We start from the raw sequence: 46550 nt of genomic DNA, 5'->3' as shown, positions 1-46550 counted from the left end.
GTCGTCGTCGCGGTCGACCATGGCGTATTCGGTGTCGTAGGCCAGCACCCAGAACAGGTTGCCGAGCATCAGCCCCCACGCCTCCAGCGGCACGCGGCCCTGCACCGCCGCGTAGGCCATCGGAATGCCGAAGCTGAAGGCCACGCCCAGCACCGCCTGCGGCATCGAGACCACGCGCTTGGCGTAGGGATAGATCAGCGTGACGGCCAGCGCAGGAAACGACCAGGCAATGGTGGCGGCGTTGGTGGTCAGCACCAGGCCAAAGGCGACGAGCGCCAGCACGGCGCCCACGGCCAGCGCTTCCTTCACGCTGATGAGCCCGCTGGTCACCGGGCGCTGCGCGGTGCGCTTGACGTGGCGGTCGAACTCGCGGTCGGCCACGTCGTTGATGCAGCAGCCGGCCGAGCGCATCAGGATGGTGCCGAGCACGAACACCGCCACCAGGTGCCAGCCGGGGAAACCGCCGGCCGCCAGCCACAGCGCGGTCAGCGACGGCCACAGCAGCAGCAGCCATCCGGCCGGACGGTCCCAGCGGATCAGGTCCAGGTACAGCGACAGCTTGCTGCGGCCGGCGGGCGGGCGGGAATGGGAAGAGATCGGGATGTTCATGCCAGTCGATGGATCAGGGGCGGCGCGTCACTTCAGGACAGGCGCGTCACGCCCGGCAAGTCGCAAGCATAGATCGCATTGCGCAGCGCCGCGATGGCCTCGTAGCGCGTGAAGCTGCGCCGCCAGGCCAGCACCACGCGGCGCGTCGGCGGCGCGCCGCTGACATCGTCGTGGATCGGCAGGTAGCGGATCAAGGGCTGGGCGGCGTCAACCTGTGGCGCCGGTGCCGCCAGCCCTGCCGCCGACACCGCCAGGCGCGGCACCAGGGTGACTCCCATGCCGGCGGCCACCATGTGCTGGATGGTCTCAAGCGAGGAACCCTCGAAGCTCTTGCGGATGCCCTCGGTGGTGCTGGCGAAGCGCGCGAACTCGGGGCACACCTGCAGCACATGGTCGCGGAAGCAGTGGCCGGTGCCCAGCAGCAGCATGTGCTCGGCCTTGAGTTGCTCGGTCGTCACGTGCGCCAGATCGGCCAACGGATGATCGACCGGCACCGCGGCTACGAAGGGTTCGTCGTACAGCGGAGCGATCGCCAGTCCGGTGTCGGGAAACGGCTCGGCCAGGATGGCGCAATCGATCTCGCCGGTGCGCAGCATCTCCAGCAGGCGCACGGTGAAGTTCTCCTGCAGCATCAGCGGCATCTGCGGGTTTTGCTCGATGTTCTGGCGCACCAGATCGGGCAGCAGATAGGGGCCGATGGTGTAGATCACGCCCAGCTTGAGCGGTCCGCCGAGCGGATCCTTGCCGCGCTTGGCGATCTCCTTGATCTCGGCCGCCTGCTCCAGCACGCTCTGCGCCTGCCGCACGATCTCCTCGCCCAGGGGAGTCACCGTGACCTCGCCGCTGCTGCGCTCGAACAGCTTCAGCTCCAGCTCGTCCTCCAGCTTCTTCACCGCCACCGACAGCGTCGGCTGCGACACGAAGCAGGCTTCGGCGGCCTTGCCGAAGTGTTTTTCGCGGGCGACGGCCACGATGTATTTCAGCTCGGTCAGGGTCATGCACGCACCTCGCCCTCGTGGCCGGACAGCGCCGTCGCAACCATCGCGCTACGGGGTCGATCCCCGCTGCGCGGGACCCCTCGCCCGGTCCTCCGCACGATCACGGCGACGATGTATTTCAGTTCGGTCAGGGTCATGCGGCGGCACCGTGCAAACGCATCATGCAGATGGGACGAGCTTCGTACAAGGAAAGCACAGGATACGCGAGCTCAGCCCAGCCTGAGCACAAACATGAAACGGCCACGGACAAGCCGTGGCCGTTTTCTTGCGCGGCCCCGCAACCGCGCGATCTGGCGGGTGCCGAATCAGCTGACCTTGTCCGGGAACTGCTTGGCGATGCCGTCGGCGAGCACGTCGGCAATCATGTCCATGTGCTTCTGCATCTCGGTCCACAGCCTGGCCTGCTCGGCAGCAGGTGCGTTGGCCATCATGGCGTCCACCTGCAGCTTGTGGTGGCCGGCGTGCGCCAGCAACGCGCTCTGCAAGCCGCTTACGGTCCAGTTCTTCGGATTGGCGCCGGCAAAGAACTTGGCGATCTCGGACGCGTTGGCCGCCAGCGCATCCATGGCCTTCTGTTCGCCGGCTGCGTTTTTCGCCCTGGCGGTGTCAGTGAGCGCCTTGACGCCCTGCCAGTGGCCGGCCAGCAGCTTCAGCGTGCCGTCGGCAGCGCCCTGGCCGTAATAGCCGCCGACCGCGCTGGCAATCTGCTTGGCGTTGTCGACCACCGCCGTCTCCGCCCGTTGCGCCGCACCGCTGTCACCGGCGTGCACGGCACGCGCATAGTCACGCGTGGTGTCGATATGCCCCCGCCACAGCGAACGCATCGCCGCATGCAGCTTGGGCGCCGTTGATGGGGTGACAGCCTTGGTGACGCGATCGACTCCCGATTTGATCGACGAGCAGCCTGCGGCGAGCCCGCCAAGCACCATCACGCTGAGTATGGAACGCCGTTTCATGATCGATTCCTTTCAGCCATGTCTAGTTCATGGATGAATTCATTCTGCGCTCCGCGACATGTCCATGTGACTGGCACACGTATAGCACGCCGACGGTGAAGTACTAGGCTTTCAGGTAATCGGTCCGCGCGCCGAGCCAGCGCGCCACGTGCCGTGCGGCCAGGTCGGGATGGCGCGCCAGCATCACGGGCGCCGCCCGCCGCGCCCATTGCAGCAGCTCGCTGTCCTCGGCCAGATCGGCAAAGCGCAGCAGCGCCGCGCCGGACTGGCGGGCACCGAGGAACTCACCCGGCCCGCGGATCTCCAGGTCGCGTCGCGCGATCTCGAAACCGTCGTGCGTCTCGGCCATGGCCTTCAGCCGTTGGCGCGCGGTTTCGCCCAGGCGGCCACCATCGGGCGTGGCGTACAACAGCACGCAGGCCGACGCCGCCGCGCCGCGTCCGACGCGGCCGCGCAGCTGGTGCAGCTGCGACAGGCCGAAGCGCTCGGCGTGCTCGATCACCATCAGGCTGGCGTTCGGCACGTCGACACCGACCTCGATCACCGTGGTGCTGACCAGCACCGCCATCTGGCCGCCGGTGAACAGGCTCATCACCGCTTTCTTCTCGGCCGGCGGCATGCGCGAATGCAGCAGGCCGACCACGGCGCCAGCCAGTGCCGCCGACAGCTCGGCATGGGTTTCGGTGGCGTTGCGCAGGTCGAGCGCCTCGCTCTCCTCGATCAGCGGACAGACCCAGTAGACCTGTCGCCCGGCGTCGATCTGCGCGCGGATGCGCTCGATCACCTCGGCGCGGCGGTGCTCGGCCACCAGCTTGGTCACCACCGGCGTGCGCCCGGGCGGCAGTTCGTCCAGCGTGGACACGTCCAGGTCGGCGTAGTAGCTCATCGCCAGCGTGCGCGGAATGGGTGTGGCACTCATCATCAGCAGGTGGGGCTCTTGGCTGACGCCTTCCCCCGGCGGGGCAGGGGGCGAGCCCGCCAGCTTGCGTCGCAGATCCAGCCGCTGCTGCACACCGAAGCGGTGCTGCTCGTCGATGATCGCCAGGCCGAGCCGGCGGAACTTCACCTGGTCCTGGATCACCGCGTGCGTGCCGACGACCAGCGCCGCCGAGCCGTCCTCGATCGCGGCCAGCATCTCGCCGCGCGCCTTCTTTTTCTGGCTGCCGGTAAGCCAGGCCACGCGCTGGCCACGCGCCGCCAGCAAGGGTGCCAGCCATTCGACCAGCTTGGCGAAGTGCTGCTCGGCCAGGATCTCGGTCGGCGCCATCAGCGCGCACTGCCAGCCGGCGTCGATGGCGATGCAGGCGGCCAGCGCCGCCACCACCGTCTTGCCGCTGCCGACGTCGCCCTGCAGCAGGCGGTGCATCGGCTGCACGGCGCCCAGGTCGCGCGCGATTTCCTCGCCCACGCGGCGCTGCGCCCTGGTGAGCTGGAACGGCAGCGCCGCCAGCAGCTGCTCGTGCACGCCGCCGCGCGCTAGGCGCAACACCGGTGCGCGCAGTTGCTCGCGCGCGCGGCGCGCCTGCAGTTGCGACAGCTGCTGCGCCAGCAGCTCCTCGGCCTTCAGGCGTTGCCACGCGGGATGGCTGTGGTCCTCCAGCTGCGCCAGCGCCACACCGGGCGTCGGATGATGCAGGAACGACAGCGACTCGCGCAGGCTCCACAGGCGCAGGTGCTCGAGTTCGCCCAGGATCTCCGCTGGCAGCGTTTCCGACAACTCGGCGCGCGCCAGCCCGGCCAGCACCGCCTTGCGCAAATAGGGCTGCGGCAACTGCGCCACGGTCGGATAGATCGGCGTCAGCGCTTCGGGCAGGGCGCCGCCGGCGGCACGCACCGTGGGGTGCATCATGCTCAGGCCGGCGAAGCCGCCGCGCAGCTCGCCGCGCGCGCGGATCCGGCTGCCCGCCGCCATCTGCTTGAGCTGCGACGGATAGAAGTTGAAGAAGCGCAGCAGCACCGTGTCGCTGCCGTCATCCACGCGCACCAGCAGCTGCCGGCGCGGGCGGTAGACGATCTCCTGCTGCATCACCTCGCCCTCGATCTGCACCGTGTCGCCGTCGCGCGCATCGCTCAGGGCGACGATGCGCGTCTCGTCCTCGTAGCGCAGCGGCAGGTGCAGCGCCAGGTCGATGTCGCGCACCAGGCCGAGCCTGCGCAGCGCCTTCTGCGGCGGGCTCAGCTTGGCTCGGTCGGGGGCAGCAGCCGGGTCGGGCATGGGACAATTGTCGCCGTCTCCCATCTCCTGGAACGGGTCCGTCCGGCCCTTGGGCCATGTCCGACCGCATCTTCACCACGAGCGACTTCGATTTCGCTCTGCCGCCCGAACTCATCGCCCAGCACCCCGCGCCCGAGCGCAGCGGCTCGCGGTTGCTGGACGGCAGCGGCAGCATGCCGGTCGACCGCGCTTTCCGCGACCTGCCGGCGCTGCTGCGCAAAGGCGACCTGCTGGTCTTCAACGACACGCAGGTGGTCAAGGCGCGCCTGTTCGGCGCCAAGCCGAGCGGCGGCAAGCTGGAACTGCTGATCGAGCGCGTGCTCGCCGACGGCAGCGTGGCGGCGCACATGAAGGTGAGCAAGAAGCCGGCCGTGGACGCGCGGCTGCGCATGGCCGGTGGTTTCGAAGCGGAACTGCTGGGGCGCTGGCCCGATGCCGACGGCGCGCTGTTCCAGCTGCGACTGTCGGGCGACCCCTACGAACTGATGGCAGCCCACGGCCACGTGCCGCTGCCGCCGTACATCGAGCGCCCTCGCAGTGGCGACATCGCGCACGCCGGCACGCCGGAGGACGAATCGCGCTACCAGACCGTGTTCGCCCGGCACCCGGGCGCCGTCGCCGCGCCGACCGCAGCGCTGCACTTCGACGAGGCCTTGCTGGCCGCCCTCGACGCGCATGGTGTGCAGCGCGCCTTCGTCACCCTGCACGTGGGCGCCGGCACCTTCCAGCCGGTCAAGAGCGAATCGATCGCCGAGCACGTGATGCACCACGAGCGCTACCACCTGCCACCTGAAACCCTGGCAGCGATCGAGGCTTGCCGCGCGCGCGGCGGCCGCGTGGTGGCCGTCGGTACCACCAGCGTGCGCACGCTGGAAAGCTGGGCACAAACCGGCGCGGCCAGCGGCGACACCGGCATCTTCATCACGCCGGGATTCCGCTTCCAGGTGGTCGATGCGCTGGTCACCAACTTCCACCTGCCGCGCAGCACGCTGATGATGCTGGTCAGCGCCTTCGCCGGCCACGGGCGCGTGATGGCGCTGTACCGGCATGCCGTCGCGCGGCGCTACCGCTTCTTCAGCTACGGCGACGCGATGTGGCTGACCAGGGCGTGACGTTGCGCGGCAGACGGCCTACGCCAGATCCAGCCACACGCGCCCACCCTCGATCTTGACGGGGTAGCTCCGGATCGCCTCCTCGCACGGCTCCAGCGTGGCGGCGCCACTGCGGATGTCGAAGCGCCCCTGGTGCAAGGGGCACTCGATCTCGTGGCCTTCCAGGAAGCCGTCGCAGAGCCGGCCATGGCCGACATGCGAGCAAATGTTGTCGGTGGCGTAGACCTCGCCGGCCTCGGTCTTGTAGATGGCGACGTCGTGGCCCTGCGCGGCCACGCCGATGCCCGCGCCCTCGAACAGGTCGCCCTCGTCGGCCACGTCGATCCAGTTGCTCATGTGAATTCCTTTCGATTGATTCAAGTGACCACGGAGCAGGCCATGCCAGCAGTCGCCATGGAGCGGGCCTGGCACGGCCACCGGCGACGCCGCCCTTGGGGAAGGCGCGCAGCGCCGCCGGAGGAGTTCTATATCGGGTAGATGATGGAATTGGGGATCATCTCGCTGTCGTAGATGACCAGCCGCTCGGCGAACTTCAGGCCATCGGGTGTCGCCACCACGCGGTCGATGTAGCGGCCGACGTTGAACACGCTGGACAGCCCATCGAGCTTGGTGCGGAACACCGCATAGTTGCTTTCACAGCGGATGCCGTCTTCGCCCACGCTGCGCAGCACCGGCGCACCGACCACGTGGCGCTGGTAGTAGGGGTCGTGGAACAGCGTTTCCTTGATGCCGTAGACACGGTCGCGCAGGCTGGCCTGACTGTCGAACGACAGCGTCGCCAGCGGAAAGCCGCGCTCGTGGTTCTCGCGCGGCTGCAGCTTGTAGAGGCAGTCGTCGGTGAAGAATCCAGGCCACAGATCCCAGTCGCCCGAGTCGACGGCGGCGGCATAGTCGGCCTGCAGTTGCAGCAGCGCCTGCCAGGTGTCGAAGTCGAGTTTCATGTCTTGGTTTCCATGACCTTGCGCCAGTACTCGTACATGCCACGAATGAGGGTTTCCGTCACCATGTGATCGGTCTCCTCGACACCGCGCCCGCCCAGCAGCGCCAGCGCGCGGTGATCGGTCTTCTGCGTGAAGCCGCATTGCGACAGCTCGATCGCCTCGCCGTCATCGGCCGACACAAAACCGGCCGGACCGAACAGGTTGGCCTGGCGCAGGCGACGCGCGGTCATCTCGGGCGTGTCGTCGGCGAAGCCGAAGTGCGTCCAGACGAAGTCGAAGTTGCCATGCCCATCGGGCTGGATGTGGCGCGTCGACACGCTGTTGACCTGCTGCTGGAAGATCACGCTGGGGAAGATGGTGGTCATCACCGCCGTCGGCTCGCCCCACCAGTCCTCGTGCACGATGTCGAGGAAGCGCTTGTCCTCCAGCTCCATGCTGGACTTGAAGCTTGACACCTGCGAGACGTCGGACTGCTTGCCGGCGTTGCCGCGCGTCGAGATCATGGCGGCGTGGCGATGCTGCGCATCCATCTTCAGCGCCGCCTTGTTGTCGGCGCGCCAGAGCCCGAAGGTGACGAACCAGGTGTGCAGCAGGCCCGGGTGGTAGGGGTCCTTGATGTTCTCCTGCATCAGCTTCCAGTTGCCGGGAATGCGCTGGCGGTTGTAGCCGAGGATGCTCAGCTCGCGGCCGTTGAACAGGCGGTCGAAGTACGTCAGGATGGTGGGCCCGAGGTAGTCCTCCAGCGGCTCAACCTCATGGTCGAAGCTGGCGAACACCACGCCGCCGCGCGTGGCGACCTTCAGCTTGGTCAGGCCGTGCTCCTTCGGGTTGAAGTCGGCCGGCATGCCGCCCTTCACCTGACCATCCTGCCGCACGCCGCGGCGCAGCGGCACGCCCTGCAGGTCACCCGAGAGCGTGTAGCTCCACTGGTGGTAAGGGCAGACGAATTCCTTCACCCCGCTGCCGTGGCGTTTGCGGCAGAACTGCATGCCGCGGTGCGCGCACACGTTCTCAAAGCAGTGCAGCTGGCCGTCGGCGGCGCGACTGAGGATGACCGAGCGCTCACCCACCACCGTGCGCTTGAAGTCGCCGGGTTTGGGCACCTCGGCCTCCAGGCCGACGTAGCACCAGTGGCCCTGGTAGAAGAAGCGCCGCAGTTCCTCCTGGTGGAGCGCGGCGTCGGTGTAGACGGCGAACGGGATGCGACTGGTGTCGGGCCCGGGCCACTGCACGGTTGGAACGGCGGAAGTCATGGCGCTTGCCCCAGTCAAGAATTCACTGCCTAGAATTGATATGTGAGCATACCATTTCATGCCGCTGCGCACTGATTTTTTTCAGCTTGCCGCGCCAGGATCACGGCTGGACGACGCATATCCGATAATTTCAGCTTCATGGCGCCGCGCCCGCGCGGCGCCATCTACTTTTCGTCGCCGCAGCAGCCCATGCCAGACCACACCATCCCCGACGACGCCTTCACGCGCGAACTGCAGACCATCGGCACTGATATCGGCAACGGCCGGCTGCAGCAGGCCGCGCAGGCGCTGAACAAGATCCAGCGGCAGGCCCCGCTCGATGCGCGCGTGCCCTTGCTCGGCGTGCGCCTCGCCAACGCCGCCGGCAACCTGGGGGGCGCGACGCAGGCCGCGCAGCGCGCGCTCGAACTCGCGCCCGACTGGCCGGTGGCGCTGATGGAACTGGCGCTGGCGCTGACACGCCAGGGCCAAGCCGAGCAGGCGATGCCGCATGCGCGCAAGGCGGTCCGCCTGGCGCCGCAGGATCTGCAGGTGCTGCCGCGCGCGGTGGCGGTGGCGGCGCAGGCCAAGGCGTCCAAGGAAGCCATTGCGTGGGCGCAAGCGGCGCAGCAGCTGCAGCCCGGCAACCTGGTGTTCCCAATCTTTCTCGGCCAGTACCTGATGCATGACCAGGACTACGTACAGGCGCGCACGCACTTCGACCGTGTGCTGGACGTCGATCCGCAGAACGTGCTGGCCTTGCGCGGCGCGCTGAGCTGCGCGCTGGAAACCAAGAGCGAGGCCGAGGCCATCGCCCTGGCGGATCGCCTGGTCGCACTGCAGCCCGACGACGAGGACGTGCGCTACTTCCATGCGCTGGCGCACCGCCAGATGCCCGCCACGCAGCCGCGCTCGGTGGTGACTTCGCTGTTCGACAGCTACGCACCCCGGTTCGACCTGCACCTGGTGCGCGGCCTGGAATACAAGGTGCCCGAACGGGCCGCGCAGATCATCACCGAGCTGCATCCCGATCGCCGCTTCAACCTGCTCGACCTGGGCTGCGGCACCGGGCTGCTGGGCGTGTACCTGGGCCGCATCGACGGCCACCTGATCGGCGTCGATCTGTCCGGGAAGATGATCGAGCAGGCTGCACGGCACGGCCTGTATTCACGCTTTCACCAGGTCAACCTGCTCGACGCGCTGCGCGACACGCCGGCCGACCATTACGAGGTCATCGCCTGCCTCGATGCACTGATCTACGTCGGCGAGCTGGCGCCGGTGATCCCCAACGCGCTGCGCATCCTCAAGCCGGGCGGCCACTTCGTGTTCTCCTGCGAGACGGCCGAGGAAGACGAGGCCGACATGGTGCTGCGCGGCAAGAGCCAGCGCTACGCGCACAAGGCGTCCTACGTCGAACGCCTGTGCCGCGAAGCCGGTTTCGACGAGGTGCGCATCGAGCACCTGCCGGCGCTGCGGACGGAAGCCAAGGTGCCGCTGCCCGGCTACATCGTCGTCGCTCGCAAACCGGTAGCGACGCACTGAACCGCCGGCCGTGCTTCGCTTCGAACTGCTCGCCACCGACCCGGCCAGCCACGCGCGCCGCGGGCGCCTGACGCTCAACCACGGCGTGGTCGAGACGCCGATCTTCATGCCGGTGGGCACCTACGGCACCGTCAAGGGCGTGACGCCGCGCAGCCTGCACGAGATGGGCGCGCAGATCATCCTGGGCAACACCTTCCATCTGTGGATGCGCCCCGGGCTGGAGGTCCTGCAGCAATTTGGCGGCCTGCACCAGTTCGAGAACTGGGTGCGGCCGATCCTCACCGATTCGGGCGGCTTCCAGGTCTGGTCGCTGGGCGAGATGCGCAAGATCAGCGAGGAAGGCGTGAAGTTCGCATCGCCCGTCAATGGCGATCGGCTGTTCCTGACGCCCGAGATCTCGATGCAGATCCAGACCGTGCTGAACAGCGACATCGTGATGCAGTTCGACGAATGCACGCCGTACGAGACCAAGGGCCACGTCACCACCGAACGCGAGGCACGCGCATCAATGGAGTTGTCGCTGCGCTGGGCCAGGCGCTGCCAGGCCGAGTTCGCGCGGCTGGAGAACCCCAACGCGCTGTTCGGCATCGTGCAGGGCGGCATGTTCGAGGCGCTGCGGCAGGAGTCGCTGGAGCAGCTGGTTGAGATGGACTTCCCCGGCTACGCCATCGGCGGCGTCAGCGTCGGCGAGCCGAAAGAGGACATGCTGCGCATCACCGCGCACACGCCGCACCGCCTGCCCGCGCACAAGCCGCGCTACCTAATGGGCGTCGGCACGCCGGAAGACCTGGTCTACGGCGTGCAGCAGGGCGTCGACATGTTCGACTGCGTCATGCCGACGCGCAATGCGCGCAACGGCCACTGCTTCACGCGCTTCGGTGACCTGAAGATCCGCAACGCGCGCTACAGGAACGACCCACATCCGATCGACGAGACCTGCAGCTGCTACGCCTGCGCGGGCAGCTCGGGCGTGCCGTGGATCGAAGGCGGGCGCGACGGCTTCTCGCGCGCCTACCTGCACCACCTGGACCGCTGCGGCGAGATGCTGGGCCCGATGCTGGCCACGGTGCACAACCTGCACTACTACCTGCGGCTGATGAGCGAGTTGCGCGCGGCGCTCGACGGCGGGCGGCTGAGCACGTTCGCGCAGCAATTCCGCAGCGATCGCGCCCGCGGCCTGTAGGCCAGGGCAGAGCGGCGCCGGCCAGGGGGCCGCTTCGTCGAACGGTTGCCGCGCTACGGCGATGTCGGCACGGAGGCGGCCGGCTGGTCCGGATGTTCATCGTCCACCACCGGCGTACCGCACGCGTGGCAGAAGCGGGCGAACGTGCTCTTGCGCTGCCCGCAGTGCGCGCAGCGGTCGAACAGGCCGATGCCGCAGTGCGGGCAAAAATCGATCTCGGGGTTCTTCAGGTCCACCGCGCGCTCGCAGCCCGGGCACACGCCCTTGGCCATGCGCGCCTGCGCGGTGTCGTAGCCCAGTTCCTCGCGCCGCCGGCGCTCGGGCTGCGCTTCGGCCGCGCGCTGGCGCTCCAGGTAGCGCTGCAGGCCGACAATGGCCCAGCGCCCGATCAGCACGGTGAGGACGATGCCGACGGCATAGCGCACGTAGCCGCCATAGCTGGGCAGGTAGGGCACCAACTCGACGAAGAAACTGAACAGCGCGAACAGGATGAAGCCCCAGACGAACGGCCACCAGCGGCTCTGGCGCTTGCGCCGGAACAGCCAGCCAGCCAGCAGCAGCAAGGGCAGCGTGAGCGCCAGCCGGTAGCCGAACACGCGCAGCTCCTGCGCCCGCAGCGCCCGCTCGAAGTCGCCGCGCGCCGCCTCCTGCATCTCGTTCAGCCGGCGCCGCGCCGCGTCCCCGGCCTGAGTGGCGTCGAGCAGCGCCTGCTGCTGGCGCTCGACCTCGGCACGCGCCGCGCGCTCGCGCGCCTGCAACTCGTCCAGCGCCCGGGTGCGTGTGATCACCTACGGATCCTGCTCGGCGCGCGCGGTGGCACGCCGCGTGGCGATCCAGTTGGCAAAACCCTGGCGCGCGTTGCCGACGTCGGACTGCACCACCTGCAGCTTGAGCCGCGCCTGCTCCAGCGCGTCGCTGGCAGCCGGAATGCGGCGCTCGGACTCGGCGATGGTGGCGCGCGCCGCGCGGGCCGCATCGGAATCCATGAAGTCGTCGATCGAGCGCACCGACTCCACCTTCGGCAGGTCGCCGACGACGGTGCCGCCCAATCCGATCAGAAAGCCGGCAAACACCAGCGCCACCAGCCAGAGGCCGCGCTGAAACCATTTTTCCGACCGCCGCAGGGCCTTGCTCATGAGTGCTCCAGACTTCCCGATCACGGAAATGTAGCCATATGCCCGGTGGCTGCCCGGCGCGGCGGGAGCCATCCCGTCACCTCCATGGTGTAGCCGTTCAAGCCGCGATCCACCTACGATGAACCCGCACGGCCTCAATTATTTTCCGTGCCCCAGGGAGGTTTGTCATGAACGCAGAGTCAAGGATTCTCAGCAACAAAGCATTGCTGGCATTGATTGGTCGCCGCATCCCGGCGATCTACGACCTGATTCCTCGCCATCGGATCCGGGACAGGATGGGAGAGCCCCATCCCATTCCGTGGCTCGTGGCCGGCATGGCGATGGGCCGCCTCGCGCTGCAGTCGGCGCACGCGGCGCAGCGCGGTGGCGGCAAGGCCGGGGTGGCGATGGATTACCTCGATGACTGGTGTCCGGTGGGCAAGCCCATCCCGTTCCCGATTCGGTTCCCGATCGACGACATCCTGGGTGATGACCCGCCGCGACCCGAAGAAGCCGACATGCGCGATCTGCACCTGGGCGTGGCCCTGGGCCTGGCGGCAGCCAGCCTCGGCGTCAAGGATCCAGCCTTGCAGGAAGTCATCGATCAAGGGATCCAGCGTTCGATCGGCGTGCTGGCGCGACCAGTCGGCTGACCCGCACCGCACGCTGGGCCGCCCTCAGTCCGTCAGGCTGATGCCGTCCAGCCCCCAGTGATGCAGCGCCTCGCGCAGGATCAGCAGGCGCGCAGCCGATTCACCATCCACCGGCAGCGCGTCCTGGGAAGCTGGCCGGCCGGCGGCGCGGGCGACCAGGCGGTTGAACAGTTGTTCCACCGCGTCGAGTTCCAGCCAGCGCGCGTCCGCAGCCAGTCCGGCATGACGCGCCAGCACGCGCAGCGCGGGATCGGTGCTGGCCAGTCGCATGCCGGCCGGCAGTTGCGCGCGCGCCGGCATCACGGCGTCCTCGACCATCTCGATGGCCAGTTCGAGTTCCTGCGGCGTCGGTGGTGCATGCAGAAAATGCCGATCGGCAACCAGTCGGGTGCCGACCGGCAGGCTCAGCTGCCGGACGCCGCCGGCAGCCAAGCCCTGCTCGAGCAGCACGGTGCGCTCGGATATCAGGAGCGCGACAAGGGCGGTAACCATGAACTGCTCAGCCTACCTGCCGTTGCCAGTGCCAGACGTAGCTTTCGCCGCGCGCCACGCGCTGCGCATGATCGACCACCACCTGTTCGAAGCGGTCCATGTCGGCGTCGGGCAGCCCTTCCAGACGCACGCTCAGGCACCCGTCTCCGACCGTCAGCAGGCAGCGGCCAAACGGCAGGTCGATGCGGCCCTGGGTGTCATCCTGGCTGACCGGGAACTTGTGGCCCCAGTGCTTGCACAGGCGCAGGATGATGCGCGCCGGCTCGACCGTGGTGATGGTGGCGATGGACACAGCCATCGGGGTTTCAACCGAAGCGGAACGCCGAGATATCGACCGCCATCACCGCATCGGTGAACACCTTGGCACCGCGGTCGTCACCGGCGGCGCCGGCCACCACGTGCAGCGGCAGCAGGTGCTCCTCGGCACGCAGCGGATGCGACAGGCGGCCGGCCGGACCGCTGGCCGTGTCCCACGCCGCCAGGCGCGCGTTGCGCTCGTGCTGCGGCAATGCCACGGTTTCGCCCAGCCAGCGGTCGAACTCGGCCGCCACCGGTGTCGAGCGCGCATCGCCGTAGCCGCGCATGTTGTGGTAGCTCATGCCGCTGCCGACGATCAGCACCCCTTCATCGCGCAGCGGCGCCAGCGCCTGGCCGAGCCGCAGGTGTTCGGCGGCATCCAGGCTTTGCAGCAGCGACAACTGCAGCACCGGCAGCTCGGCATCGGGGAAGGCGACTTTCAGCGGAATGAAGACGCCGTGGTCCCAGCCGCGCGCGGCGTCCTGCGCAACCGGCAGGCCGGCCTGCGCCAGCGCCTGCTGCACGCGCTGGCTCAGTTCGGGCGCGCCCGGCGCGGGGTAGCTCAGCTCGTAGGTGTGGGGCGGAAAGCCGTGGTAGTCGAAAATCAACTCCGGCCGATCCGTGGCGCCCACGGTGGCCTGCGGCGCCAGCCAGTGGCCGGAAACCAGCAGGATGGCCTTCGGCATCGCCGGCAGGCTGGCCGGGATGCCACGCAGGAAGGCCGCGGTCCGGTCCCAGGCATCGGCGGGGTTCCAGCCCATGAAGAAGCAGGGGCCGGCGCCGTGCGGGATGAACAGCGTCGGCTGACGCGCGGGCTTGGTGGAATCGGTGGCTGTGTTCATGGGTTCCAGTTTGCACCGCCACCGCCGCGATGCAAGCCGCCCGATTTCACGACGGCATTCAAATCAATTGAATGGTCCCCTGCTTCCAGGCACCCCTCGCGCGGCACACAGCACCAAGCCTTCGGGTCGCTGCGGTGGTGATCGGGCGCGCTCGACACCGGCTCCGATATATCACGTCATGATATAAATAGGCCGACTGAAAACCACCATGCCCACCCGTCCCCTGACCGAACCCGACTTCGAGACGCTGGCGCATTTCCGCCACCAGTTGCGCCGCTTCCTGCACGCCAGCGAGGAACTCACGCAGGCGCACGGCTGCACGCCGGCGCAGTACCAGTTGCTGCTGCAGTTGCGCGGCTATCCCGGCCGCCGCTGGGCCAGCGTCGGCGAGCTGGCCCAGCGCCTGCAGGCACGCCACCACGGTGTCGGGGCGCTGGTGACACGCTGCGAGCTGGCCGGCTGGGTCGAACGCCGCGCCAGCCAGGAAGACCAGCGCGTGGTCGAGGTGCACCTGACACGCAAGGGCCGGGCGCTGATCGACAAGCTGGCAGCGCTGCACCACGAGGAATTGCGGTCGATTCGCAGCGGCTTCGCCGTGCCCGGCATCACGCCTGCGACCCGTCCCGCCACACCACCCACCAAGGAGATCCGATCATGAGCAGCGCAGCCGATCCCGCAGCCGATGCGCCCTGGCGTCACATCCTGGCCGACACGCCCGACGCCATCATCTACGCCGACACCGAGGGCATCATCCGCGCCTGGAACGCCGGCGCCGAAAGCGTGTTCGGCTTCAGCGCCGCCGAGGCGCTGGGCCAGAGCCTGGACCTGATCATCCCCGAGCGGCTGCGCGCCGCCCACTGGCGCGGCTTCAATCGCGCCATCGCGCGCGGCACCACCAGCCACGGCGCCGAAGTGCGCACCACGCGCGGCGTGCACAAGGACGGCCGCAAGCTGTACGTCGACATGAGCTTCGGGGTGGTCAAGGACGACGCAGACGAGGTGCTGGGCTCGGTCGCCATGGCGCGCGACGTGACGCAGCGCTACCTGGCCGAGAAGGCGCAGCGCGACCGCGCCAGCCCCGGCGCCGCGTGAGCACACGGCCATGAAGCTGCACATCCTGTCCGACCTGCACCTGAGCGTGGGCGCGCTCGAGCCGCCACGCGCCGACGCCGACGTGGTGGTGCTGGCGGGCGACATCATGCGGCCGGCGCAGGCCGTGGCGTGGGCGCAGCAGTTTACGCAGCCGGTCATCTACGTGCTCGGCAACCACGAGTTCTACGGCGGCAGCCTAGACGGCACGGTGGCGGAATTCAGGCGCCTGTGCGCCGGCACCTCGGTGCACCTGCTGGACGACGAGGCCCTGGTGATCGACGGCGTGCGCTTTCTCGGCAGCACGCTGTGGACCGACTTCCGCCTGTTCGACGACGAGCAGCAGCGCCAGCAGGCCATGGCACAGGCGCAGGAGCTGGTGCACGACTTCCTGCGCATCCGGTTGCACGATGGCAGCGACGAGTTGTTCTCACCGGCGGCGGCGGCGGCGCGCTTCGCCCGCCATGCCGCCTGGCTCGATCAGGCGCTCGATGTGCCGCACGCCGGGCCGACCGTGGTCATCACGCACCACGCACCATCGACGCAGAGCATCCACCCGCGCTTTGCCGGTTCGCCGCTGAACGCCTGCTTCGTCTCCGACGCCGACTACCTGCTGCGCGGCCAGCGCGCCGCGCTCTGGATCCACGGCCACACGCACGACAGCTTCGACTACCAGGTCGACGGCACGCGCGTCATCTGCAACGCGCGCGGCTACGCCAAGACGGGAGTGAACGAGAACGCGCAGTTCGACCCGCTGCTCACGCTCGAGGTCGGCTGAACGCGGCGCGGCGGGCGTCAGCCCGCCTCCGTCCACTCGCTGACCGCAACCATCTCCGGATCGTCGGCGTGCTCGAGCAGCATGCGCTGCACGCGCTGCTGCCACAGCTCGCCGAAGCGCCGCTCCTCCTCGGGCGTCGGGCTGCCGACCACGACGCGCGGCAGCAGCGAGCGCATCTCGTCGGGCCAGGGCACGACGCTGGCGTCCAGTTCCACCTGCACCGCCTGGCCGGTGTCGCGGCGGCGCAGCGCGAAGGTGCCGCTCACCGGCTGGTCGAAGCTGAGCAGATCCTGGCGCGAGAAACGGCCGCCCGGCCCGATGCCGTGAAAGCCGGTCTCCCGGGCCGCACCGGTCAGCAACTGCACCACGGCGGCGATCACGCCGGTGGTACCGCTGTCGGCCTGGTCGCGCATCGACACCTCGACGTTGCCGCGCTCCGGCAACGCGTCGCCATACAGCGCGCGCAGGCCGCGCAGCGTCATCAGGTAGGCGCCGGCCACCGTGGGGCACGAATGGCCGGCCAGGCGCACGGCGTCGGCGTAGGTGTATTCGATCACCCCATCCTCGGCGGCGCCGAGAAAGGCCGCCAACGGATCACGCATCGTCAGCGTCGGCGCGTCGTCGAAGAAGGCCGGCATGCCGTTGCGCCGCTGCGCCGTTGGGTTGCGACCAGTGGCGGGTGGTGTGGGCGTACCGGCGGCGGGGGCCATGTCTTGCTGCGGCGTCATGGTCAACTCCAATCAGTGCGGGCATCGCGGCGATGCCCAGGGATGTTCAGACTGCCGGGGATCATCCCCTGCATGGCCGATCACTGCCCTGAATCAGACCCGATTCCCTACTCGTGAAGCAGTCATGCCACCTGGCGGCACGGGCCGCCGGAGGCCACGGGCATCTGCCACCATCCCGGCCGCAGCCGGCATGACGCTACAATGCGCAGGCCATCCAGCACCAATCGCCGCGACCGACCGATCCACCCATGCCGCCCGAGCCGGCCGCCGCACCCGCCCTCTCGCCGCGCAGCGTGGTGCTCGGCCTGTCGGCGCTGCAGCTCGTCAGCTGGGGCAGCGTGTTCTACGGCTTCGCGCTGTTCATGGAGCCGGTCGAGCAAAGCCTGGCCTTGAGCCGCGCGCAGTCCTCGCTCGCCTTCAGCCTGGCGCTGCTGGCCGAAGGCCTGGCGGCATTCGCGATCGGCCGCTGGATCGACCGCGGCCGTGAGCGCGCGGTGATGACCGGCGGCTCGCTGGTGCTGGCCGCCGGACTACTGGCACAGGGCCTGGCCAGTTCGCTGGTCGGCTTCTACGCGGCCTGGATCACGCTCGGCCTGGGCCTGGCGGCAACGCTCTACACACCGGTGTTCGCGGTGGTCACGCGGCGCTATCCGTCCAACTTCCGGCGCGCCATCATCACCATCACCTTCCTCGGCGGGCTGGCCAGCACGGTGTTCATCCCGCTCACCGACCTGCTGGTGCGCGCGATCGGCTGGCGCGGCGCCTCCTGGTCGCTGGCGGCGCTACATCTGCTGCTGTGCGCACCGCTGCACGCCTGGCTGCTGCGCGGCGCGCCGTCAGCACGCGCCTGCCCGCACGATGGCTCGGCCCGCGCTGCCGGCGGCGAGGCGCTCACGGCGCATCTGCGCAGCCCGCCGTTCTGGTACCTCGGCGTGTTCATCGTGCTGCTGCTCGCAGCCACCGCCGCGCTGCCGCCGCACCTGGTCAGCCTGCTGCGCGAAAGCGGTCTGCCACCGGCCTGGGCCATCGCGGTGCCGGCCAGCATCGGCGCACTGCAGGTGCTCGGACGGCTGGTGCTCTACGTCGGCGAGCGACAGCTCGACGTGCACGCCACCAACCGCTGGGCGCCGCTGCTGGTGCCGCTGGGCCTGCTGACGCTGCTGCTCGGCTACGGACACCCCAGCGGCACGCTGCTGTTCGTGGCCTTGTTCGGCATCGGCAACGGCATGCTGACCATCGTCAAGGGCACCGTCATGGCCCAGTACGTCAGCGCCGCGCACGTCGGGGCACTCAACGGCGCACTCGGCCTGCCGCTGGCGCTGGCCCGCGCTGCGGCGCCGCTGGCGGTCGGGCTGCTGTGGACACCTAGGCACGGTTACGCCCTGGGCCTGGTGCTGCTGCTGGCGCTCAGCGTGCTAGGCCTGGCCACGCTGTGGCGCGGCCAGGCACTGGCCTTGCGGGCGCCGCGCTGACACTCCCTAGAACGCAACAACGCACGCCGCGGGTCGCGGCGTCGTTGTCGATACCACCCCGGGCTTCAGGGCATCCGCGTATAGATCGCCACCCCGCCGACACGCAGCGCGGCGGCGGTAACGCTGCCGGCCAGGGCCGACTTCAGCGCGCTGCGGCCGCGCGTGGTCATGGCCAGCATGGTGTTCGGCCAGCCGCGCACGAAGGTCGGGATGGCTTCGTCCGGCTCGCCGTGCAGCACCTCCCAGCCGACATCCAGCCCATGCTGGCGCGACAGGCGCGCCGCATGCGAATGCACATAGCTGGATTCCATCACGTCGCCCGGGGCGATGCCGGCGGCGCGCGTGGCCTCCGGCGAAATGACCGACACCACCACCAGGCGCGCCTTCAGCCACTGCGCCAATTCGACCGCCTGAGGGATGATCGACTCCGACAGCTCGCTGCCGTCCAGCGGCACTGCAATGCGCTCGACGGCCGTCATTGCCGTGCCAGCATCCGCGTCTTCCTCCTGCGGCCGATAGACCAGGATCGGGTTGCCGCCCTGGCGCAGCACGTTCAGCGCCGTGCTGCCCAGCACCGCGCGCATCACGCCCGAGCGGCCGTGCGAGGTGATCGCCACCAGCGTGCCCGGCACGCGCGCCGCCTCGGCGAGGATGGCGCCCGGCACGTCGCCACTGGCCACCGTGCACACCGCCTGCGCGCCATGCGCGTTGGCCAGCGTCTGCAGCGCGTGCTCGACCTCGGACTGCTTGTCGCTCTTCTCGACCGCCTGGTACAGCGCCAGCTGCGCACCGGTGGCGCTGGTGATCGCCTTCACCAAAGGCAGGATCTGGTGCGAAAACGGCGATCCATCAACGGGCACGAGAATTCGGGTGTACATGGTTTGGCAGCTCCGGCAAGGTTTCCTGAGATGAGAAGCCTCTGACAGCAGGCTTCGCTGGCACGACGCGAAAACCCGTAGTTTGGCAGAAAAAGCACGCTCGTCCGGCGCATTCTGGCGCCGATCGACCCCGGGGCATCCCCAATGCGTCGTGCAAGGCCAGCCGGCTCAAGCCGTCTCGCGGCCGCCGCGCGCGGGCAGCAGCACGGCGCCGATCGCCACCACCACGCAGGTCATGGCCGCCAGGTCCTGCCACTGCGGCCACTCGCCGACGATCAGCGGCGCGCTCAGCACGCCGATCAACGGCACCGCCATGATGCTCATGGCGCTGGTGCTGGGCGGCAGCACGCGCGCCAGCCGGAACCAGATCACCTGCGAGGCGCCGTAGTTGACCAGCACTGCCCACACCAGACTGGCCCAGACCGCGGGGCTGAAGCGCCAACTCAGGGTCGGCTCCAGCGCCAGCGCCAGCGGCGCGATGGCCAGCGCCGCCAGCGCCATCATCCACACCACCAGGGTTTCGCTCGGCAGCGTGATGGCGGTGCGGCGCATCCACACCGTGCCCAGCGCCCAGCACAGCGCCGCCCCCTGCATCCAGGCGATGCCGGCCGGCTGGCCGGCCAGTTGAGCCAGCTCGTTCCACAGCAGCAGGGTGATGCCGGCCAGCACCGCCGCCGCGGCCAGCAGCAGGCGCGCGGTCAGCCGCTCGCCATAGAACAGCACGCCCAGCGCCACCGTCCACACCGGCATGGTGAAGCCCAGCACCGCCGCACGCCCGGCCGGCAGCTGGGCCAGCCCGTAGATCGACAGCGCGTGCCAGCCCAGCATGTTGGGCAGGCCGAGCCAGACCACCTGGCGCCACTCGGCAGCGCCGCGCGGCAGCATGCGGATGCCTTGCAGGCGGAAGAACAGCAGCAGGCCCAGCGCGCCCAGCGCCATGGTCAGGGCGCGGAAGTGCAGCGGCCCGAGCTCGCGCAGCGACAGCTTCATGACCGGCCAGTTGATGCCCCACATCAGCGTGAGCACGATCAAGCCGATCAATTGGGAGCGCGACAGCGAGGCGTGGGTCATGCGGCAGGCGGGCGCCCTGCACGGGCGCGAAAAGGACCGCTGAACGGCGCTGGCCGCGGCGCGGGTGAGGGCCGCAGCTTACGCGCTTTGCCGTCGCCACGGTCGCTGCCGCACGAATGCCGCCGGCAGATGCCGCAGACGCCGCAGACGCCGAAGCCAGCGCTGGCCCGGTGCTCGTCCGGCGCCGGCCACGCCGGACGCGGCGATCGGCACATACAGTCGGGCGCATGCGCCGCCCGCCGACCGAGGCCGCTGGGGGCACCGCAGCAGGACACCCCACCCACCCTGTGACGTCGAACCGGCCCTGAAGCGTATGGGCGCCGCCACAACCGATTGCTACTTTTCTATACCAACGTAACAATCTCGCCCGGAGTGTGAAATTGTTCACAAACTTCCGGCCAGCACACAACCGGAAGGGCGGCCGTGACCACCCTCCTTCTTGTTCCATCCACTCATCAACGAAACAGGAGTACCGGTCCATGAAACATCCGGCAAGTCAGGACATCATCGTCACCACCCACGGCCGCCGCCAGTTCCTGCGGCTTGCGGCCGGAATCGGCACCGCCGGCATCGCCGGCGGCGTGCTCGTGGCCTGCGGCGGCAGCGACGGCGGCCTGGAGAGCGCAGCCTAGTTGGGCACCGACTTCAGCGGCTGCACAACCGCTCAGTGGGGTCTGTACCGTAACAACAAGAACGCCTTCGGCACGGTCGAAGTGTGGAACGACGCCTACAAGCTCTACATCAAGGTGACGTTCACCGATACCACCGCCCGTTTCACCAAGCTCGTGTTCTGGGCCGGAACCACGTGGGATCCGGACGGTGTCACGGGCGCCTGCCGGCCGCAACTGAACGAACAAGGCGGCATGTGGGATTACTCGACCAACGCCAGCGGTTCCGCAAGCCATTCGTACACCATCGAGCGCACGTGGACCGACGTGGGCGTCGATGCCGATGCACTGTGCAACCTGGACCCTGAGGACCAACTCCCGCTTCACGTGGTGATCTACGCAGAAAACGACAAGAACCAAGCAGGTTTCGGCGGTGAGCAGACTGGCTCCAGCACCGGCTGCAACAAGCAGGGCAACGGACCCTGGTGGTATTACGGCGACTACACCATCTGCTGCGGCGTCATCCCGGTCGCCGGCAGTTGGAGCTGCGGCGAAGGGGCATACGCGTTCGGCACGCACATCCTGGCCGCGGTGGACCTCAACCCCAAAACCGGACGGCCCAAGAACAACCCGGACAACCTGCCTTCGCTCGGACTGGAGAACAGCAGTTGGGGCTGGGCCATCGAGATGATTGCGCCGAACCATGAAGCCGATCTAGTCGAGCAGAGCTATCCCTTGTACATGGGCGCAGGCCAGCTCGACCGCGACAAGGGTGCCGTGGTCGGGTCGGTCCACATCGTTTGGGACGGCACAAACGTCACGGTCCGGTACACGGTCAACCAAGGCTACGCCCTGGGCGAACTGCACCTGTATGCCGGCGACGCGGAACCGGCGACGACAGCGCCCGGACAATGGGGCCGGTCGTTCACACCCGACGCAGGCAGCATCAGCTATACCTTTCCCACGTTTGCACTGGCCGATACCGGTTCTGATGGCGTGTGGTTCATCGCCAAGGCGGAACTGTGCCAGTGGGTGAGCGAGTGAGTTGACCAGCTGGCGCGGCACCGTTTCGCAACCACCGCGTTGAGCAAAAAAGGCCCGTGAATGCACGGGCTTTTTCTATGGCTGCGGCAGCACACCGTCAGGCCAGCAGCCGCTCTTCCATCGCCTTCCTGGTTTCGGTCATCTGCTCCGGCAGCCCCTGCGCAAGCCGCTCGAACAACTCGTCGTGCAGCGTGAACTCCTCTTGCCAGGCGTTCCTGTCGATACTGGTGACGGTGGCGAACTGCTCCGGGCTGAAGGCCAGGCCGGTCCAGTTGATCTCGCCGTAGACCGGTGCGACGCCGAACATGGTCTGTTGGCCGACCACGCGATTCTCGGCGCGGTCGATGATCCACTTGAGCACACGCATGTTCTCACCGTAGCCGGGCCAGACGAACCTGCCGTCGGCGTCCTTGCGGAACCAGTTGACGCAGTAGATGGCCGGCAGGCTGGCACCCTGCGCCTTCAGCTTGTCGCCCAGCTTCAGCCAGTGACCGAAGTAGTCGGCCATGTTGTAGCCGCAGAACGGCAGCATGGCGAACGGGTCGCGCCGCACCACGCCCTGCTTGCCGAAGGCGGCGGCGGTGGTCTCGCTGCCCATGGTGGCGGCCATGTAGACGCCCTCGGTCCAGTCACGCGCCTCGGTCACCAGCGGCACGGTGGTCGAGCGGCGGCCGCCGAAGATGAAGGCGTCGATGGGCACGCCGGCCGGGTCGTCCCAGGCCGGGTCGAGCACCGGGTTGTTGGTCGCGGCGACGGTGAAGCGCGCATTGGGGTGCGCCGCCTTGCGGCCGGCCTTGCCGTCCTCGGGCGTCCAGTCCTGGCCGCGCCAGTCGATCAGGTGCGCCGGCATGCTGGCGCCCTCGTCCTTTTCCATGCCCTCCCACCAGACGTCGCCGTCGTCGGTGAGCGCGACGTTGGTGAAGATGACGTCCTGGTTCAGGCTCAGCATGCAGTTCGGGTTGGTCTGCATGTTGGTGCCGGGCGCGACGCCGAAGTAGCCGGCCTCGGGGTTGATGGCGTACAGGCGGCCATCCGTGCCGGGCTTGATCCAGGCGATGTCGTCGCCGATGGTGGTGACCTTCCAGCCTTGAAAGGCCGGCGGCGGCACCAGCATCGAGAAGTTGGTCTTGCCGCAGGCGCTGGGGAAGGCGGCGGCGACGTGGTATTTCTTGCCCTCGGGCGCGGTGACGCCCAGGATCAGCATGTGCTCGGCCAGCCAGCCCTCGTCGCGGCCCATGCTGGAAGCGATGCGCAGCGCGAAGCACTTCTTGCCCAGCAGCGCGTTGCCGCCGTAGCCCGAGCCGTAGCTCCAGATCTCGCGCGTCTCGGGGTAGTGGACGATGTACTTGACGTCGGGGTTGCAGGGCCAGGGGGTGCTGTCCCGCTCGCCTTCGGCCAGCGGCGCGCCGACCGTGTGCACGCAGGGCACGAACTCGCCGCTCTCGCCCAGCACGTCGATGGCGCCCTTGCCCATGCGCGTCATCAGCTTCATGTTGACGGCGACATAGGCCGAGTCGGACAGCTCGACGCCGATGTGGGCGATCGGGCTGCCCAGCGGACCCATGCTGAACGGGATGACGTACATGGTGCGCCCGCGCATGCAGCCATCGAACAGCGGCTCGAGCTTGGCGCGCATCTCAGCCGGCGGGGTCCAGTTGTTGGTCGGGCCGGCGTCTTCCTGGCGCTCGGAGCAGATGAAGGTGCGGTCTTCGACCCGCGCCACATCGGACGGATCGGACCAGGCCAGGAAGGAGCCGGGGCGCTTGGCCGGGTTCAGCCTCTTGAAGGTACCGGCATCGACCAGCTGCTGGCACAGGCGCTCGTACTCGGCCTGGCTGCCGTCGCACCAGTAGACGGCATCGGGCTTGCACAGGGCCACCATGTCACCCACCCAGGCAATCAGCCTGGCGTTCTTGACATAGGCAGGGACATTCAAGTCCTTGACCATCCCGGGAGTCAGGGGTGCGTTCATCGACAAAAGCTCCTAAGTTCGAAATCCTCTTTCCAAAGGCTGGCGGCGCCTTTGGAAAGCGGACTTGGCTCTGGCTGAGGATCCAAGGGCGGCGCGGGCGCTGCGGCGCCTTGCGCATGCGGGCGACACGGGCGACCGAGCCCGCGGGGTGACGATTTTATGAAACCTGGCCGACGAGCGCCTGACACCGCGCGAAAAGCCGCAGCGCGCCTCGAGGGCGCGCTGCGAAGGTTCGGCGATGAAGCCGGCGCAGCCCGGGGACCGTGCGCCGTTCAATCGTTGCGGCAACCCGGGCGCCGCGTCAGGCCATCGTCACGGCGATGAAGGCCAGCAGGAAGATCACGATGGCCCCGGCCAGCGGAACCACCAGCGGGATGTGCTTGGTGACTTCCTCCATCGGGTCGGGCTGCAGGGATTCGTCATGGGCTGGCGCGGTCATGATGAGGGCCTCTTGAAGTTGACGTTCTTGTAAGGAATGGTTCAGCGCATTCTAGCCGCTGGACACGGTTTCAGGCCTGCGGCCTTACCCCGAGACCAGGGCCAGCCGGCGCCGTGCCGGCTGGTGGCGGCTGCCTGCCGTCAGGGCAGGTCGTCGCTCGGCGACCGGGGCGACTCGGGCACCGGCGGATCGGCCGGCGGCAACGCGGCCGGCTTGTCCCTGCACCAGCGGTCGGCCCAGCGCGAAGCCAGGCGGCCGGCGGCCTCGCGCCCGCCGATGCCGAAGGCCAGCGCCACCGCCACGGCGACGGCGCCCAGCGTCAGGCCGAAGGCCAGGTTGACGATGTCGTCGGCGATGCCCATGGCGCGCAGGCCCATGGCCAGCACGATGCCCAGGATGGCGAAGCGCGCCACCTTGGCCAGCACGTTGCGCTCGCCGCTGGCGCGGTTGATCGCCTCGTAGGCCACGTTGGCCAGCATGAAGCCGATGATCAGGATCGCCGAGCCGAGCAGCACGTCGCCGGCGAACTCGACGAAGGTGCTGATCATGTCGCTGAAGCGGTGGAAGCCGAGCTGGTTGCCGGCCTCGATGACGGCGAACAGCATGGCGAACAGCAGCGTGATGCGGCCGACCAGCTTCGATGGCGTCGTCTTCTGGAACGCGTGCTGCATGCCCAGCTTGGCCGGCACCGAATCCAGGCCCACGTTGGCCAGCAGGCTGGCCAGCAGGCGGGTGGCGAACGAAGCCACCATCCAGGTGATGAGCAGGATCAGGCCGGCGCCGACGATGCGCGGCACGGCGTCGAGCAGCATCGCCAGCATGTCGGTCGCCGGGCCCGAGATGGCCTCGATCCTGAGCGCGTCGAGCGCCGCGATCAGCGCCGGCACGAACACCACGATGAACACCAGCAGGCCGGCCAGGCCCGACAGCTGCACCGTGTCGGCCAGGCCGGCCTTGGTGCCGACCTGATCGACGCCGGCCGAGCGCAGCAGGTTGGTGGTCAGGTTGCGCAGCACCGTGGCCACGACCCAGCCGACACCGCCGATCACCAGCGCCGCCACCACGTTGGGCAGCATGTCGAGCGCCTTGGTGGTCATGTCGCGCAGCGGCGACAGCAGGCCCTCCATCTGCAGCGCGCCCAGCACCGCCGGCACGAACAGCAGGATCACCAGCCAGAACAGCGCGTTGGAGAGGTTTTCGCTGATCGGCGAGATGTTGGCATGCTCGGACAGGCGCTCGTCCAGCGTGGTGCGGTCCAGCACCTTCAGCGTCACGCCGCGCACCAGCGTGGCCACCAGCCAGGCCAGCAGCGCCAGCAGCAGCGCACCGAGCACGCGCGGCGCGTACTCGAACAGCTGCGTGGTCAGCGCAGCAAACGAACCCGACACCATGGCCAGGTTGAGCGCATTGAACATGGCCGCCAGCGCCAGCAGGATCACCAGCCAGAACAGCGCCAGCGCGACCGAGCCCTCGATGTCGACCGACTGGCCGGTGGTGCTGGCAAAGCGTTGGTTGATCTTGAGCAGCCCCAGGCCCCGTCGCACGCCGGCCTTCACCAGCGCGGCGACGAACCAGCCCAGGATGAAGATGGCCAGCGCACCCAGCACCTGCGGGATGTGCACGCCCAGGGACCCCTGCAGCGACTCCCACATGGTCGTTAGGTTGCTCATGTCGATACTCCTCCTGCTGACGTGGATAACCCGGCCGATGATGGCGGCGCCGGCCGGTGGCGTCAACCGCGCAAGCCCGCAGGCGCGGCGTCGATGTTGTGCGAAGTTACCGAAACCGGGTATCGACTGTGTATGTGACGCCACAGTGACCCCAATGGCGCATCGGCCCTTGTCTTCCACGCTTGCTTTGATTGCGTTATGGTGAAACTTGTGTGGCGCTCATTCTTCACGGAGGCTTGCCATGGCTAAACGGTCGATGCAGGTGCGCGGGCAGGCAGGCATGCTGGCCACGCCTGGGCTGGACAGCGCGCCGGTGCTCGACCTCATGTGCTCGCACTTCGTGCTGACGCTGGCGGCGCAGCAGGGCAGCAAGTTCAACGTGCGGCGCGACATCAACGGCCTGATGGCGCTGGCCGGCCGCCACCTGCTGTGGCCCGAGCCTGTGCTGCTGCGCCTGCGCGAGTTCCTCACCCGCCGCTGCAAGGACAACGAGTTCTGGCGCGGCCATGAGGCGCTGTCCAACGCCGAGTTCCTGGAGCGCCACGGCATCTGGCGCGGCCCCTACGAGGAAGGCACGCTGTTCTTCTACCTCGACGAGTACGCCAAGGATTCGCCCAAGGACCTGCTGGCGCTGCTCGCCAGCACCGGGCAATGGCTCAGCCACGCGCTCAAGAAGCAGTCCACGCTGGTCGAGAAGAACATCGATTCGCTATCGAATTTGTTGCAGCTCAACAAGGCCGAGCGGGCGCTGTTGCTGTACGGCACGCTGGCGCGCTACCAGCGCGATCTGCGCAGCATCCTGGTCGAGTTCAAGGTCAACAACGCGCCCGAGGCCTATGCCGCCATCGCCACCATCGCCGGCGTGACCGCAACCGAGGTCGGCGAGGCACTGCGCGCCGGTGGCCGGCTGGAGCGCATCGGCCTGGTCGAGAACCTGATCTCCGAGCACAGCATCACCGACCTGGCCGACCTGATGAAGGTCAGCGAGAAGCTGCCGCCGGTGCTGATGCGCGAATACCGCGATCGCGCCGAGCTGATGGCGGTGTTCACGCGGCCGGCAGCCAAGAGCGAACTGAAGAGCAGTGATTTCGAATTCGTCGGCGACGACGTGCAGGTGCTGATCAACCTGCTGCGCAAGGCGCAATCCACCAAGGCGGTCGGCGTTAACGTGCTGCTGTACGGCCCGCCCGGCACCGGCAAGACCGAACTGGCCAAGGTGGTCGCGGCCGAGGCCGGGCTGGATCTGTTCGAGGTCGAGTACGCGGACCGCGATGGCAACAGCCTGTCGGGCCGCGACCGCTACCGCTCGATGCAGATCGCGCAGGTGTTCCTGAAAGGCTCGCAGGAGGCTGCGTTGCTGTTCGACGAAGTCGAGGATGTGTTCCCGCCGATCAGCGTCGACGCCGCCGGTCTGATGGCGCGCGCCGAGCAGCAGGCGCTGTCCAGCGCGGTCAGCCACAGCGTCAACGGCAAGGCCTGGGTCAACCAGATCCTGGAGAGCAACCCGGTGCCCACCATCTGGGTCACCAACCGCATCGAGCAGATCGACCCGGCGTTCCGGCGCCGCTTCGCCTACCACCTCGAGCTGAAGTCGCCGCCACCCGGCGCGCGCGAGCAGTTGATCCGCAAGAGCCTGGCCGGCGTGCCCGTCAGCGACGAGTTCGTCGCCAAGCTGACCGAACGCAAGGGTCTGACGCCGGCGCAGATCCGCACCGCGCTGCGCTTCGCCGATCTGGCGCACGTGGGCGCGGCGCCCGGCGGCGCGGACTTCGAGGCGCTGATCGAGCGCCAGCTGAAGAACTCCGACGCCGCACTGGGCCGTTCGCCCGACAGCGTTGCAGCCAAGGCGCGCCGCCAGGTCACCACCTACGACCTCGGCATGCTCAACGTCGAGAGCCGCTTCGAGATCCCGCGCATCGTCGAGGCCTTGAAGGCGCGCGGCCACGGTGCGCTGTGCTTCTACGGCGCGCCCGGCACCGGCAAGACCGCTTTAGGCGAATACATCGCGCAGCAGATGGACAAGCCGCTCATCATCAAGCAGGCCAGCGACCTGGTCAGCAAGTACGTCGGCGAGACCGAGCAGAACATGGCCGCCATGTTCAAGGAAGCGCTGGAGGAAAAGGCCGTGCTGCTGCTCGACGAGGCCGACAGCTTCCTGCTCGACCGGCGCGGCGCCCAGCGCAGCTACGAGGTGACCGAGGTCAACGAGATGCTGCAGCAGATGGAGCGCCACCACGGCGTGTTCATCTGCACCACCAACCTGCTCGACCGCATCGACCAGGCGGCGCTGCGGCGCTTCACCTTCAAGATCAAGTTCATGCCGCTGACGGCCGAGCAGCGCGAGAGGATGTTCATCACCGAGGCGCTCGGCGGCGATGCCAGCCAGCTGACCGACGACGCGCGCCGCAGGCTATCCAGGCTGGAGCAGCTCGCGCCGGGCGACTTCGCCGCCGTCAAGCGCCAGACCGACATCCTGGCGGCCGAGTTCAGCGTCGAGGAATTCCTGGAGCAGCTCGAGGCCGAGCACCGCATCAAGCCCGAGGTGCGCGAGCAGCGCTCGATGGGCTTCGTGCACTGAGCACCGGCGAGCCGACGTCGCGCCGTACAGCGCCAAAGCGATCACTCGCGGGTCGAGGCACACGCAAGAGAATTTCCTTCACTTGTGCGCGGCCCACGCGCTACGAGGCGTCAGGCGTCAGGCGTCAGGCGTCAGGCGTCGATATTGACCGCCCTCAGCGCATTGGCCTCGATGAAGGCGCGGCGCGGCTCGACCTCGTCGCCCATCAGCGTGGTGAACACGCGGTCGGCCTCGATGGCGTCGTCGATCTGCACCCGCAGCAGGCGCCGCACTTCCGGGTCCATGGTGGTTTCCCACAGCTGCTCGGGGTTCATCTCGCCCAGGCCCTTGTAGCGCTGGCGCGTGGTGGTGCGCTCGGCCTCGGCCAGCAGCCATTGCATGACTTCGCGGAAGTCGGCGACGCGCTCCTCGCGCTGGCGCTCGCCCTCACCGCGCGTGACCTTGGCGCCCTCGCCCAGCAGTTCCTTGAAGGTCAGCGCCGCCTCGGCCAGCGCCGCGTAGTCGGCGCCGTGCACGAAGTCCTGGCTGATGATGCTGCTTCTGATGTTGCCGTGGTGGCGCCGGCTGATGCGCAGAATGTGCTTGTCGGTGCGGGCATCGAATTCGCTCGCCACCTGCGGCGCGCTGCCGTTGGCCTGCATCTCGCTCAAACGCTGCTGCAAGGCCACGGCACTGGCCTCGGCGGCCTCCACCGTGTCGAGATCCAGCACCACGCCGCTGGCAATCGCGCGCAGCGCCTCGGAATCCATGAACTGCGACAGGCGCTCGATCACGTGCTCGGCCAGCTGGTGCTTGCGTGCCAGCTCGGCCAGCGTGTCGCCGCTGAGCTGCTGCGGTGCATCGCCGCCGGTGTGCACCGCCGCGTCCTTCAGCGCCACGCGCATCAGGAAGGCTTCCAGCGCGGCGTTGTCCTTCAGGTACAGCTCTTCCTTGCCGGCCTTGACCTTGTACAGCGGCGGCTGCGCGATGTAGATGTGGCCGCGCTCGACCAGCTCGGGCATCTGGCGGTAGAAGAAGGTCAGCAGCAGGGTGCGGATGTGGGCGCCGTCGACGTCGGCATCGGTCATGATGATGATGCGGTGGTAGCGCAGCTTGTCGATGTCGAAGTCGTCGGCGCCGCTCTTGCCCGAGTCGGCCGCGGTCTTGCCGATGCCGGTGCCTAAAGCGGTGATCAGGGTGACGATCTCGTTGCTGGTCAGCAGCTTCTCGTAGCGCGCGCGCTCGACGTTCAGGATCTTGCCGCGCAGCGGCAGGATGGCCTGGAACTTGCGATCGCGCCCCTGCTTGGCCGAGCCGCCGGCCGAATCGCCCTCGACGATGTAGATCTCGGACAGCGCCGGATCCTTCTCCTGGCAGTCGGCCAGCTTGCCGGGCAGGCCGAAGCCGTCGAGCACGCCCTTGCGGCGCGTCAGTTCACGCGCCTTGCGCGCGGCCTCGCGCGCCCGCGCCGCCTCGACGATCTTGCCGCAGATGATCTTGGCGTCGTTCGGGCGCTCTTCCAGGTAGTCGGTGAGCGACTTGGCGACGATGTCCTCGACCGGCGCCCGCACCTCGCTGGAAACCAGCTTGTCCTTGGTCTGGCTGGAGAACTTGGGCTCGGGCACCTTCACGCTCAGCACGCAAGTCAGGCCCTCGCGCATGTCGTCGCCGGAGACGTCGACCTTGGCCTTCTTGGCCAGTTCGTTGTCGGCGATGTACTTGCTGATCACGCGCGTCATGGCCGAACGCAGGCCGGTCAGGTGGGTGCCGCCGTCGCGCTGCGGGATGTTGTTGGTGAAGCACAGCACCTGCTCGTTGTAGCCGTCGTTCCACTGCATCGCCACTTCGACGCCGATCTCGGTGCCGGGGATGCCGCCATAGCTCTCGGCCGGCCGCGTGCCGGTGGCGTGGCAGGCGTTGGGATGCAGGATCCGCTTGCCGGCGTTGATGAAGTCGACGAAACCCTTGACGCCGCCGGCGCCGGAGAAGTCGTCCTCCTTGCCGCTGCGCTCGTCGACCAGGCGGATGCGCACGCCGTTGTTCAGGAAGCTCAGCTCGCGCAGGCGCTTGGCCAGGATCTCGTAGTGGAAGTCGCTGTTTTCCTTGAAGATCTCGGTGTCGGGCAGGAAGCGCACCTCGGTGCCGCGCTTTTCGGTCTCGCCCGCGACCTTCATCGGCGACACCTCGACGCCGTCGACCAGCTCAATCAGGCGGTTCTGCACCACCCCGCGCGAGAACTCCAGCACATGGACCTTGCCATCGCGGCGCACCGTCAGGCGCAGCTTGCTCGACAGCGCGTTGACGCAGCTCACCCCGACGCCGTGCAGGCCGCCCGAGACCTTGTAGCTGTTCTGGTTGAACTTGCCGCCGGCATGCAGTTCGGTCAGCGCGATCTCGGCCGCCGAGCGCTTCGGCTCGTGCTTGTCATCCATCTTCACGCCGGTCGGGATGCCACGCCCGTTGTCGACCACGCTGAGCGAGTTGTCCGAGTGGATGGTGACCACGATGTCATCGCAATAGCCCGCCAGCGCCTCATCGATCGAGTTGTCGACCACCTCGAACACCAGGTGGTGCAGGCCGGTGCCGTCCGAGGTGTCGCCGATGTACATGCCGGGGCGCTTGCGCACCGCCTCCAGCCCTTCCAGGATCTGGATCGCGCCGGCGCCGTAGCCCTCGCCCGCGCGCGGCGGGCTGGTATCTGGGTTCTCGGGGGTCGGATGGGGATCGGTCATTCGGATTTCTTCGCTCTCTTGAATGCCGAAACCCGCCTGGTCGGCGGGTTGTCGGCGTCATGTACTGCGCTGCAAGCTGGCTGGCTCAGATGCGCATCGGCATCACCACGTACTTGAAGTCGGTGTTGTCCGGCAGGGTGATCAGGGCCGAGCTGTTGGCGTCCTGCAGGTCGATCCTGACCATGTCCTGTTGGCTCATGTTGGACAGCGCGTCGATCAGGTAGGTGACGTTGAAGCCGATCTCGATCGGATCGCCGCCGTAGTCGATGTCGAGCTCGTCGACCGCCTCTTCCTGCTCGGCGTTGTTCGAGGCGACGCGCAGCGTGCCGGGCTCGAAGTTCAGGCGCACGCCCTTGAACTTCTCGCTGGTCAGGATCGCCGTGCGCTGCAGACTGGCCAGCAGCGGCGCGCGGCCCAGGGTCACGCTGTTGCTGTGGTTCTTCGGAATCACGCGGTTGTAGTCGGGGAACTTGCCCTCGACCAGCTTGGTGACGAACTCCATCGCGCCGAAGCTGAACTTGGCCTGGTTCGCAGCGAACTGCATCTCGATCATCGGTGCTTCCTGCCCTTCGGGCACGGCGGCGTCGGACAGCAGGCGCTGCAGCTCGATCACGGTCTTGCGTGGCAGGATCACCTCCTGCTTGGGCACCTCGACGTCCAGCGTGGCGTTGGCGAACGCCAAGCGGTGGCCGTCGGTGGCGACCAGGCTCAGCTGCCTGCCTTCGGCCACGAACAGGATGCCGTTGAGGTAGTAGCGGATGTCGTGCACCGCCATCGCGAAGGCCACCTGGTCGAGCAGGTTCTTCAGCGTCTTCTGCGGCACCTTGAAGGCTGGCCCGAAGCTGGGCGCTTCCTGCACCAGCGGGAAGTCCTCGGCCGGCAGCGTCTGCAGGGTGAACTTCGACTTGCCGCTTTTCAGCACCAGCTTGGACTGCTGCGATTCCAGGCTCACGGTCTGCTCGGCCGGCATGGTGCGCAGGATGTCGATCAGCTTGCGCGCGCCGACGGTGGTGGCGAAGTTGCCGCCATCGCCACCGAGTTCGGCCGCGGTGCGGATCTGGATCTCGAGGTCGCTGGTGGTCAGCTGCACCGTGCCGCCGGACTTGCGGATCAGCACGTTGGCCAGCACCGGCAGGGTGTGACGGCGCTCGACGATGCCTGATACGGACTGAAGCGCGGCCAGCAACTGGTTTTGGGTGGTCTTCAGAACGATCATGTCTTCCTCTTGTTCCTCGTCTTGTTCGCGGGCATTGTGTGGTGGCGGATCAGCGGCTGCCGGCGGCCCATCGGTCCAGGCGCAAGCCACCAGCACCCGGTATTGTCGCCGGTTTTCCCGCCCTGCCCGGCGACACGGAATCAGCCCTTGAGCGTCTGCTCCAGCACATGCAGCTGCTGGTTCAGCTCGGTCAGTTGCTGGCGCTCGCCGGCGATCTTGCGCACCGCGTGCAGCACCGTGGTGTGGTCGCGCCCGCCGAACAACTCGCCGATCTCGGGCAGGCTCTTCTGCGTCAGTTCCTTGGCCAGGTACATGGCGATCTGGCGCGGCCGCGCGATCGAGGCCGGCCGTTTCTTGCTGTACATGTCCGAGACTTTGATCTTGTAGTAATCAGCCACGGTCTTCTGGATGTTCTCGACGCTGATCTGGCGGTTCTGGATCGACAGCAGGTCACGCAGCGCCTCGCGCGCCAGCGGGATCGAGATCTCCTTCTGGTTGAAGCGCGAATAGGCCAGGATCTTGCGCAGCGCGCCCTCCAGCTCGCGCACGTTCGAGCGCACGTTTTTGGCGACGAAGAACGCCACTTCCTCCGGCATCTCGGCGCCCTCGGCGGCCGCCTTGTTGATCAGGATGGCGACGCGCATCTCCAGCTCGGGCGGCTCCAGCGCCACCGTCAGGCCCGAATCGAAGCGCGACACCAGCCGTTCGTGGATGTCGGCCAGCCCCTTCGGATAGGTGTCGCTGGTCATCACGATGTGGCTCTTCTTGGCCAGCAGCGCCTCGAAGGCGTTGAAGAACTCCTCCTGCGTGCGGTCCTTGTTGGCGAAGAACTGCACGTCGTCGATCAGCAGCAGGTCGAGCGAGTGGTAGCGCTCCTTGAACTCGTCGAAAGTCTTGCGCTGGTAGGACTTGACCACATCCGAGACGAACTGCTCGGCATGGATGTAGAGAATTCGCGCCTCGGGCTGGCTTTCCAGCAGCCGGTTACCCACCGCGTGCATCAGGTGCGTCTTGCCGAGGCCGACGCCGCCGTAGATGAACAGCGGGTTGTACAACTGGCCCGGCGCGTTGGCTACGTGCAGGGCGGCGGCACGCGCCATGCGGTTGGCCGAGCCCTCGACCAGGCTGCCGAAGGTCAGCGCGGTGTTCAGACGGCTGCGATGGGAATCGGGCGACGGGGACTCCGCAACTGGCACTGGCGCCGGCAACTCGGCCGCCAGAGGCGGTTCGATGACTCCGCTTCTTGTGCGAATCGACGCCACGACACCCGATGGATGCTGCATTTTCCGCGGAGCAAGCGCTAACTCCACCTGCACCGGGTGGCCCTGGATCTGCTCCAGAATGGCGGCGATCCGGCCGGCGTACTGGACCCGCACCCAATCGAGCTTGAAGCGATTGGCCACCAGCAAGGTCAGGCGCGACGCATCGGGCGCCAGCTGCGCCGTCAGCGGCTTGATCCAGGTGTTGAACTGTTGCTGCGGCAATTCCTGCGCGAGCTGGTCAAGGCAGGAAGGCCACAACGTCGCGCCGATGCCGGCAGCAACTTGCTCGTGCATGAAGTTATCTGAAGTTGTGGATACATGCCTTGGTCAGGCCTCGGGCATTGTAGTCACGCGGCAGGTTGTCCACAAGGCCGGAGCACGGCGCACGGGCGGCGGAACGCCGCTCTGAATCCGGCAGGCTTGGAACTGCGGCGCATCTTTGCGATAATGCGGGGTTTCCCTTGTTCTGGCACCGCGTGAATCTGCCGGCGCGCGGCGTGTGGCGATGCGTGCTGCGATGTGTGCTTTCGGGGCGCGCGGCAGTGGGTATCCGGTGCCGATGTGCGGCGCAGGCAAGCGCGAAGATGGCCTGAAGGCGGGCCGTCGCGGCGATCAGGGAAAAGGATTCGTGAAGCACTGGGTCGATGGCTTGCTGCCCGGCTTCCGGTCAATGCAACCGGTTTACACAAAGGACGATTCGTCACCATGAAACGCACTTATCAACCCTCGAAGACGCGCCGTGCGCGCACGCACGGCTTTCTGGTGCGCATGAAGACGCGCGGTGGCCGCGCGGTCATCAACGCGCGCCGCGCCAAGGGCCGCAAGCGCCTGGCGGTCTGAGCCTGCTTGGTTTGCTGGCGAGTGCGCGCGCGCACCGGGGCAGCCATGCCCGCCCCGACATGGGCAGCCTAGTCAGGGCCCATGCACACGCAGCATCTGCGCACGCGGGCCCAGTTCCAGGCCCTGCTGGCCCAACCGGCCACGGCACGCACGGCGCACTTCGCCCTGCATCGCTTGCCGGCGGCCGCCATGGCTGAGGGGTCTGCGAGCGCCGCACTGTTCGCGCCGCCCGGGACCCTCTGGATCGGCGCGATGGTGCCCAAGCGCTGGGCGCGCCGGGCCGTCACCCGCAACGCCATCCGCAGGCAGATCTACGCCGTGGCCGACCAGTTCACGCCCCCGCTGGATGCCGGCGCGCATCTGGTGCGCCTGCGTGCGGCGTTCGCGCCGGCACAGTTCCCAAGCGCCGCCTCGCCCGCGCTCAAGCGCGCGGTGCGGGCCGAGTTGCAACAATTGTTCGCCAAACTACGTCCATGATCCGTGATCTGCTGATCGTCCTGATCAAGGGCTACCGGCTGCTGCTGTCGCCCTGGCTGGGTTCCAGCTGCCGCTTCGAGCCGACCTGCTCGCGCTATGCGATCGAGGCGCTGGAGCGGCACGGCGCCGCCGCCGGCAGCTACCTCACCCTGCGTCGCGTGGCACGCTGCCAACCCTGGTGCGAGGGCGGCTGCGATCCGGTGCCGACCGAGACACCGCGCTTTTTCACCGGCCTGATGGGTGCCTCCAGCGCCTCCGCCGACAAACCTCACAAGTGGTCATGAACGACATCCGTCGCACCATTCTCTGGGTGATCTTCGCCTTCTCGCTGGTCATGTTGTGGGACCAGTGGCAGGTGCACAACGGCCGCAAGGCGACCTTCTTCCCCAGTGCGTCGACACCGGCCGTGACGGCGGCCAGCGCACCGGCGTCCAGCGTACCGGCGGCGTCCAGCGCGCTGCCGGCGACGACCGCCGGCGCCTCGGCGGTGCCGGCCACGACGCCCACAGAGGCCGCCGCGACCGCCCCGGCCGCCAGCCAGCCGCGCGAGAACATCGAGGTCACCACCGACGTGCTCAAGCTGGTGTTTGACTCCGAGGGCGGTTCGGTGGTGCGCAGCGAATTCCTGCAGCACGCGGAGCAGGGCCAGCCCGAGCAGCCCGTCGTGCTGTTCGACAACAGCGCCAACCGCATCTACACCGCCCAGTCGGGCCTGATCGGCGGCCCGTTCCCGAACCACAAGACGCCGATGAGCTTCGTTGGCGAACGCCAGCTTGCAGAAGGCAACAACGAACTGGTGCTGCGCTTCGAGTCGCCCGAGCAGGGCGGCGTGCGCCTGAACAAGATCTACACGCTCAAGCGCGGCTCCTACCTCGTCGAGGTGCGGCACGAGGTCGTCAACGCCAGCGGCCAGACCGTCACGCCGCAGCTTTACGTGCAGCTGGTACGCAACAACCAGCAGGCGCCGGGCGGCACGGCCTTCTATTCCACCTTCACCGGCCCGGCCTTCTACACCGAAGCCAAGAAGTTCCAGAAGGTCGATTTCGCCGACATCGACAAGGGCAAGGCCGATTTCGTCACCTCCTCGCCCGATGGCTGGGTGGCGATGGTGCAGCACTACTTCGCCAGCGCCTGGCTGTGGCCGCAGCCGACGCAGCACGAGAACTTCGCCCGCAAGGTCGACAACGGCCTGTACGCTGCCGGCATGATCGCCTCGGTCGGTGCGGTCGAGCCCGGCAGCACGCGCGCGACCGACGCGCGCCTGTTCGTCGGCCCGCAGGAAGAGAAGGTGCTCGAGGCCATCGCGCCCGGGCTGGAACTGGTCAAGGACTACGGCTACTTCACCATCCTGTCGAAGCCGCTGTACTGGCTGCTCGACAAGCTGTACGCCGTGATCGGCAACTGGGGCTGGTCCATCGTGGCGCTGGTGCTGCTGCTGAAGATCCTGTTCTACCCGCTCAATGCCAAGGCCTACGCCAGCATGGCCAAGATGAAGGCGATCAACCCCAAGATCACCGACATGCGCGAGCGCCTGAAGGACAGCCCGCAGCAGATGCAGCAGGAGATGATGCGCATCTACCGCGAGGAAAAGGTCAACCCCATGGGTGGTTGCCTGCCAATCATGGTGCAGATACCGGTGTTCATCGCACTGTATTGGGTGCTGCTATCCAGCGTGGAAATGCGTGGCGCGCCCTGGGCGCTGTGGGTGCAGGATTTGTCGGCCAAGGATCCGTACTACATCCTGCCGATCATCATGACGCTGACGACGCTGTTCCAGACCGCGCTCAACCCGCTGCCGCCAGACCCGATGCAGGCCAAGCTGATGTGGATCATGCCGCTGGTCTTTAGCGTCATGTTCTTCCTGTTCCCGGCCGGCCTGGTGCTGTACTGGATCACCAACAACATCCTGACCATCGCGCAGCAGTGGCTGATCAACACCCGTATGGGCGTGCCGCCGAAGTTCAATCTGCCGAAATTTTGATCCCCCCTGAGGCGCTGACGCGCCTTCCCCCCGGGGGGGGGACGCACCCACTGGCCGGGGGGACCCCGGCCACGGGTGCACTGGAACACTCAAGCCCGCTCACGCGGGCTTTCGTTATGTAGGTCCTTCCCCTCTGGCCGTGCCGAGAAGCGCAGGGCGTGGGGCGGGCGCGGCAGCGAAGCATGCTGCGCTTCGTGCTCTGACTCGCTGCGGTTGTCCGAGCGAAGCGCCGCAGGCGCGTAGTGAGTTCCGCAGCGCCGCCCCACGATTGAGCATCGCAGGTTGCCCGTAGCGAAGCGGAGGGACACGGCCAGCGGGGTCGCATTTCTTTGCCTACTTTCTTTGGCGAGACAAAGAAAGTAGGTGCGCCGCCGGGCGCACATCCCGGCCAGCAGGGCATCCACTCCCGCACAATCCCCCTATGCCGAAGCCGCACGCCGACCCCATCGCCGCCATCACCACGGCCCCGGGCCGTGGCGCCGTAGGCATCGTGCGCGTGTCGGGGCGCGGGCTGATGCCGTTGGCACACGCGCTCACCGGGCGCGAACTGGCACCGCGCATGGCCACTTACGGCCCCTTCAAGGACACCGACGGCAGCCCGATCGACCACGGGCTGGCGCTGTTCTTCCCGGCCCCGCACTCCTACACCGGCGAGGATGTGCTGGAAGTGCAGGCACACGGCGGTCCGGTGGTGCTGCAACTGCTGCTGCAGCGCTGCCTGCAGGCGGCGGCCGAAGCCGATCCCGGCACCGGCAGCGCCCGCCTGCCGCGCCTGCGCCTGGCACGGCCGGGCGAATTCACTGAGCGCGCCTTCCTGAACGACAAGCTCGACCTGGCCCAGGCCGAAAGCGTGATGGACCTGATCGACGCCAGTACCGAGGCGGCGGCGCGCTCGGCCAGCCGCTCGCTGGCCGGCGAGTTCTCGGCACTGATCCACGCGCTGCGCGACGACCTGATCCAACTGCGCATGCTGATCGAGGCCACACTCGATTTCCCTGAAGAGGAGATCGATGTGCTGTCGGCGCACGACGTCGCCGGCCGGCTGGCCCGGCTGCGCCAGTCGCTGGCGGACGTGCAGGCACGCGCGCGCCAGGGCGCGCTGCTGCGCGAGGGCATCAAGCTCGTCATCGCCGGCCAACCCAACGCCGGCAAGAGCAGCCTGCTGAACGCGCTGGCCGGCGCCGAGCTGGCCATCGTCACGCCGATCGCCGGGACCACGCGCGACGTGGTGCAGCAGACCATCCAGATCGAGGGCGTGCCGCTGCACGTGCTCGACACCGCCGGCCTGCGCGAGAGCAGCGACGAGGTCGAGCGCATCGGCATCGAGCGCGCCTGGAGCCACATCGAGAGTGCCGACGCCGTGCTGCTGCTGCACGACCTGACGCGCATCGGCACGCCCGACTACCAGGCAGAGGACCGGCGCATTGCCGCCACCCTGGCCGAGCGCGTGCCACGCGGCGTGCCGGTGCTGCATCTGTGGAACAAGCGCGACGCCGCGCCCGATCGGCTGCCCGCAGGCGACGGCATCGCCCTGTCGGCCAAGACGGGTGAGGGGCTGGACGCGCTACGCCAGCGCCTGCTGCAGCTCGCCGGCTGGCAGGCCGGCACCGCCGAGGGCGTGTTCATCGCGCGCGAACGGCACCTGCAGGCACTGGCGCGCAGCGCGCAGCACCTGGGTGCCGCCGACACGCACCTGGGTGGACCCGCACCCATGCTCGACCTGCTGGCCGAGGAACTGCGCCTGGCGCAGAACGCGCTGGGCGAGATCACGGGTGAGTTCAGCGCCGACGACCTGCTGGGCGTCATCTTCGCGCGCTTCTGCATCGGGAAGTAATATGGAGTCCAAGGACGTCCACTAACGTCTTTCGAATGACTTTAAATTGGCGTAAATAAAGGAATTTTCCTCCACTGACGAATTCGGTGATACAGTCGAAGCCACTCACTGATATGTCCAAGTTTGGCGCCAAGTAGCGGGAAATTTGCTCTCCGTCCCTCTGCTTGGACATACGGAGGATGAGATGGCACTGACCGATACCGCGCTCAAGGCGCTCAAGCCCAGGGACAAGACCTATACGGTTACCGACGACCGAGGGCTGTATGTGGAGGTCTTCCCGACCGGGGGCGTCGTCTGGCGCTACCGCTACCGGCTGAATGGCAAGTACGAGAAGCTGACGCTCGGCAAGTACCCCGCGCTGACGCTGAAGAACGCCCGCCTGAAACGGGACGAGGCAGCCCACCAAGTGGCGATGGGGGAGTCGCCAGCAAAGAAGAAACAGCAGGAGAAAGTGGCCGGCGCAGAAGACGCCACCGTGGCCGAATTCGCCGAACGCTTCTTCAAGGACATCCAGTCACGCGACCGCAAGAACGTGACCATGCCCCGCCGCTACCTGGAAAAGGACATCCTGCCGCACATCGGCGGCAAGCCGATCCGGGACATCACCGCCGAGGACGTGCGCAGCGTCATCTGGCGCAAGAAGGAACAAGGCTTCGATGCCGCCGCCGGCCAAGTGCGCGGCCTGCTCAAGCGCATGCTCGACTACGCGCTGACCTGCGGCCTGATCCAGGCCAACCCGGTCATGGCCCTGCCCATGCGGCACGTCTACCGCGCCGCCGCCCGCGACCGGGCGCTGACGCCGGACGAAATCCGGCAGTTCCTGCGCGCCATGCAGACCTCCAACATCCGCCGCCAGTTCAAGATCGCCTTCCAGTTGATCCTGATGACCCTGGTGCGCAAGTCGGAGCTGATGCTGGCGCAGTGGAAGGACATGCATCTGGACGAAGGCGAATGGCACATCCCGGTCGAGAACTCCAAGACCGGCAAACCGCACATCGTCTATCTGTCCACCCAGTCGCAGACGCTGTTCAAGGAACTCAAGCCGCTGGCCAGCAGCAGCGTCTGGGTGTTGCCGGGCCGTGGCACCCTGGCCAAGCCCTTCGCCAGCAATGCACTGAACCAGGCGCTGAAGGTTTCATTGCAGGGGCAGGAGATCCCCGCCTTCACCATCCATGATCTTCGGCGCACTGCTTCGACGCTGCTGCACGAACAGGGCTGGCCGTCAGACGTGGTGGAAAAGGCGCTGAACCACACCATCGGCGGCGTGCGTGGTGTCTACAACCGGGCCGAGTACGCCGAGCAGCGGCGGGAGATGTTGCAGGCGTGGTCGGACTACATCGACGGGCTGGCGCCGTCAGGGAATCTGGTGATCGGTGCGGGCTAGACGTGACGGTGGCCTTTTCCTTTTCCGGGTAGGGCCATGGTCCCTTGGGCACCATTCCCTTATCGCCTTTTCATCTTCCCTTTGGCCGGGCCAAGCCCGGCAATTCATTTTCTCTTCCTGCTGCTTCTGCCCGGCTTGGGTAGCGCCTTGGCGGCGTCCTCCAACGCTCGCACATTGGCATCTGCACCTTCGGCCTCCAACAAAGCCCGCCGCTGGACGGCGAACTGCTCATATTGGTTCTCAGCGTGGGCGTCGGCCTGCTTCTTGGAGATGCGGCCTGCGCCGGTGAGCACATCGCGTTCGTTGAAGGTCAGGAAGGCATCGAGCCGCTCCGCCCAGTCCTTCAGGAACACCTCCTTGCGCCGACGAGCCTGATCCTCGGCAAAGTCCAGCCACATCGTGACGATGCGGTTGCCTATTCGACTATCGCGAGGTATGCATGTGGACGCCTTCGGTCTTGCGAACCTGCATGCAACGCCTCATCGACTCGAAGGAGGTCCCCGAGCTGTGCCCCACCGCACACGAGTTTGGGCTCCCGGCAGGCTCGCCCCATCTTGCGTTCTTCGTCGCCGTCATCCAGAGGCCAAACCGAGAACCGTCGTTGCCACCTGTGGACATGGAGGGCGACCGGCTCCTGCAATCCAAGATCGCAGGCGCCATCCAGATTTGCGCCCAGCACCATCGCCACCCGAGCGTCGAAGTGCTGACGCCGGCCTTCGCAACCGACGCAGTGGCCGCCGGACTGGACCGATGGCTGGAGGTGATCGCTCGGCAGCATCCCATCCGCCGCTGGAACGTCCACCAGGCCAACCAAGACGTCGTGGTGCTGCAGTTGCAAGTAGGCGATGAAGAGCAGGTGGCCACGATTCCAATTCGTGCATCGCACCTCGGCCTGGCGGGGATCGAGGGCCGGCTGCAGCGGGTCGCTGCTATGTCCGCCGGCGAATTCGGAGTCCCGCAGTAGCACTCTTGACAACGAAGTGACCAACCCGGCTGCTCGGGCATAAGCAGTTTGGAGCGAGTGGTTCTCTGTGCGGCCCGCATCCGCGCATTCTGCAAACCGTTAATGCGTTGCGGGCCTTGCGAGCAACGGCGGCTTCTGGCCGGAAGCAGATGTCATTCCGCGCGGCAAAGACGCCACCCATCCCCTGGACGCGTTCGGAGGAACAAGCGCCACCAGGGGGCTTCCTTGCTCCGCTATCCGATATAACCCGCGTGCAGCTCCGCGATCCGCCCGATGAAGCCCTCGATCTGGCGAATGTGACTGCGCAACAGCTGGACCGCCGCTTTCGCATCCCCGTCAACGATCGCCTGAGCGATCTTCTCGTGGTAGCCGAGCGCTTCCTCACTGCCGCCGAGTTCCGCATTGGCGATGCGGCGCAGCCGCTCGAGGTGCGTGCGGGCCTGCCGCACCACCTCCCACGCTGAAGCGTGCCCCGACAGTTCCATGATCTTGCGGTGCAGATCCTCGTCGGCGGCGAGGCTGCCTTCGCGGTCGCCCTGCTGCAAGGCCATGCGCTGCTGCTCCACGATCCGCAGTAGCACCATTCTTTCGCTAACCGGCGCACGCGCGGCTAGGTCCGCGGCAGAGCATTCGAGCGCCTCGCGTACGAACAGCGCGTCCTCCAGGTCCGGCCGGTGCAGCAGCGAGACGAAGGTTCCCTTCTGCGGCCGCACATCGAGGAGCCCCTCGGATAGCAGCGTGCGGAACGCCTCGCGCACGGGAGTGCGGCTGACGCCGAACTGCGTCGCCACGTCGGATTCGTTCAGCGCAGTGCCCGGCACGAGGTCCACGTTGACGATGGCCCGCCGCAGCATGCCGGCGATCTCACTGCTGGCGGCGCCGCGCACGGCGAGCGCAGGCCGGCTCGCGCCCAGGGACGCAAGGTCCTGCAGCGTGGAGGCGAGCACGAGGCGCGGGCGAGCCATGGCCTGATTATTGTTCCACCTTGATGTTGTACTGCTTCACCACGCCGGCCCAGCGCTCGCGGTCCTCGCGCAGGAACGTGCGCATCGCTTCCGGACTGCCCGCCATCGGCTCGGCGCCCAGTTCCACCAGCCTGGCCTTCACGTCCGGCATGGCCAGCACCTGCACCAGGTCGGCGTTGATCCTGCGCACCACCTCGGGCGGCGTCGCGGCCGGTGCGAACATGCCCTGGTAGCCGCCGGCGACGAAGCCGGGGATCACCTCGCCCACGGTCGGCAGGTTCGGCATGTCGGGCAGGCGCTTCGCGCTGGAAACCGCGAGCGCTTTCAGCTTGGCGGCCTTCACATGGGAGGCCGTGCTGAACACGCTGTTGAACTGGAGGTCGACGACGCCCTGCATCACGTCCTGGATGGTCTGCGAGCCGCCTTTGCTCGGCACGTCGGTCCACTGGAGCCCGAGGCGCGATGCGAAGAGGCGCCCCGCCAGGTGGGGGTTGGTGCCCAGGCCGCTGGTGCCGTAGTTGATCTTGTTCGGGTTGGCCTTGGCGTAGGCCACCAGTTCGTTCAGCGTGTTGTACGGCGTGGAAGGATGCGCCGTAAGCAGGTAGGGCGAGTAGGTCAGGATCGTGAGCGGCGCGAAGTCCTTGTCCAGTTCGTACGGCACCTTGCGCACGGAAGGCGCGATCGTCAGCGTGCCAAGGTCGCTGATCACCAGCGTGTGGCCGTCCGGCGCCGCCTGCGCCACGAACTGCATGCCGATGGAGGCGCTGGCGCCCGGCTTGTTGTCGACCACGACCGGCTGGCCCCACAGCTGCGAAAGCTTTTGGCCGATCAGGCGCGCCTGCACGTCCGAGGCGCCGCCCGCCGTATAGGGCACGACGATGGTTACGGGCTTGCTGGGAAACTTCGCCTGTGCGAGCGCGGCGCCCGGCAACCCGAACGCGGCGGCGGCGAGTGCCGCGGCGGCGAGCAGGGAGAAGTGGCGGCGGGTGCTGTCTTGTGTCTTCATGGGTTCGATGTCTCCGGAATGATGGGGTGGGCGCGGCGCGCGGCTCACAGGACCTGGTCCTGCAGCGGCACGCCGGTATAGAAGCGGCTGATGTTGGCGAAGACGCCCTGCATCTTCGCGGCGAAGGTGTCGCGGGTGGCCGCGGCGATGTGCGGCGTAAGGACCACATTGGGGAACTGCGCGAACGGATGCCCGGCGCGCACCGGCTCCTCCTCGTACACGTCCAGGCCGGCGGCGCCCAGGTGGCCCGAGCGCAGCGCCTCCACGAGCGCCGCTTCGTGCGCGACGGGTCCGCGCGCGGTGTTCACGAGCACGGCGCCCTTTTTCATGCGGGCCAGCGCCGCCGCGTCGATCATCGCGCGCGTGTCGTCGGTGAGCGGTACGTGCAGCGACACGATGTCGGCCCGAGCCAGCAGTTCGGGCAGGGCCACGCGCGTGACGTTCAGGCGCGCCGCCTCGCTGTCCGGCAGCGGCACCGGATCGACATACAGGCCCTGCATCTCCCATCCGAGCAGGCGGCGCGCGGTCGCCTGGCCGATGCGCCCCATGCCGACGAAGCCGATGGTCTTGCCGGCCAGCGTCTGCGACTGCAGCCGCAGGGCGTTGACGTGGTAGCGGCCCTGGCGCAGTTCGCTGTCCGCAAAGGGCAGCAGCCGGCACGCGGCGAGCATCAGCATCACGGCGTGCTCGGACACGGTCTGCGGCGTGCCGTTCGGCGTCACGGCGACGGGAATCCCGCGCTGCTGCAGCGCCGGCACGTCCGTCGTGTCGTGGTAGCCGACGCCCTGGTGCACCACGAGCCGCAGCCCGGGCGCCGCCGCGATCATTTCGCGATCGAGCCTGCGTGTGGCGACGATCACCGCCTCGCAATCGGGCAGCTTCGCGAACACCTCCTGCCGACTGTCCGATTCGAGCGTGACGAGTTCGATGTTCGCGGGCGCGTAGCTGCGCACGGTGTCGTACAGCTGCGGCGTGCCGCGCGCGAGGTAGAGCACCCGCGGCCGGGCGGTGCTGGTCTGGGTCATGTCGTCTCCCGTCATGAATCAAGCTCTCGGGCGTCTGCGATGATTTCGGCTACTAGTATACAATAACCTTCAGACCGCAATTCACGCATGCCAGCCATGAGCCAACCCCCGGCCCTTTCCGCCGAAGCCTTCCAGAAACTCAAGACGATCAGCACCGCCACGCTGTGCACCTGCCTGTTCAAGCGCGGGCTGCGCAGCCAGCTCATCCAGGACGTCCGGCCGGTGGGCGCCTTCCGCGAGAACATGGTCGGTCCGGCGTACACGGTGCGCTACATGCCGGCGCGCGAGGACCTGAACCGCATGGAGGTGTTCCTGAACCCGGAGCACCCGCAACGCAAGGCGGTCGAGGAATGCCCGCCCGGCGCGATCCTCGTGTTCGACAGCCGCAAGGACGCGCGCGCGGCTTCCGCCGGCGCCATCCTGGTCATGCGGCTGCAGGCCCGCGGCGTCGCCGGCGTCGTCACCGATGGCGGCTTCCGCGACTCGCCCGAGATCGGCGCGCTGAAGATCCCCGCGTACCACCACCGTCCGAGCGCCCCGACCAACCTCACTTGCCACCAGGCGATCGACATCAACGTGCCGATCGGCTGTGGTGACGCGCCCGTCTTCCCGGGCGACACCCTGGTGGGCGACGGCGAAGGTGTGGTCGTCATCCCCGCGCACCTGGCCGAGGAGATCGCCCACGAAGCCTTCGAGATGACAGCCTTCGAGGACTTCGTGTCGGAGGAAGTCGCCAAGGGCCGCTCCATCATCGGCCTATACCCTCCCACCAATCCGCAAAGCAAGGTTGACTTCGAGGCCTGGCGCAAGGCCAACGGCCGCTGAGGGCCCGCCGTGACCGCCCCCCTGCCCCGCCGCCTGCGCGGAATCTACGCGCTCGAGGACTTCGAGGCCTCGGCGCGGCGCCATTTGCCGAAGCCGATCTTCGGCTACGTCTTCGGCGCTGCCGAAACCGGCGCCTCGCAGCGTGACAACCGTCTCGCGTTCGACGAGATCGGCTTCCTGCCGCGCGTCCTGAACAACGTGGCGCAGCGCTCGCAGAAGGCCACCCTCTTCGGCCGTGAATGGAACGCGCCTTTCGGCATCGCACCCATGGGCGTGAGCGCGCTCACCGCCTACCGCGGCGACGTGGTGCTCGCCACTTCGGCGGCGCGGGCCGGCATCCCGATGATCATGAGCGGCTCCTCCCTCACGCGCATGGAGGAAGTCGCGCAGGCCGCGCCCGAGAGCTGGTTCCAGGCCTACCTGCCGCCCACGCCGGAGAGAATCGAGGCGCTGGTCGACCGCGTCGCGCGCGCCGGTTTCGGCACGCTGGTAGTCACTGTGGACTCGGCCGTGCGCGGCAACGTCGAGAACTACGCGCGAGCCGGCTTCACCAGCCCCTTGCGACCCGACCTATCGCTGCTGTGGCAGGGCCTCACGCATCCGCGCTGGAGCGTCTGCACCTTCGGGCGCACGCTGGCGACGCGCGGCATGCCCCACTTTGAGAACACCGACACCGACAACCGCACCGCGATCGTCGCGCGAAACGTGGTCCGCGACTTCTCCGGCCGCGCGCACCTTGACTGGTCGGCAATGGCCCGCATCCGGGCGCAGTGGAAGGGTCGCTTCGTCCTCAAGGGGGTGCTGCATCCGCTCGACGCAGCACGCGCCCGTGACCACGGGCTCGACGGGGTGATCCTCTCCAACCACGGGGGCCGGCAGCTCGATGGCGCCGTGTCGCCCATGCGCGTGCTGCCCGCCACTCGCGCGGCCGTCGGCAGCATGCCGCTCATGGTGGACAGCGGCTTTCGCCGCGGCTCAGACGTTCTCAAGGCGCTGGCGCTCGGCGCGGACTTCGTCTTCATCGGCCGTCCGTTCAACTACGCGGCGACCATCGCCGGCGGCGACGGCGTCGCGCATGCGATCGACATCCTCACGCGCGAGATCGACTGCGACCTCGGTCTTCTCGGCATCAACCATATCGCCGAACTCGGGCCCCAACACTTGGTGCGCCATGGCGACATGCCGGAGCTTGGGCTCCCGTCCCTGCCGACGCCGTTCAGCCAAAGCCGCATCCCGGCGACGTTGTAGCCCGCGTCGCCCGGCGCCCTTGCTCGTTTGCCTGGCTCCGCTCGACTCGGACATTGAGCAGCGGGGCCGCCGAGTGGGCGCAGGATGGCACAGCGGCGTCGTCTGCTCCTGGCCGAAAGCAGCCCTAAAACAATAAACGCCCCGGAGGGCGTTTCTGTGCATCAGGCCAGGCCCGCGACCTTCTTGCGTGCGATGAGATCGAAATCGATCTGCGCGCCCAGCCCCGCTCCGGTCGGCGCGTGCACCGTAAGCGTGAGCCCGAGGCCCTCTTGACAGGGGCCTGTCAGATGTCCACGAC

At 67.8% G+C, this 46550-nt stretch carries 44 protein-coding genes and 1 pseudogene; 20 read left to right on the top strand and 25 right to left on the bottom strand.

The window, feature by feature from the left end:
- From PK606_RS11570 to recG, 5 genes are all read right to left on the bottom strand, one after another.
- A partial coding sequence (locus tag PK606_RS11570; RefSeq protein WP_324564062.1) for a UbiA family prenyltransferase occupies window positions 1-609 on the bottom strand: 609 nt, incomplete at its 3' end.
- A 32-nt stretch (window positions 610-641) separates the two neighbouring features.
- On the bottom strand, window positions 642-1607 hold the full coding sequence (locus PK606_RS11565) for a LysR substrate-binding domain-containing protein (RefSeq protein WP_324564060.1): 966 nt from the start codon (window positions 1605-1607) through the stop codon (window positions 642-644).
- The gene (locus tag PK606_RS11560; protein ID WP_324564058.1) at window positions 1604-1744 is read right to left on the bottom strand and encodes a hypothetical protein; all 141 of its coding nucleotides are present in this window, start codon (window positions 1742-1744) and stop codon (window positions 1604-1606) included. The genes PK606_RS11565 and PK606_RS11560 overlap by 4 nt, the downstream gene beginning before the upstream one ends.
- 168 nt (window positions 1745-1912) lie before the next feature.
- Window positions 1913-2563: a hypothetical protein gene (locus PK606_RS11555; protein ID WP_324564056.1), complete on the bottom strand. Its 651-nt coding sequence runs from the start codon at window positions 2561-2563 to the stop codon at window positions 1913-1915.
- 103 nt (window positions 2564-2666) lie between these two features.
- The gene (gene recG / locus PK606_RS11550) at window positions 2667-4778 is read right to left on the bottom strand and encodes an ATP-dependent DNA helicase RecG (RefSeq protein ID WP_324564054.1); all 2112 of its coding nucleotides are present in this window, start codon (window positions 4776-4778) and stop codon (window positions 2667-2669) included.
- 56 nt (window positions 4779-4834) lie between these two features.
- Between recG and queA the strand changes: the two genes are divergently transcribed.
- Complete coding sequence (gene queA / locus PK606_RS11545; RefSeq protein WP_324564053.1) at window positions 4835-5890, top strand: tRNA preQ1(34) S-adenosylmethionine ribosyltransferase-isomerase QueA; 1056 nt, start codon at window positions 4835-4837, stop codon at window positions 5888-5890.
- An 18-nt stretch (window positions 5891-5908) separates the two neighbouring features.
- Here queA and PK606_RS11540 read toward each other — a convergent pair whose 3' ends face one another.
- The 3 genes from PK606_RS11540 to PK606_RS11530 form a co-directional block, all read right to left on the bottom strand.
- Window positions 5909-6226, bottom strand: a complete 318-nt coding sequence (locus tag PK606_RS11540) for a non-heme iron oxygenase ferredoxin subunit (protein WP_324564051.1) — start codon at window positions 6224-6226, stop codon at window positions 5909-5911.
- Between the two features lie 128 nt (window positions 6227-6354).
- Complete coding sequence (locus PK606_RS11535; protein ID WP_324564049.1) at window positions 6355-6831, bottom strand: aromatic-ring-hydroxylating dioxygenase subunit beta; 477 nt, start codon at window positions 6829-6831, stop codon at window positions 6355-6357.
- Window positions 6828-8084, bottom strand: coding sequence for an aromatic ring-hydroxylating dioxygenase subunit alpha (locus PK606_RS11530; protein WP_324564047.1), 1257 nt, complete (start codon window positions 8082-8084; stop codon window positions 6828-6830). Before PK606_RS11530 ends, PK606_RS11535 begins: the two co-directional genes overlap by 4 nt.
- 138 nt (window positions 8085-8222) lie before the next feature.
- Here PK606_RS11530 and PK606_RS11525 point away from each other — a divergent pair, with 138 nt between their 5' ends.
- Window positions 8223-9605, top strand: coding sequence for a methyltransferase domain-containing protein (locus tag PK606_RS11525; protein WP_324564045.1), 1383 nt, complete (start codon window positions 8223-8225; stop codon window positions 9603-9605).
- A 10-nt stretch (window positions 9606-9615) separates the two neighbouring features.
- Window positions 9616-10788 (top strand): tRNA guanosine(34) transglycosylase Tgt, encoded by a 1173-nt coding sequence (gene tgt / locus PK606_RS11520; RefSeq protein WP_324564043.1) that lies wholly within the window; start codon window positions 9616-9618, stop codon window positions 10786-10788.
- A 53-nt stretch (window positions 10789-10841) separates the two neighbouring features.
- Here the strand turns inward: tgt and PK606_RS11515 are convergent.
- A pseudogene (locus PK606_RS11515) lies at window positions 10842-11924 on the bottom strand (double zinc ribbon domain-containing protein).
- A 167-nt stretch (window positions 11925-12091) separates the two neighbouring features.
- Here PK606_RS11515 and PK606_RS11510 point away from each other — a divergent pair.
- The gene (locus PK606_RS11510; protein ID WP_324564041.1) at window positions 12092-12556 is read left to right on the top strand and encodes a hypothetical protein; all 465 of its coding nucleotides are present in this window, start codon (window positions 12092-12094) and stop codon (window positions 12554-12556) included.
- Between the two features lie 24 nt (window positions 12557-12580).
- On the opposite strand, the gene PK606_RS11505 is transcribed toward PK606_RS11510, so the two are convergent.
- The 3 genes from PK606_RS11505 to PK606_RS11495 are packed head-to-tail and all read right to left on the bottom strand — an operon-like array spanning window position 12581 to window position 14187.
- Entirely contained in the window at window positions 12581-13048 is a 468-nt protein-coding gene (locus PK606_RS11505) for a hypothetical protein (protein WP_324564039.1), read from the bottom strand.
- Between the two features lie 7 nt (window positions 13049-13055).
- Window positions 13056-13346 (bottom strand): DUF2218 domain-containing protein, encoded by a 291-nt coding sequence (locus tag PK606_RS11500; protein ID WP_324564036.1) that lies wholly within the window; start codon window positions 13344-13346, stop codon window positions 13056-13058.
- Between the two features lie 7 nt (window positions 13347-13353).
- Window positions 13354-14187, bottom strand: a complete 834-nt coding sequence (locus tag PK606_RS11495; RefSeq protein WP_324564034.1) for a DODA-type extradiol aromatic ring-opening family dioxygenase — start codon at window positions 14185-14187, stop codon at window positions 13354-13356.
- Between the two features lie 208 nt (window positions 14188-14395).
- On the opposite strand from PK606_RS11495, the gene PK606_RS11490 reads away from it, so the two are divergent.
- Genes PK606_RS11490 through PK606_RS11480 form a run of 3 tightly spaced genes read left to right on the top strand, consistent with a single transcriptional unit; the run spans window position 14396 to window position 16054 of the window.
- Window positions 14396-14845 (top strand): MarR family winged helix-turn-helix transcriptional regulator, encoded by a 450-nt coding sequence (locus PK606_RS11490; RefSeq protein ID WP_324564032.1) that lies wholly within the window; start codon window positions 14396-14398, stop codon window positions 14843-14845.
- Window positions 14842-15279, top strand: a complete 438-nt coding sequence (locus PK606_RS11485; protein ID WP_324564030.1) for a PAS domain-containing protein — start codon at window positions 14842-14844, stop codon at window positions 15277-15279. The genes PK606_RS11490 and PK606_RS11485 overlap by 4 nt, the downstream gene beginning before the upstream one ends.
- A 10-nt stretch (window positions 15280-15289) precedes the next feature.
- Window positions 15290-16054 (top strand): metallophosphoesterase family protein, encoded by a 765-nt coding sequence (locus PK606_RS11480; protein ID WP_324564028.1) that lies wholly within the window; start codon window positions 15290-15292, stop codon window positions 16052-16054.
- A 17-nt stretch (window positions 16055-16071) separates the two neighbouring features.
- Here PK606_RS11480 and PK606_RS11475 read toward each other — a convergent pair whose 3' ends face one another.
- On the bottom strand, window positions 16072-16692 hold the full coding sequence (locus PK606_RS11475; RefSeq protein ID WP_502920834.1) for a hypothetical protein: 621 nt from the start codon (window positions 16690-16692) through the stop codon (window positions 16072-16074).
- A 338-nt stretch (window positions 16693-17030) separates the two neighbouring features.
- Here PK606_RS11475 and PK606_RS11470 point away from each other — a divergent pair, with 338 nt between their 5' ends.
- The gene (locus PK606_RS11470; protein WP_324564025.1) at window positions 17031-18254 is read left to right on the top strand and encodes an MFS transporter; all 1224 of its coding nucleotides are present in this window, start codon (window positions 17031-17033) and stop codon (window positions 18252-18254) included.
- Window positions 18255-18319: 65 nt separating this feature from the next.
- On the opposite strand, the gene PK606_RS11465 is transcribed toward PK606_RS11470, so the two are convergent.
- Window positions 18320-19132: a universal stress protein gene (locus tag PK606_RS11465; protein ID WP_324564023.1), complete on the bottom strand. Its 813-nt coding sequence runs from the start codon at window positions 19130-19132 to the stop codon at window positions 18320-18322.
- A 168-nt stretch (window positions 19133-19300) separates the two neighbouring features.
- Window positions 19301-20203: a DMT family transporter gene (locus tag PK606_RS11460; protein WP_324564021.1), complete on the bottom strand. Its 903-nt coding sequence runs from the start codon at window positions 20201-20203 to the stop codon at window positions 19301-19303.
- 479 nt (window positions 20204-20682) lie between these two features.
- On the opposite strand from PK606_RS11460, the gene PK606_RS11455 reads away from it, so the two are divergent.
- Both PK606_RS11455 and PK606_RS11450 read left to right on the top strand, forming a co-directional pair.
- The gene (locus PK606_RS11455; RefSeq protein ID WP_324564018.1) at window positions 20683-20835 is read left to right on the top strand and encodes a hypothetical protein; all 153 of its coding nucleotides are present in this window, start codon (window positions 20683-20685) and stop codon (window positions 20833-20835) included.
- Window positions 20836-21855, top strand: a complete 1020-nt coding sequence (locus PK606_RS11450) for a hypothetical protein (RefSeq protein WP_324564016.1) — start codon at window positions 20836-20838, stop codon at window positions 21853-21855.
- A 97-nt stretch (window positions 21856-21952) separates the two neighbouring features.
- Here PK606_RS11450 and PK606_RS11445 read toward each other — a convergent pair whose 3' ends face one another.
- The 3 genes from PK606_RS11445 to PK606_RS11435 form a co-directional block, all read right to left on the bottom strand.
- Window positions 21953-23827: a phosphoenolpyruvate carboxykinase (GTP) gene (locus tag PK606_RS11445; protein ID WP_324564013.1), complete on the bottom strand. Its 1875-nt coding sequence runs from the start codon at window positions 23825-23827 to the stop codon at window positions 21953-21955.
- Between the two features lie 301 nt (window positions 23828-24128).
- The gene (locus PK606_RS11440; protein ID WP_324564068.1) at window positions 24129-24266 is read right to left on the bottom strand and encodes a hypothetical protein; all 138 of its coding nucleotides are present in this window, start codon (window positions 24264-24266) and stop codon (window positions 24129-24131) included.
- Window positions 24267-24406: 140 nt separating this feature from the next.
- Window positions 24407-25936 (bottom strand): mechanosensitive ion channel, encoded by a 1530-nt coding sequence (locus tag PK606_RS11435; RefSeq protein WP_324564011.1) that lies wholly within the window; start codon window positions 25934-25936, stop codon window positions 24407-24409.
- Window positions 25937-26177: 241 nt separating this feature from the next.
- Between PK606_RS11435 and PK606_RS11430 the strand changes: the two genes are divergently transcribed.
- A complete protein-coding gene (locus PK606_RS11430; protein WP_324564009.1) occupies window positions 26178-28514 on the top strand; it encodes an ATP-binding protein in 2337 nt (778 codons plus the stop codon).
- 131 nt (window positions 28515-28645) lie between these two features.
- Here the strand turns inward: PK606_RS11430 and gyrB are convergent, their stop codons facing one another.
- The 3 genes from gyrB to dnaA all read right to left on the bottom strand — a co-directional run bounded on the left by gyrB (window position 28646) and on the right by dnaA (window position 33997).
- Window positions 28646-31225, bottom strand: a complete 2580-nt coding sequence (gyrB, locus tag PK606_RS11425) for a DNA topoisomerase (ATP-hydrolyzing) subunit B (protein ID WP_324564007.1) — start codon at window positions 31223-31225, stop codon at window positions 28646-28648.
- Between the two features lie 85 nt (window positions 31226-31310).
- Entirely contained in the window at window positions 31311-32441 is a 1131-nt protein-coding gene (gene dnaN, locus PK606_RS11420; protein WP_324564005.1) for a DNA polymerase III subunit beta, read from the bottom strand.
- A gap of 140 nt (window positions 32442-32581) precedes the next feature.
- On the bottom strand, window positions 32582-33997 hold the full coding sequence (dnaA, locus tag PK606_RS11415) for a chromosomal replication initiator protein DnaA (protein WP_324564003.1): 1416 nt from the start codon (window positions 33995-33997) through the stop codon (window positions 32582-32584).
- Window positions 33998-34408: 411 nt separating this feature from the next.
- Between dnaA and rpmH the strand changes: the two genes are divergently transcribed.
- From rpmH to PK606_RS11385, 6 genes are all read left to right on the top strand, one after another.
- Window positions 34409-34543 (top strand): 50S ribosomal protein L34, encoded by a 135-nt coding sequence (gene rpmH / locus PK606_RS11410; RefSeq protein ID WP_005798102.1) that lies wholly within the window; start codon window positions 34409-34411, stop codon window positions 34541-34543.
- 81 nt (window positions 34544-34624) lie between these two features.
- Entirely contained in the window at window positions 34625-35020 is a 396-nt protein-coding gene (locus PK606_RS11405) for a ribonuclease P protein component (protein ID WP_324564001.1), read from the top strand.
- Window positions 35017-35304, top strand: coding sequence for a membrane protein insertion efficiency factor YidD (gene yidD / locus PK606_RS11400; RefSeq protein ID WP_324563999.1), 288 nt, complete (start codon window positions 35017-35019; stop codon window positions 35302-35304). Before PK606_RS11405 ends, yidD begins: the two co-directional genes overlap by 4 nt.
- Complete coding sequence (yidC, locus tag PK606_RS11395) at window positions 35301-37001, top strand: membrane protein insertase YidC (RefSeq protein WP_324563997.1); 1701 nt, start codon at window positions 35301-35303, stop codon at window positions 36999-37001. The genes yidD and yidC overlap by 4 nt, the downstream gene beginning before the upstream one ends.
- 421 nt (window positions 37002-37422) lie before the next feature.
- On the top strand, window positions 37423-38835 hold the full coding sequence (gene mnmE / locus PK606_RS11390) for a tRNA uridine-5-carboxymethylaminomethyl(34) synthesis GTPase MnmE (RefSeq protein WP_324563996.1): 1413 nt from the start codon (window positions 37423-37425) through the stop codon (window positions 38833-38835).
- A gap of 184 nt (window positions 38836-39019) precedes the next feature.
- Window positions 39020-40219, top strand: a complete 1200-nt coding sequence (locus tag PK606_RS11385; RefSeq protein WP_324563993.1) for a tyrosine-type recombinase/integrase — start codon at window positions 39020-39022, stop codon at window positions 40217-40219.
- A gap of 104 nt (window positions 40220-40323) precedes the next feature.
- Here the strand turns inward: PK606_RS11385 and rhuM are convergent, their stop codons facing one another.
- Complete coding sequence (gene rhuM / locus PK606_RS11380) at window positions 40324-40626, bottom strand: RhuM family protein (RefSeq protein WP_324564065.1); 303 nt, start codon at window positions 40624-40626, stop codon at window positions 40324-40326.
- A 62-nt stretch (window positions 40627-40688) separates the two neighbouring features.
- On the opposite strand from rhuM, the gene PK606_RS11375 reads away from it, so the two are divergent.
- Window positions 40689-41183: a hypothetical protein gene (locus PK606_RS11375; RefSeq protein WP_324563989.1), complete on the top strand. Its 495-nt coding sequence runs from the start codon at window positions 40689-40691 to the stop codon at window positions 41181-41183.
- Window positions 41184-41416: 233 nt separating this feature from the next.
- Here PK606_RS11375 and PK606_RS11370 read toward each other — a convergent pair whose 3' ends face one another.
- The 3 genes from PK606_RS11370 to PK606_RS11360 are packed head-to-tail and all read right to left on the bottom strand — an operon-like array spanning window position 41417 to window position 44179.
- Complete coding sequence (locus PK606_RS11370) at window positions 41417-42148, bottom strand: GntR family transcriptional regulator (RefSeq protein ID WP_324563987.1); 732 nt, start codon at window positions 42146-42148, stop codon at window positions 41417-41419.
- Window positions 42149-42155: 7 nt separating this feature from the next.
- Window positions 42156-43202, bottom strand: a complete 1047-nt coding sequence (locus tag PK606_RS11365; RefSeq protein WP_324563985.1) for a Bug family tripartite tricarboxylate transporter substrate binding protein — start codon at window positions 43200-43202, stop codon at window positions 42156-42158.
- Window positions 43199-44179 carry a 2-hydroxyacid dehydrogenase gene (locus tag PK606_RS11360; protein WP_324563982.1) on the bottom strand — a complete coding sequence of 327 codons (981 nt, stop codon included), beginning with the start codon at window positions 44177-44179 and terminating at the stop codon, window positions 43199-43201. Before PK606_RS11360 ends, PK606_RS11365 begins: the two co-directional genes overlap by 4 nt.
- 96 nt (window positions 44180-44275) lie before the next feature.
- On the opposite strand from PK606_RS11360, the gene PK606_RS11355 reads away from it, so the two are divergent.
- Complete coding sequence (locus tag PK606_RS11355; RefSeq protein ID WP_324563979.1) at window positions 44276-45004, top strand: ribonuclease activity regulator RraA; 729 nt, start codon at window positions 44276-44278, stop codon at window positions 45002-45004.
- 9 nt (window positions 45005-45013) lie between these two features.
- Window positions 45014-46252, top strand: a complete 1239-nt coding sequence (locus tag PK606_RS11350; protein ID WP_324563976.1) for an alpha-hydroxy acid oxidase — start codon at window positions 45014-45016, stop codon at window positions 46250-46252.
- Window positions 46253-46550 lie beyond the last annotated feature (298 nt).

Origin of the sequence: Ottowia sp., assembly GCF_035444425.1 — a bacterium.
Taxonomy (GTDB): Bacteria; Pseudomonadota; Gammaproteobacteria; order Burkholderiales; family Burkholderiaceae_C; genus Ottowia.
This window is presented reverse-complemented; position numbering and strand designations above follow the sequence as displayed.

Bases quoted from the DNA above. Each gene is read 5' to 3' on its own strand.
- PK606_RS11565 (WP_324564060.1), bottom strand. From the start codon at position 1,607: ATGACCCTGACCGAGCTGAAATACATCGTGGCCGTCGCCCGCGAAAAA.
- PK606_RS11560 (WP_324564058.1), bottom strand. From the start codon at position 1,744: ATGACCCTGACCGAACTGAAATACATCGTCGCCGTGATCGTGCGGAGG.
- PK606_RS11555 (WP_324564056.1), bottom strand. From the start codon at position 2,563: ATGAAACGGCGTTCCATACTCAGCGTGATGGTGCTTGGCGGGCTCGCC.
- recG (WP_324564054.1), bottom strand. From the start codon at position 4,778: ATGCCCGACCCGGCTGCTGCCCCCGACCGAGCCAAGCTGAGCCCGCCG.
- queA (WP_324564053.1), top strand. From the start codon at position 4,835: ATGTCCGACCGCATCTTCACCACGAGCGACTTCGATTTCGCTCTGCCG.
- PK606_RS11540 (WP_324564051.1), bottom strand. From the start codon at position 6,226: ATGAGCAACTGGATCGACGTGGCCGACGAGGGCGACCTGTTCGAGGGC.
- PK606_RS11535 (WP_324564049.1), bottom strand. From the start codon at position 6,831: ATGAAACTCGACTTCGACACCTGGCAGGCGCTGCTGCAACTGCAGGCC.
- PK606_RS11530 (WP_324564047.1), bottom strand. From the start codon at position 8,084: ATGACTTCCGCCGTTCCAACCGTGCAGTGGCCCGGGCCCGACACCAGT.
- PK606_RS11525 (WP_324564045.1), top strand. From the start codon at position 8,223: ATGGCGCCGCGCCCGCGCGGCGCCATCTACTTTTCGTCGCCGCAGCAG.
- PK606_RS11510 (WP_324564041.1), top strand. From the start codon at position 12,092: ATGAACGCAGAGTCAAGGATTCTCAGCAACAAAGCATTGCTGGCATTG.
- PK606_RS11505 (WP_324564039.1), bottom strand. From the start codon at position 13,048: ATGGTTACCGCCCTTGTCGCGCTCCTGATATCCGAGCGCACCGTGCTG.
- PK606_RS11500 (WP_324564036.1), bottom strand. From the start codon at position 13,346: ATGGCTGTGTCCATCGCCACCATCACCACGGTCGAGCCGGCGCGCATC.
- PK606_RS11495 (WP_324564034.1), bottom strand. From the start codon at position 14,187: ATGAACACAGCCACCGATTCCACCAAGCCCGCGCGTCAGCCGACGCTG.
- PK606_RS11490 (WP_324564032.1), top strand. From the start codon at position 14,396: ATGCCCACCCGTCCCCTGACCGAACCCGACTTCGAGACGCTGGCGCAT.
- PK606_RS11485 (WP_324564030.1), top strand. From the start codon at position 14,842: ATGAGCAGCGCAGCCGATCCCGCAGCCGATGCGCCCTGGCGTCACATC.
- PK606_RS11480 (WP_324564028.1), top strand. From the start codon at position 15,290: ATGAAGCTGCACATCCTGTCCGACCTGCACCTGAGCGTGGGCGCGCTC.
- PK606_RS11475 (WP_502920834.1), bottom strand. From the start codon at position 16,692: ATGCCGGCCTTCTTCGACGACGCGCCGACGCTGACGATGCGTGATCCG.
- PK606_RS11470 (WP_324564025.1), top strand. From the start codon at position 17,031: ATGCCGCCCGAGCCGGCCGCCGCACCCGCCCTCTCGCCGCGCAGCGTG.
- PK606_RS11465 (WP_324564023.1), bottom strand. From the start codon at position 19,132: ATGTACACCCGAATTCTCGTGCCCGTTGATGGATCGCCGTTTTCGCAC.
- PK606_RS11460 (WP_324564021.1), bottom strand. From the start codon at position 20,203: ATGACCCACGCCTCGCTGTCGCGCTCCCAATTGATCGGCTTGATCGTG.
- PK606_RS11455 (WP_324564018.1), top strand. From the start codon at position 20,683: ATGAAACATCCGGCAAGTCAGGACATCATCGTCACCACCCACGGCCGC.
- PK606_RS11445 (WP_324564013.1), bottom strand. From the start codon at position 23,827: ATGAACGCACCCCTGACTCCCGGGATGGTCAAGGACTTGAATGTCCCT.
- PK606_RS11440 (WP_324564068.1), bottom strand. From the start codon at position 24,266: ATGACCGCGCCAGCCCATGACGAATCCCTGCAGCCCGACCCGATGGAG.
- PK606_RS11435 (WP_324564011.1), bottom strand. From the start codon at position 25,936: ATGAGCAACCTAACGACCATGTGGGAGTCGCTGCAGGGGTCCCTGGGC.
- PK606_RS11430 (WP_324564009.1), top strand. From the start codon at position 26,178: ATGGCTAAACGGTCGATGCAGGTGCGCGGGCAGGCAGGCATGCTGGCC.
- gyrB (WP_324564007.1), bottom strand. From the start codon at position 31,225: ATGACCGATCCCCATCCGACCCCCGAGAACCCAGATACCAGCCCGCCG.
- dnaN (WP_324564005.1), bottom strand. From the start codon at position 32,441: ATGATCGTTCTGAAGACCACCCAAAACCAGTTGCTGGCCGCGCTTCAG.
- dnaA (WP_324564003.1), bottom strand. From the start codon at position 33,997: ATGCACGAGCAAGTTGCTGCCGGCATCGGCGCGACGTTGTGGCCTTCC.
- rpmH (WP_005798102.1), top strand. From the start codon at position 34,409: ATGAAACGCACTTATCAACCCTCGAAGACGCGCCGTGCGCGCACGCAC.
- PK606_RS11405 (WP_324564001.1), top strand. From the start codon at position 34,625: ATGCACACGCAGCATCTGCGCACGCGGGCCCAGTTCCAGGCCCTGCTG.
- yidD (WP_324563999.1), top strand. From the start codon at position 35,017: ATGATCCGTGATCTGCTGATCGTCCTGATCAAGGGCTACCGGCTGCTG.
- yidC (WP_324563997.1), top strand. From the start codon at position 35,301: ATGAACGACATCCGTCGCACCATTCTCTGGGTGATCTTCGCCTTCTCG.
- mnmE (WP_324563996.1), top strand. From the start codon at position 37,423: ATGCCGAAGCCGCACGCCGACCCCATCGCCGCCATCACCACGGCCCCG.
- PK606_RS11385 (WP_324563993.1), top strand. From the start codon at position 39,020: ATGGCACTGACCGATACCGCGCTCAAGGCGCTCAAGCCCAGGGACAAG.
- PK606_RS11375 (WP_324563989.1), top strand. From the start codon at position 40,689: ATGCAACGCCTCATCGACTCGAAGGAGGTCCCCGAGCTGTGCCCCACC.
- PK606_RS11370 (WP_324563987.1), bottom strand. From the start codon at position 42,148: ATGGCTCGCCCGCGCCTCGTGCTCGCCTCCACGCTGCAGGACCTTGCG.
- PK606_RS11360 (WP_324563982.1), bottom strand. From the start codon at position 44,179: ATGACCCAGACCAGCACCGCCCGGCCGCGGGTGCTCTACCTCGCGCGC.
- PK606_RS11355 (WP_324563979.1), top strand. From the start codon at position 44,276: ATGAGCCAACCCCCGGCCCTTTCCGCCGAAGCCTTCCAGAAACTCAAG.